This window comes from Arthrobacter sp. Sr24 (genome assembly GCF_054511175.1).
In genome coordinates, this window is record NZ_JBTNDB010000007.1 from 57,672 (window position 1) to 115,342 (window position 57,671).

Consider the following 57,671-nt stretch of genomic DNA (forward strand, 5'->3'; position numbering starts at 1 on the left):
CACAGCTTCTGAAACTTTGCCGGTCTACTGGTTGGGCCGCAGTAACGACGACGTGTTCCTCTACCGGGAATTCCGATCCTCAAATAGTGCCGATGAGCCGATCGTTTCCGCTCTGCGGACCATGATGAGCGGCAAACCCTTGGACCCAGACTATTTCTCGCTCTGGAACGAACCTTCACGATTGGGCGCGTCCATCTCTGCCAAAAACGTCATCACGATTGACGTCTCGTCTGACGCCTTCGGAGCAAAGGTCGACGCCGGCCTCGCGGAGCGTTCGATCTCGCAACTCATCTACACCGCCACGGCCGCTGCCGCGATGTCAGGTCTCGTTGACACCAGCACACCCATCCAGGTGTCCGTGCTGGTTGACGGGCACACCGGTTATAAAGCGTTCGGTCACGTCCCGCTGGACAAGCCAATGACCCGCAACCCCACCTTCGTGGCCCCCGTGTGGATCATAGACCCGAGCCATGGCACCACGTACAAAGACCTCCCTTTGAAGGTCACTGGTCAGGGCGTGTCCCCAACTGGCACCTTGGCATGGTCCTTGTCGCTCATGAAGGACGGTTCAGTGTCCGGGGAGTACCTCAGCGGGACCGTGAAGATTCCGCAGGGTCCCAACGAACTAGGCGAGTTCACCTTCAATTTGGTTCCTCCGCCTGGAACCTACCAGCTCTCGATTTTCATCGATGACCCTTTGCAGCCAGGACGTAAGATCGGGCTCGACACCAAACTCGTCACTATCGCTAACCCTTAAGGTACTAAGAGCTTTGGTGCTGCCGCGCTAATGGGCCCACGCGTCCGAGGGACCCGCGACGAGCCAGCAACTTGTGGAGGCCGTGCTGGGCCCACGCGTCCGAGGGACCCGCGACGAGCCAGCAACTTGTGGAGGCCGTGCTGGGCCCACGCGTCCGAGGAACCCGCGACGAGCCAGCAACTTGTGGAGGCCGTGCTGGGCCCACGCGTCCGAGGAACCCGCGACGAGCTAGCGAGTCGTGGGAGGACGTGGGGACCAGCGTCCCAGCTCTTGACTCAGAAGTACGACGGCGGCGGGTCCGGCAGTCGATGAGCGCAGGACATGGTGGCCCAAGAGTGCAGTTCGTGCCCCAGCTTTTGTGAACGCCTCAACTTCGGTAGCACTCATGCCACCTTCAGGGCCCACGATCATGACTACCTTTTGGGGCACCGCGGTTGTTGTACCGCTACCGTCGCCACTGACATCTCCTACTGGAAGCTCAGCCATCGAATCCTGCCATTGACGGGCAACTGCTGCCACCGAATCTGTGGCGTCTTCGTGCAAGATTAAGGCAAGATTGGCAGCTGCGATCTGTTCGCATACTCCTGCCGTTCCAAGCAGCGCGCCGACCTCCGGGATACTGGAACGCCGCGCTTGCTTGGCCGCCGCGGCAACGACCTGCCGCCACTTCTGTGGCCCTTTGACGGCTTTGTCCATCTTCCAGCGCACAATGGAACGCTCTGCCTGCCACGGCACCACCTCATCAATGCCAAGTTCTGTGGCCATTTCAATGGCCAGCTCATCCCGGTCTCCCTTGGCAAGTGCCTGGATCAAGGTGAAGGTAATGGGCTGAGCATCTTCATGGAGAACTTCCACGACCTGCACCGTCAGCAGCCCCTTCTCAGCGGTGCTGACGATGCAGGTCAAACGCAACCCTGCGCCGTCGCACAGGTCAACTGGCTCGCCCTGAGAGAGCCGCTTGACGGTGGTGGCGTGCCGGCCTTCGTCACCGCCGAGGGTGTAGCTCGAGCCGGGGAGAAGCCCGGCAAGCTCTGCGGGGTCGGCGAAGAAGACTGGATTACTCATGGCGCTTAGAGGTTGCCGAGCTTGTCACGCAGCTTGGCGAACATGCCTCCACTGGCGACAAGCTTTCCTTCGCTGAAGGTTTCCCCGCGCAGGGCGGCGAGCTGCTTCAAGAGAGCTTCCTGCTCGGCGTCGGGCTTGGTCGGTGTTTCCACGTGGACGTGCACCTTCAAGTCTCCGCGGCCGAATCCGCGCAGGTGGGTGACACCCAGGTTGCGCAGGTTGATGACTTCTCCAGCCTGGGTTCCAGGCTTGATGCTGATGGGCTGTTCGCCGTCGAAGGTTTCAAAGTTCAACTCGGTGCCCAACGCGGCAGCGGTCATGGGGACGCTGAGAGTAGCGTGCAGATCGTCGCCTTCACGCATGAAGTTCGGGTCGTTGTTGACCTTCATTTCCACATACAGATCGCCCGAGGGGCCGCCGGCGGGACCAGCTTCACCTTGATTGGCTAGCTGGATACGAGTGCCCGTGCCCACACCGGCAGGAACCTTAATGGTCAGGGTTCGGCGGTCGCGGACGCGGCCTTCGCCCATGCATTCGTTGCAGGGGTCAATGATCATGGTGCCGAAGCCCTGGCAGGAGTTGCAGGTGGCCAGCGTCATGACGTTGCCAAGAATGGAGCGCATGGGTCGCTGGACTTGGCCAGCACCGTGGCAAATATCGCAGGTGGTTGGTGAGGTACCCTGGCGGCAGCAGCTGCCTTCACAGGTGGGGCAGGTGATGGCTGTGTCGATTTCGAGCTTTTTGTTGACGCCGAACACCGCTTCGCGAAGTTCCACGCGCACAGTGATGAGGGCGTCTTGGCCACGGCGCATGCGTGATGCGGGACCGCGTCCGCCGCCACCGCCTCCGGAACCGCCGAAGAAGGTCTCAAAGATGTCTTGGAAGGCGAATCCTTCACCACCAAAGCCTCCACCGCCCCCGCCGCCAGCGTCGTTGCCGTTTTCATTGCCTGTGGTGTCGTAAACACGGCGCTTCTGCGGGTCCGACAGTACCTCGTAGGCGTGTGTGACGGCCTTGAAACGGTCCTGGGCATCCGGGGCGTCGTTGACGTCCGGATGTAACTTGCGGGCAAGTTTGCGGTAGGACTTCTTAATTTCCTCGGCCGTTGCGTCGCGGGCGACGCCCAATGCATCGTAATGGTTGCTCAAAGTGTTGCTTTCCTTTGTTGAATCGGTGGCCGTTTAGCCAGCCAAAATTCTCGATAAGTACTGGGCCACGGCGCGAACGCTGGCCATAGTGTTGGGGTAGTCCATCCGGGTAGGACCGACCACTCCGAGTTTGGCGTTTTCGCCACGCACGTAACTGGTGGCCACCACGGAAGCTTCTGCCAGGGAATCGTGCGGGTTTTCACGGCCAATGACCACAGCCATGCCCAACGAGTCCTGAGCCATTGCTTCCAGCAGCCGCAGCAGCACCACTTGTTCCTCCAGTGCGTCCAAGACGGGGCCAATGCTCAGGGGGAAGTCATTGTTGGAGCGGGCCAGATTAGCTGTCCCTGCCATGACGATGCGGTCTTCTCGAGCGTTGTGTGCCAGCAGTGCCAGTCCTTGGGCCAACCGGGCCGCCGCTGCCTGCTCTGTTGCCGGTACGTCCAGTGGAATCCTCACCACCGCTGCCGGAAGCTGGGCCACGGTCAATCCATTGAGGCTGGCCATGAAGACTCTTCGCAGATTAGCGAGGACCTCCTCATCCACGGCCGCGCCAAGGTCAATCACGTTTTGTTCCACTTTGCCCGAGGCTAGGATCAGCACCACCAGCACTCGGTGGGCTGCCAACGAAACGAACTCGATGTGCCGCACCGTGGATGCAGTAGTGCGCGGGTACTGAACTACTGCAACTTGGTTGGTCAGCTGTGCCAGCGTTCGAACTGTGCGTTCCAAGACGTCGTCAAGATCAGTTGGACCGTCCAGTAACACGGAGATAGCGCGCCGCTCGGCGGCTGAAAGTGGCTTCACCGATGCCAGCTGGTCCACGAAAAGACGGTAGCCCTTGTCAGTGGGGATACGCCCGGAACTGGTGTGCGGAGCGGTAATCAGCCCCTCCTCTTCCAAAGCGGCCATGTCATTGCGGATGGTGGCACTGGAGACGCCCAGATGATGCCGTTCCACTAACGCTTTGGAGCCAACAGGCTCACGTGAATGCACATAGTCTTCGACAATAGCCCGCAGAACTTCCAATCTCCGAGGTTCACTCATTCTCAGCACCTCCTTTCCGCCATCGCATCTTCACTGCATGTTCTTTACTGCATGTTCTTTGGATCGTCACCGCATCCGGCCGTTAAAAGGCACGCCCGGTGGCTCCTGATAGCTTTTCTATTAGCACTCTACCCAACCAAGTGCTAAGTCTAATACTTTTTCCAAGCACTTACCCCTGGCTTATTCACACCCTGCCCACACACGCCATGCCCCCATACGGCACGTGCCACAAGGCTAGGCACAGCACGCGATAGCATGGCTTTTCACCCTGCAGCGTTCGCCATGAGCGTTGCCTTGAGCACCAAAAGTCAGGTTCTTGCATGCATTTCAATGACGTACCTCACCATCAGTGGGGTCCCCAAGATCTCAGTGCCCCACCCGAACGAGTGCTGCCCAAGGTGGAGGCCCGTTCCGGGCTTGTTGTTGAAGACGTGCAAACGGGCTGGGTGGGAGCTGTGGTGCGTCTTGAGAAATCCGGGGGCATGCACATTGTGGAACTTGCCGATCGGCGCGAGAAGATCCGGGCCTTCCCTCTCGGATTCGGCTTCCTGCTCGAAGGCGAGCCAGTGGAACTCATCGCGCCAACGGTGGCGGCAACCAAAAAGACCCTGCGCACCGCCTCAGGATCGGTCAAGGTCACGGGCGACCGCGCCAAGGTCGCTAAGGCCAGCCGCATCTGGGTGGAGGGCAAGCACGACGCCGAACTCGTCGAGAAAGTCTGGGGAGACGATCTGCGGGTGGAAGGAATCGTTGTAGAACCGCTTCGAGGCATTGATGACCTAGCGGCCGCCGTGGCCGACTTCGGCCCCGGCCCGAACCGTCGTTTGGGCATCCTTGTGGACCATTTGGTGTCTGGCTCGAAGGAAACACGGATTGTGGCCAATCTCATGCAGGACCCTCGGGTCAGGGCAAACGTCCTGGTCGTGGGCCACCCCTACGTCGATGTCTGGCAGGCCATCAAACCTGCCACTCTGGGAATCCCTGCGTGGCCGGTTATCCCGCGAACTATGGAGTGGAAGGCGGGAATCCTCCAAGCTTTTGGCTGGCCCCATACCACCGCCGAGGACGTTGGGTTAGGCTGGCGGCGATTGCTTTCCCGGGTGAGTTCATACTCTGATTTGGAACCCTCTCTCCTAGGCCGCGTCGAGGAAGTCATTGATTTCCTGACCGCACCAGTATCCTAGAGTGAGGGCCATGATCTATCACGCCCGTAGCTTCGCACGCTGAAAGGCCTGAAACTGTGAGCCAACCGGCCAACCAGAAGAACCAAAATAACCAAAATAACCAAAATAGCGGCAATGGTGACATACCCCTGCCGCCGCTCACACCGTCAGAAGACAAGCAGTGGGCTTTTATGTCCCATTGTGGCGGAATTCTTGGCTGTGTCCCGTCACTGTTGATTTACAAGTTCATGGCGCCCCGTGGCCGTTTCACGGCACAGGAATCCCAAGAGGCCCTGAACTTCACCTTGATCCCCACTCTTGTGGCAGTCCTGTTGAATATTACGGCTTTTGTGATTCACCTGATCAGCCCTGGATCCGGCACCATCTTCTCACTGCTAGCACTGCTAATCTGGGCTTTCTTGACAGTCTTCTCCATCATTGGCGCCGTGCGGGTCAACAACGGCCAGCCGTACCGCTACCCGTGGAATCCGCGCCTGATCAATTAATGCTTTTTCATGAGTTGCTGCATTAAGCACCGAAGGGGTCTAGCTCGCTGAGAGCTAGACCCCTTTTTTACCAGCTAATCCAGTAGCGCGCGAGTGACGGCGTCACCCAATAGCCGGCCCTTGAGAGTCAGCACCAGAGTACCGGCGAAGGCTTTCACCGGGTCAATGAGTTCTCCCGCAATGAGTCCAGCAACTGCCTTGCGGGCAGCCGGAGACAGCGTCGAAATCTCCAGGCCCTCATTCAACCTAGAGACCAGCATGATCCGTTCCAGCTCACGGGTATCAGCGTCGAGGGTTTCACGACCTGCTGCCGGGGAATCGCCGTTGTCGAGACGGTTTGCATAAGCCGTGGGGTGCTTGACGTTCCACCAGCGCACGCCACCCATGTGCGAGTGGGAGCCTGGCCCAATCCCCCACCAGTCATCCCCGCGCCAGTAGGCCAGGTTGTGCTGACATGCGTCTTGCGGTGTCCTGGACCAGTTACTGACCTCATACCAAGACAAACCTGCCTCTTGAAAGAGCCTGTCAGCTAGTTCATATTTGGCGGCGTGGTCGTCATCGTCAATATTGGGGACCTGACCGCGGCGAATCTGGGCAGCGAGCTTGGTGCCTTCCTCTACGATCAGGGAATAGGCAGAAATGTGGTCCGGCTCGTAACTCAACGCGGTGCGCACCGAGGTTTCCCAGTCCACGAAGCTCTCCCCCGGCGTCCCATAGATCAAATCAACGCTCACGCGCAGACCAACCTCACGCGCCCAAGCAACCGCCTGCGGGACCTTGTCCGGGTTATGGGTTCGGTCCAGCACTTTGAGCACGTGCGGTACAGCCGATTGCATGCCGAAGGATACGCGAGTGAATCCGCCGTCGAACAATTCTTGCAGAGACTCACGGGTAACCGAATCCGGGTTAGCCTCGGTGGTCACCTCGGCGCCATCCTCAATGCCCCACTGCTCAATGGCAGCGCCCAAGATGCTGGTGAGATCACTGGCCGGCAACAGAGTGGGTGTGCCGCCGCCAAAGAAGACTGTGCTCAGCTTCCTCGATGGAAGGCCCGAGGCCACCATGGCACGGGCAGCAAATTCCACCTCTCGCACAGCGGTTCCGGCGTAGGCATCCTGGGATGCGCCACCGCCGAGCTCAGTAGCCGTGTAGGTGTTGAAATCGCAGTAGCCGCAGCGCACAGCGCAAAAGGGAATGTGCGCGTACAGGCTAAATTTGCGGCTCGTCGCACCGACAGCGGCCTGCGCGGGCAGGACGCCGTCGGCCGGAGCCGGATCCCCGAGGGGTAGCGCAGAGGGTCTCACTTCTTTGCTTTGTCCTTGGGGGATTCACTGGTGGTCAAGGCGGCGATGAAGGCTTCCTGCGGGACTTCTACACGTCCCACCATCTTCATGCGCTTCTTACCTTCCTTCTGCTTTTCGAGGAGCTTGCGCTTACGCGAAATATCGCCACCGTAGCATTTGGCCAGAACGTCCTTGCGGATGGCGCGAATGCTTTCGCGGGCGATGATGCGTGCACCAATAGCTGCCTGAATGGGCACCTCGAATTGCTGGCGCGGGATGAGCTCACGCAGCTTGCCGGTCATCATGACACCGTAGGCGTAGGCCTTTTCGCGGTGCGTGATGGCGGAGAATGCGTCAACTTGTTCGCCCTGAAGAAGGATGTCGACCTTGACCAGATCGGCGACCTGATCGCCGTCGGCCTTCCAATCCAGTGAGCCGTAGCCCCGTGTCTTGGACTTCAAGATGTCAAAGAAGTCGAAGACAATTTCAGCCAGCGGCAGGCGGTAGCGGATCTCGACGCGGTCCTCGGAAAGGTAGTCCATGCCACCTAGAATGCCTCGGCGCGTCTGGCACAGCTCCATGATGGCGCCAACAAACTCGGTGGGAGCCAGAATGGTTGCGGCGACCATGGGCTCGCGGACTTCGGCAATCTTGCCCGAGGGGTATTCGCTGGGGTTGGTAACGTGCACAACCTTTTTGTCTTCCAACGTGACCTCGTACTCCACGTTGGGGGCAGTGGAGATCAAGTCCAGATTGTGTTCGCGTTCCAGGCGCTCACGGGTGATTTCCAAGTGCAACAAGCCCAGGAAGCCAACACGGAAACCGAAACCCAGCGCAGCCGATGTCTCGGGTTCGTAAATGAGCGCAGCATCATTGAGCATGAGCTTTTCCAGCGCGTCGCGGAGCACGGGGTAATCCGTACCGTCCATGGGGTACAGGCCGGAAAAGACCATGGGCTTGGCGTCGTGGTAACCGGCCAACGCTTCGGTGGCGGGCTTATGGAAGGTGGTGACAGTGTCACCAACCTTTGACAGGCGAACATCCTTCACACCCGTGATCAGGTAGCCCACCTCGCCCACACCCAAACCAGTGGAAGGCTTGGGTTCAGGCGAGCTGACACCGATTTCCAACAGCTCGTGCGTGGCGCGGGTGGACATCATCTGAATTTTTTCGCGCGGGCTCAGACTGCCGTCAATGACGCGGACGTAGGTGACCACGCCGCGGTAGGTGTCGTACACGGAGTCGAAGATCATGGCGCGTGCCGGAGCGTTTGGGTCACCCTTGGGTGCCGGCAGATCACGAACAATCTGATCCAACAGCTCTTCCACACCGGCCCCGGTCTTGCCGGACACCATCAACACATCCTCGGGCTTGCCACCGATGAGGTTGGCCAGCTCGGCAGCATACTTCTCAGGCTGCGCGGCCGGGAGATCAATCTTGTTCAAGACCGGAATGATGGTGAGGTTGTTCTCCATGGCCAAGTACAGGTTGGCCAGAGTCTGAGCCTCAATACCCTGCGCGGCATCCACCAGCAGGATGGCACCTTCGCAAGCGGCTAGAGAACGGGAAACTTCATAGGTGAAGTCAACGTGGCCCGGGGTGTCGATCATGTTGAGGCAGTATGCCGTGCCATCAACTTCCCACGGGATACGAACAGCCTGTGACTTGATGGTGATGCCGCGTTCGCGCTCAATGTCCATGCGGTCAAGGTATTGTGCCTTCATGTCACGCTGCTGAACCACTCCGGTGAGCTGGAGCATCCTATCGGCCAGGGTGGACTTGCCGTGGTCGATGTGGGCGATGATGCAAAAATTCCTGATGATCGCCGGATCGGTCTGGGCGGGCACCGGGGCAGTGCGGGCCATGGGTGACACTAGGGTTCCTTACTGTTGCATGAACGCAGGGATAACGGCTGATGCGCCGAACCGTGCAGGGGTTATGGCCGCGTGTTAGACAGGCGGACACTCATTGCCATCAAGTCTCCCACGTTTACCCCGCCACGGCAGAACGCACCACCCTCAAGAGCTCTGGTATTCGTTACCCTAGAAACCATGGCATCGACTTCCGAGCACATTTTCAAGTTCCTCCGGTCTCTGGCAGGGGCGCTTCTAAGCCCCAGGAAAACCTCCCCCAAAAGCAGGACCGGCCATAAGACATCGACTCCCAAGCCGTCTGGCTCCTCAAGCGCAAGACCAGCAGGCCGCCCCGCCGCCCGCCCGACGTCGGGCTCCCCCACCACCGGACTCAGCGCCCCTTACCCAGGAGACTTCCGCGGGACAGCCTCCGTGGCCTATTCCCCCAAGCCCGACGGCGCGGCGGACCCTGGTGAGATTGTGTGGACGTGGGTTCCCTATGAAGAAGACCACAGCCAAGGCAAGGATCGGCCCGTTCTCATTGTGGGCAAGTCCGGGAAATATCTGCTGGCTCTGATGATGACGAGTAAGGACCACGACAACAACCGTCGCGGCGACAACGACTACATCGATATTGGCTCCGGGTCCTGGGATAAGCAAGGACGGGACAGCGAAGTGAAGCTGAACCGAATTCTGCAGGTCTCCGCCCGTGATTTGCGCCGCGAAGGAGCCGTCCTCGAGAAGAAGCGGTTCAGCGCCGTAGCTACCGGTCTACGCCAGCGACACGGCTGGAAGTAAGCTGCGCGCGCTGACGGGCCAGTTGTGGGGCAAAATCTGATAAAGTTGTTCCTTGTGTGTATCCGTGCAGGTCGGCGGATGCAACAGCTTGGCCAGACGTTCACCATAATTCGAGCATCCCCACGCCGCTGTCGACGGCCAAGCTACGCCCTCTACGACCGAATTTACGTATCAAAAGAGAGTTATACATCGTGGCTAATATCAAGTCTCAGAAGAAGCGCATCCTGACCAACGAGAAGTCGCGTCAGCGCAACCTCGCCGTTCGTTCAGGCGTCAAGACTGCTGTCCGTGCAGTAAACGTGGCAGTAATCGCAGGCGACAAGGATGCAGCAGCAGCCGCACTGGTGAATGCCGGCCGCAAGCTGGACAAGGCTGTCAGCAAGGGCGTTTTGCACGCCAACAACGCTGCCAACCGCAAGTCAGGTCTCGCTGCGAAGGTTAACGCCCTCTAAGCTAAGCCGACCCGCTTCGCAACTCAAATGTTGGACCCTCGCCATTTTGGTGAGGGTCCTTCATTGTTTAAGCCACCATTGAGAGAGTCCGCTAGAGCAGATGCGGGTTAGTGGCCAACACAGGTTGGCGGATGCTGCTCTAACGGGGTTCAAGTCTGGCGGGTTCTGAGCTATAAGCCGGCCTCAACTCTAGCGCCGGGAGCCCTAGCGCCTGGCCGCCGTAGCAATCACAGTCACGGCGCGTTCCACTGCGTAGACCGGATCTTTGGCCGCACCTTTGACCTGGGCGTCGGCCTCGGCCAATACCTTGATGGCTGTCACCAGCGCCGGACCGCTCCAATGGCCAGCATCGCGACGTGCTGCATCCACCTGCCACGGGCTCATGCCGAGATCGCGGGCAAGCTGGGCGGAACTTCCGCGTAGCAAATATACCTTGGCCACCTGCCGCACCTTCATAGCCAACGCCGCTACTAGTGGCACTGGATCCACTCCAGTGGCAAGGGCATGCCTGAGCGCGGACAAGGCCACGGGGGCATTACCGGCAAGAGCAGCGTCCGCGACCCGAAAAGCGGTGGCCTCGACTCGGCCACCATAATATTTATCGACGTCGTCGCTGCTAACCATGCCGGTGGTGTCAGCGATCAGCTGGGAACAGGCAGCCGCTAACTCCGACAAGCTTGCGCCCACGGCTGCCACCAAGGCGCGGACGGCCTGCGCATCGATTCTGCGCTTATTCAACGAGAACTCCGCACTGACAAACTGCGACTTCTCGGCATCTTTTTTCAGCGGCTGGCACTCAATGCGAGGAACTCCCAGGGCCTTCAAAGCATCCAGCAGTTTCTTCCCCCGGGTGCCTCCACTGTGGGTCAACAGTAGGGTGACATCCGGGGCGGGATCCTTGATGTAGGCCAAAGCGTCCTGCGAGAAATCATCGCTCATACTGGCCAGACCGGCCACCTCAATGAGCTTGGGTTCACTGAACAGCGAAGGGCTGGCAACCATGCTCAATTTGCCCGCCGTGTAAGCAGCAGCATCGAGCGAGGTCAGTTCAATGGCCGGATCCTGAGCCCGCAATTTTCGGCGGACGTCATCGGTGGCCCGGCTGGCAATGAAGTCTTCAGGGCCAAACAGGAGCATCACCGGTGCCATCGGAACATCTCGCCAATCGGCGCCACCGGAAGGCCGCTGGGTAGTTCTCGGAGCCGGGCTCACTGGCCACTTCCTATCCACTCAATATTCACAGCATCTACTGTGCCACTGACGGGCACTGTTTCCCAACCTGTCCTGGGGCCTTCGGCCAATCAGAGTGTCACTGCTGGCCATCTCTCAAAGTTGCAGCACCGCCGCACTCCACCACGCGGCAGCTCCGGTAGCGAAGACCAGTGCAGCAGCAAACCCGTGGTCGCGCCACCGTACGGGCAGCAGCTCTCGCATCCGCACGGCAACAGCACGGGCACGATCCTTCTCCACCACAGCAAAGAGAACGCCCAGTACCGCGGCATTCAGCAGCGACATGAGCACCACTCCCTGGATACCCGTCGGCCATGGCAGGCTGGCTGCGGGCCAGGCCGACAGCGTGCGTGCCACGACGGCCACCCACCAGGCCCCGACTCCGCTAACAGCTGCGCAAAGCCCCGCTAGTGGTGGCGCCACGGCAGCCACCACCATACCCAAGGTGCCTACCGTGGTTACCAGTGCCACCACTGGGGCTGCCAGCATGTTCGCCGGAATGGTGTAGGGCGTTAGTCGGGCCTGCAGCAGCACAATGACGGGTGCACAGAACAGTTGAGCCGCTAGGGGAATGGCTACAGCCTGCGCCAACCACAGGGGAAGCATGACGGCCAACCAACGCACGCACCGCTGACCTAGAAGATGCAGCCCTAAAGTGGCCAGAACCGAGAGGATGAAAGCATAGTCGGCGGCCAGCCAGGGATCAGCTAGCAACAGCACCACAATGGAGACCGACAACAGGGTTCCCACTCTTTTAGGCCGTCCGCCCAGAATAGCCATGGCACCGATAGTCCCCATGACAGCGGCCCGCAACACGCTGGGATCCGGACCCACCACCAGAACAAATCCCAGCAGCCCCACACCCGAGGCAACAAAGGCCAGACTCCGCGGTGCTCGGAGCGATCGAAGACCCAGCATGAGGGAGGCCAATACAAGGGTGCAATTGGCTCCGCTGACGGCTGTCAGATGTGTCAGGCCAACCATTTTCATGGCGTCGTCGAGGCTACTGTCCATGCCGGCGCGGTCACCCATGACCATTCCCGGCAAAAGTCCGGCAGTATCGCCAGAGTTCTCTTCCCATACTGTTTGCACCGCCTGAACCCAGGAGCTGCGGATAGCGGTGACGGCCACTTGCGGCCCGCCTGACGCGGAGGTCACTGACTGTGGAATCGTGGATGGACGAAGGAACCCGGCGACCGATTCATGTTCTGCTGCCGGCGCAATGGAACCGGCAGTAACAGCAGTATCGCCAGGCTGGAGCCTGGCCCACTCCAATCCTGCAACAACTCGAATAGGCAGCCCTCCCACCAGTGTTTTGCCCTTGGCTTGAGCCTGGACCACCACGGCGTCAAATGCCACCCGAGGTGAACCGTTGCCTGCGCCCAATCGTCTAGGTGAAGTCTCCACTTTCAGGGTTATTACCAACACCTCGCCACGCTCTACAGCCTGAGCTATTGGGGAGGCAGCCGCACTCCAAGAGCGCAGCCCCGCCGAGGCCAAGACGCCCAGAATGCAGACCGCGGACAGGATAGCCGTGGGTGCCGCTGCTCGTAGTAGAACCAAAGCACCATCGCTCCGCGGAACAGGACGTCCGGCACCAGCTGTCCCCGGACTAGTATTCCTCGCACTCCCCGCTGGTCTCGCTGGTCTCGCTGGTCTCGCTGGTCTCGCTGGCCCACCCAACCGTCGGCGCCATTGAGCAGCGACGAAGACCCCCAGCAAGCCCAGTGCGAGCAGCAGTGCGCAGCCGGCGATGCGCTCCCAGGGCATCATCATGGCAGCAGCAGCGCCAGCCCACGTCCCCACCACTGCCGGCAGCAACCGGGCATCTGCTCTTTTATGACGCTCGGTCTCTGCCTGCCCGGCATGAGCGTCGGCAACCCGACGCCGCAGATCCTGCAGGTGCAACAACAATCGCGTACGTAACGCTTTGGCCGGTACCGGCTCCATGTCCCCGACGGCTGCACGGGTGAACTTGGCCCAGCGCGGTTCACGGACCCTCATGAGACCGTGACCGAATCACGTAGGCCGGCCAGCAGCTTCGCTCCGATCCCGGCCACCGCGTCGAGTGCGTCCACCGTGGCAAACTGGCCATGCTCAGTGCGCCACGACACGATCCGTTCGGCGAGAACGGGGCCAACACCTGGCAGGGTTTCCAACTCGGCCGCAGAAGCAGTGTTCAGGTTGAGCTTCCCCTGCGTCCCGGAAGGACTGCTTCTCGACGCTCCCGGCGACTGCTCCGGAGCCCGCACAGCCCCCGGAAAAGGCTGCAAGGCGGCCGCTTGTTCCTGAGTGGGGATGAACACCTGCACTCCATCGAGAAGCGGGGCCGCCAAATTCAGGGCCGCCAGTTCCGCAGTGGGAAGGGCTCCCCCAGCTGCCTCGACCGCTGCCGAGACTCGGCTGCCCGGATCCAGCGCGAACACGCCAGGATTCTTCACAGCTCCAACAACATGCACCACCAACAACGGCTGCTCGGTAGCTCCTGCGGAACGCTCAACTCCACCAGCAGCTCCACCAGCATCCCCGACACCTGGGGTACTTCCTGAGCCGCCCATTGCGGGATCAACAGCCTCTGCAGAAGCAACGGCGCCGGAAGATGGAGCCACAGCTGCAGATGCGTCCAGGGGCGGGACCGCAACTTTTCCGGCGGTTTCCGAGGCCAGCTGCGCTGATGCATTCTGCACCCCAGCCGATTCGATCCATAGGACACCCAAGGCGGCGGCCACCATCGCCAGCACCACCACTAGGGAGCGCACGGGAACAACCCAACGAGGTCCGTTCCACTGGCGCAAACCTCGACGGCGGCCCGCTCCACTGTCAACATCAGAGTTGCCTGTGTTGAAATCGGCGAAGCTCGCTCCCCCGGCAGCGTCAGCATCGCGGCCGGCACGATTGCTCGCCTGCCGCATCCACTGGGCTCGTGGGCTGCGCTCTTTCATGAACCAACCGTAGACTTCTGCACGGTGGCGAGCATGCCCGTTTTGCGCTTCTGTGACGAGCTAAGAAGTCAGCTACCGCTGTGGAGGAACGAGGGCCCTTGAAACGACCACAACCAGTACGCCCAGACCTGCGTGAGCGGCCAGAACGGCCGGCAAACGGGTCATAGTGACACCCGTCAACCCTGGTGAGCCAGCCTTCAAGGAATCTCCCAGTAAGCGGGCCTGGGACTCGTTGCCAAAATGGTGCAGGCTGATTCGAGTCTCTGCGGTGCCTCGGGCAGCAATCTCGGCTGCGGCCAGCGCCTCAAGACGGGCGATGGCCTTGGCAGCAGAGCGCACCTTCTCCAAAGGAATAATGGCGCCGTCCTTAATGGCGAGAATGGGTTTGATGTCCAGCACGGTCCCAAACCAGGATGAGGCAAGGCTGATACGTCCGCCACGTCGTAATTGCTCAAGACTCGGTACGTAGAAGAAGATCGCGGTGGTGGCAAAAGCGCTCTGCGCTGCAGCAATCACGGCTAGGGCGTCCTCGCCGCGCAGCGTTGATTCCACCGCGGCTTGGACTCCCCTGCCCTGACCCATACCAACGGTTGCCGAATCCACAACATGAACAGGTATCGGTGAACGGTCCGCTGCAAGCTGGGCAGCGTCCAGTGTTCCCGAGAGTTTCTTTGACAGGTGCAGGGAAACGATCTGCGTGAATCCGGCATCAGCGGCAGCCTTGTAGGCACGTTCAAACTGGCCAGGAGAAGGCCGCGACGTTTTGACTGGTTGCCCCGAAGCCAACGCCAAAGACATGTGGACTTCCAATTCCGCGTCATCATCTGAATACACATTCGAACCGATGATAAGAGGAATGGGCACCACGGTGAGCACACCGGAACCAGCAATCTCAGCAACCCATTCCGGCGGTAGTGCTGCGGCAGAATCTGTGACGATGGCTATGCTGGGCCGGGGCGGAGCTGCTGGCCCAGCCGAAAGATCTACGTCTAAGACGTCACGAGGTTTGGTGGGTTTGGGGCGTATCCGGCCTACCTGCTGCCGCAGCCACGTGCTTGCGGTGGATGCTTCATTCATTGCAGTCTTCCCCTTCCCAACAAGTTCCATACTGCAAGTTCAATACTGCAAGTTCCATGCAACAAGTCCCGCGTAGTGAATGCCGCGGAACCAGCGAAAAACAAAGTGCCCAAGCCCGGAAGGGGCGAGGGCACTTTGCGTGGTGCTGCTTTTACACGCTGTTTCTTCGCTGACTAGGCCGGAACGATATTGACCAGCTTAGGCGCACGGACGATCACTGTGCGGATTTCCAGACCAACAAGTGCCTTTTGGATCGTTTCCGAGCCCAGAGCCAGCTCACGGAGTTCATCCTCAGTGATATCTGGGGATACTTCCAACCGGTCCTTGACCTTGCCCTTGATCTGAACGATCGCGGTTATGGTCTGCTGCACCAGCAACGCCTCGTCAACGGCCGGGAAGCCAGCGTTGGCAACGGAAGCCGGGTGACCTAGGGTTTCCCACATGTCTTCGGCCGTGTACGGGGCGAACAGGCTCAGGATAATGGCCACGGCTTCAGCCGCTTCACGCACTGCAGGATCAGCAGCACCGGCACCGGTATCGATGGCTTTACGGGTGGCGTTGACCAATTCCATGAGCTTAGCTACCACAACGTTGAACTTGTGGCCTTCCAGCAGGGCCTTGGCGTCGTGGACCGTGCGGTGCGTCAAGGAACGCAGTTCAGTGTCCCCACCAGCGGCCGGGGTGCCCGGTTCGGTGGCTACGTCACGGGCCAGGCGCCAGGCGCGGGCCAGGAACTTAGCCGAACCCGACGGCGAAACATCCGCCCAGTCGACGTCGTCCTCGGGAGGGCCGGCAAAGATCATGGTGAGGCGGACGGCGTCGACCCCGAACTTATCCAGCTGCTGACCCAAGTCAACACCGTTACCCAAGGACTTGCTCATGGCCTTACCACCATTGAGCACCTGGCCCTGGTTCAGCAGCGCGCTGAAGGGCTCGGTGGCTTCGAGCAGGCCAAGATCGTGGATGACCTTGGTGAAGAAACGCGCGTACAGCAGGTGCAAAATGGCGTGCTCAACGCCACCCACGTACTGACCAACGGGCATCCAGTCGTTAACCTTGGCCGGATCGAACGGGCCTTCGGTGTACTCCGGCGAGGTGAAGCGCAGGAAGTACCAAGAGGAGTCCACGAATGTGTCCATGGTGTCGGTGTCGCGCTTGGCGGGCTTGCCACAGGACGGGCAATCCACGTTGACCCAATCCTGCGCTGCAGCCAGAGGGCTGGTGCCCTTAGGGGCGAGGGCCTCGCCGCGCAGATTCTCCGGCAGACCTACAGGCAGCTGCTCGTCCGGAACCGCAACTTCGCCGCAATCGCCACAGTGAATGATCGGGATGGGTGTGCCCCAGAAACGCTGGCGGGACAGCAACCAGTCACGCAGACGGAAGTTGACGAACTTCTCGCCTGTGCCCAACTTCTCGAGCACTTCGATGGCGGCCGGGATGCCCTCAGCCTTGGATAGACCGTTGAGCGCGCCGGAGTTGATGAGCGTGCCTTCGCCGGTGGAGGCGATGCCGGTCTCGGCGGGATCTTCCATGCCGGTGTCCAGCACTGCGCGGATAGGCAGGTCGAAGGCCTTGGCGAAATCCAGATCACGCTGATCGTGAGCAGGCACGGCCATGATGGCTCCGGTGCCGTAATCGGCCAGCACGTAATCGGCGGCCCAGACGGGCAGTTTTTCACCGGTCAGCGGGTTGATCGCATACCGGCCGGTAAAAATACCGGACTTGGGTCGGTCCGTGGCCTGGCGCTCAATATCGCTCAGCGCTTTGACTTGTTCGCGGTATTCGGAGAGCGCTTCAGCGTGCTCAGCGGTCACTAGATCCAGAGCCAACGGTGCATCTGCGGCCACAACGAAGAACGTTGCCCCGTACAGGGTGTCCGGACGAGTGGTGAAGACCGTGAGCTCCTGCTGCACCTTCTCTTCGCCGGCCGCTTCAATCACGAAGGTGACGTGGGCGCCTTCTGAGCGACCAATCCAGTTCTTCTGCATGGCCAGCACGCGGTCCGGCCACTGGCCCTTGAGCGCGTCCATGTCATCGAGCAGGCGGTCGGCGTAGTCGGTGATCTTGAAGTACCACTGGTTCAGGGACTTCTTGGTCACGATGGCGCCGCAGCGTTCGCAGGCGCCGTTGACAACCTGTTCATTAGCGAGCACGGTCTGGTCCGTGGGGCACCAGTTCACGGGTGAGTTCTTGCGGTATGCCAGACCTTTTTCGTGGAAACGCTTAAACAGCCACTGCGTCCACCGGTAATACTCAGGGTCGGAGGTCTGTAGGCGGCGGGACCAGTCCACGGAGATGGCGTAACGCTTGAACGACTCCGCCTGCGTATCAATGTTGGTGTACGTCCACTCGCTGGGGTGCGCGTTGCGCTTGATGGCCGCGTTCTCTGCGGGCAGGCCAAAGGAGTCCCAGCCGATCGGGTGCAGCACGTCATAACCTAGCTGGCGCCAGTAACGCGAGACCACATCTCCCATGGCGAACGCTTCGGCGTGACCCATGTGCAGATCACCCGAAGGGTACGGGAACATATCCAGAACGTAGCGGCGTTCCTTGGAACCGTCGTCAAGGGGTGTGAAGACCTTAAGCTCGTCCCAGATGGCCGGCCATTTGGCTTCCATCTGGGCGAAACTGTAGATGCCCTCTTCGCTGTTCTCTTCAGTCTGCGACTGCACGCTCACGTACCCTGCCTCTTTATTCATCATTGGCTTTTGTTCCTTCTAACTGGCTGCTCACACACAAAAGCCCCTCGACATGGCAAGGGGCGCACCGCACAATAAGTGCGGCTAAATAAGAAGGAGAATTGTATGCACCCCATTACTTTACCGCACTTACAAAACTAAAGACCAAGGCTGAAACGTGGTGTTCGACGCCGGGTTGCTCCCCTATACGCCGAACCCGCCGTGGGTTTAGTGCATGTGTCCACTGGCGCCGATCTCATGGTCAGTTGGGCGCAGGGCGGCAGTTTAAAGCACGACGGAAGTATTAAAGCACGACGGCGGGACACCAAAGTTACATGGCGCCCCACCGTCTAGCATTTGTTGCTGTTGCCCTTATTAGAGGACGTCCTCATCCACCCAATCCATGGACTTCGTGACTGCCTTCTTCCAGAGGCGCATCTGGCGATCACGCTCGGCGGGCTCCATCTGAGGCTCCCACCGCTTGTCCTCGGACCAGTTGTTGGACAGCTCGCCCAGGTCTTTCCAGAAGCCCACAGCCAAACCAGCCGCATATGCTGCGCCCAGAGCAGTGGTTTCGGTGACCTTGGGACGGATCACCGGAACGCCGAGGATGTCAGCCTGGAACTGCATGAGCGCGTCATTGGCGACCATGCCGCCGTCGACCTTGAGCTCGGTCAGATCAACACCAGAATCAGCGTTGACCGCATCAAGCACCTCGCGGGTCTGGAAAGCGGTGGCTTCCAGAGCGGCCCGGGCAATGTGATTCTTGTTCACAAAACGGGTCAGGCCCACAATTGCGCCGCGGGCATCTGCACGCCAGTACGGCGCAAACAGGCCGGAGAAAGCGGGGACAATGTACACGCCACCGTTGTTCTCAACCGCTGCTGCCAACTCCTCAACCTCAGGAGCGGACTTGATCATGCCAATGTTGTCACGCAGCCACTGGATCAGTGATCCAGTCACGGCGATGGAGCCTTCCAACGCGTAATGCGGGGCGGCGTCGCCAAGCTTGTAGCCGAGGGTGGTCAGCAGCCCGTTCTTGGAGTGGACAATTTCCTCACCCGTGTTGAAGATCAAGAAGCAGCCGGTGCCGTAGGTGTTCTTGGCTTCACCCTGGTTGAAAGCGGCCTGGCCGAACGTTGCTGCCTGCTGGTCACCCAAGATGCCGGCAACGGGGACTTCACGCAGCAACTGGCTGCCGTGCACATGTCCATAGACCTCGGAGGAGGACTTGATTTCGGGCATCATCGACTTCGGCACACCGAAGACGGCCAAGATCTCTTCATCCCACGAGAGGGTTTCCAGATCCATGAACATGGTGCGCGAGGCGTTGGTGACATCGGTGATGTGCACGCCACCGTCGGTGCCCCCTGTCAGGTTCCAGGTAACCCAAGAATCGGTGTTGCCGAAGAGCAGATCGCCGGCCTCTGCCTTTTCGCGGGCGCCGTCAACATTGTCCAGGATCCACTTGATCTTGGTGCCGGAGAAGTAAGTAGCCAAGGGCAGGCCAACCTTGGCCTTGAAACGCTCCACGCCACCGTCGACGGCCAACTCATCCACAATGCTCTGTGTGCGGGTATCTTGCCACACGATCGCGTTGTAGACCGGAACGCCGGTGTTCTTGTCCCAGACAACAGCGGTTTCGCGCTGGTTGGTGATGCCGACACCCACAATGTCGTGACGAGTCAGGTTAGCCTGGGCCAGTGCGGTGCCAATGACCTCGCGGGTGTTGTTCCAGATTTCGGCGGCATTGTGCTCTACCCACCCGGCCTTGGGGAAAATCTGCTCGTGTTCCAGCTGGCCGGTGGATACAATGTTGCCGTCATGGTCAAACACGATAGCGCGGCTACTGGTGGTTCCTTGGTCAATGGCAATTACATACTGAGACATCTTTGTTTCCTTTGCTAATGATTCAAATGACGAACAGTGGTTCAGGGTCGCTAATTCAGGGTGCGACTAGTTCTCTGCTGCGAGGGGCTTGAGGTTGCTCTGCCTTAGCCCACAAGGAGCGGCAACCAGCTTGCTGCCGCACCGCCCAATGCGCCGCCGAGCAGCGGACCAACCACGGGAACCCATGAGTAGGACCAGTCACTTGAACCCTTGCCCTTGATGGGCAGCAGGGCGTGTGCAATACGCGGGCCCAGGTCACGGGCAGGGTTGATGGCGTAGCCTGTGGGTCCACCGAGGGAAGCACCGATACCAACAACGAGGAGCGCAACGGGCAGCGGGCCGAGCTCGGCCGGACCGTTTGCGAAGTGCAGGATCACAAAGACCAGCACAAAGGTGCCGATGACTTCAGTGACAACATTCCAGCCGTAGCTGCGGATGGCCGGGCCCGTGGAGAACACGCCCAACTTGGTGGCCGCGTCCGGTTCGCCGTCAAAGTGCTGCTTGTAGGCAAGCCAGCACGCCACGGCTCCGATGAAAGCGCCGAGCAATTCAGCACCGAAGTACATCATGGTTGAGGCGAAAGTAATGGCAACGCCGGGAGCATACTCATCAGCACCGCTGGAGAGAATACCGACGGTTACTGCCGGGTTGAGGTGAGCACCGGATTTAGCGGCGACGAAAACACCGGCGAAGACAGCCAAGCCCCAGCCCCAGTTGACGAGAAGGAACCCGCCAGAATTACCTTTAGTTCCTTTGAGCGCGACGTTTGCAACGACACCACAACCCAAAAGGGTGAGCATCATTGTTCCCATCACTTCGGATGCGAACACTATTCCAAGAGACATCTTTGACTCCGATTGTTTAGTTCTTACTTGAAGGGCCGGTCCGTTGTGACCGGCCCTCTTGAGCCCCCTTCGCCCCCCGGGGCTTAGGCAATCAAGCTTTGTACCTGGACGCCGTGGAAGCGTGCCAGAATATCGATGCTGTGGCTAATTTCCTGAGCCACTTTCTGCTCATTCCATCCCAGCGGGCCTGCCAGTGCGGCAGCGGTCTCGGCGAGCAGTTCACTGGTGACTAGACCGCGGAAGGCCAGGGAGGTGCGGCGGATCATGACGTCGATGAGGTGTCCGATTTGTTCGTTTTCAACCATGAACTCCACCTCGCGGTCGCTGAGTTCATTGGTGGAATCGAAGACCGTATCCACACCAGCATTCAGGTAGGCCAGCACCTGATCGGCGCGGGTACCGTAGCGGGTCAACAAGACTCCCGCCCGAGCGGCGTCGACCGTCTTGCTGGTGTGTGAGGAAATCCAGGATTCCACACCGGCGGTGGTTGCTGGGAAATTCACGCCGCCGCCGATGGGCAACTTGGCTGTGGAAACCTTTCGCGGCATGCCCAAGACGGCGAGGACGTCGTTGGTCATGTGCTCGGACAAGGCGCGGAAGGTGGTCCATTTGCCACCGACCAGACTCAGCACCGGAACGGACGTGCCGCCGATGCTGCGATCGGCGCGCTCAATGCGGTAGTCGCGAGAGACAAAGCCCGGCGCCGTTTCATCGTGGCGCGGCAACGGGCGAACGCCGGCGAAGCTGTAAACGATCTCTTCACGCGTCACCAAGACGTTGGGGAAGACGTGGCCAATGAGGTCGAAGAAGTAGTCGATCTCATCCTCGGTGCAGACCGCATCCTGGGTCATGTCAGCGTCCACGTCCGTGGTGCCGACAAGGACCCTATCCCCCATGGGGTAGATCAGCACGATGCGGCCATCGGTGTGCTCGAAGAAGATTTCCCGACCACCGCAGGCCGCTAGGAGTCCGGGGTGATCCAGCACGATGTGTGAGCCCTTGGTGCCGCCCATGAAGCGGGTGGCTGCACCTATGGCGGTGTTGGTCATATCAACCCAGGCACCGGTGGTGTTGACGATGACATCAGCGTTGAAGAAGAACTTTTCACCCGTGAGCTGGTCGGTGAGTTCCACGCCGTCGTTGGTGACTGCTGTGGCGGCCACGTAGTTGGTGGCACGAGCCTTGGTATCGGACTGCGTGGCGGCGGATCCAGTCCCTGCCGATGTAGCCCTGGCAAGGCCGGCCTTTTCGCCGTCCTGAAGTACATCCAAAGTCAGGCGCTCCGGGTTATGCACGGAAGCGTCGTAGTAGGTGGCCGCGTACTTGAGGTTGGCGGGCAGCTGAGGCAGTTCAGCAAGAGCCTTCTTGCGACCCTTGAAATCGTGACGGGGAACCGTGCCTCCGTCGCGAGAGAAGGCATCGTAAAGGGTCAGGCCGATCTTGATCAAGAAGGCACCGCGCTCCTGGGGCTTACCCTGCTTGTGCGTGAGGAATCGCATGGGCGCGCTCAGGATGCCGGAGAAGGTACTGAAAATGGGGATAGTGGTCTGCAATGGCTTGACGTAGTGCGGAGCGATCTTCAAGAGGCCATTACGCTCAACCACTGATTCCTTGACCAAACGGAATTCGCCATTTTCGAGGTAGCGGATGCCGCCGTGGATCATATGTGAGGAAGCTCCGGAAGCACCCTGGCAGTAATCCCCGCGCTCAACCAGGACCACATCTACACCCTGCAGAGCCAGATCGCGGAAGGTACCAACACCGTTGATCCCGCCGCCAATGATCAAAACACTCGCACGCGGTCGCTCCTTCAGGGCCTCAACTTGAGCTCGCACAACCGTTGGGGTTTCTTCCGCTGAATTGTTCATGCTTGTGTTGCCTAGGAGTCCCACGACGACCTCTTTCGAGTCCAGATAAATAGCGCCTTGCGCGCCTCTTCCCTTTATTGTTGGAACAATTGGAAAATATAGTCAACATGTTTGCACGAACGTGCAGAAAGGGGGAATGAACTGTGAGTTCCAAACGAACAAAACAGCAAGATGCCCTGCGCGCTGCACAAATGTACTACTTGCAAGATCAGACCATGGACGCCATTGCACGGGAGCTAAGAACGTCCCGCTCTACTGTTTCCCGGCTGCTCTCCACAGCCCGCGACAGCGGTCTGGTACAAATCCAAATCAAGACCCCCTCTGACAGGGCCCCTGAATTGGAACGCGTCATTCGCAAACGCCACCAGGTTGAGGTCCATGTCGTGCCGGTCTCGGACATGCTCAGTGAAGTTGAAGTCTTGGACCGGGTCAGCATGCAAGCCGCTCGCACCATCGGCCCACTCGTCGATTCCAACGCCGTCATCGGCGTCGCTTGGGGTTCCACAGTCAGTACCGTCAGCCGCCATTTGACGCGTAAGACCACCCACGGCAGCACCATTGTCCAACTCAACGGCGCCGGCAACACCCAGACCTCCGGCATCACCTACGCTTCAGAAATTATCCGCCGTTTCGGGACGGCGTACGGGGCCAAAGTTGAACAATTCCCCGTCCCCGCCTTCTTTGACCACGCCGAGACCAAAAATCTGATGTGGCAAGAACGCAGCGTCCGGCGCATCTTAGATCTGCAAGAACGCATGACCATTGCCATTTTCGGCGTCGGCTCCATGGATGCCGAAATCCCCAGCCACGTCTACAGCGGCGGCTACCTTGATTCCACCGATCTGGACGCTCTGGACGCCAGCGGCGTGGCGGGAGATGTGGCCACCGTTTTCTTCCGCTCGGACGGGAGCGATGACGGCATTGTGCTCAACTCACGCTCCAGCGGTCCTGATTTGGAAACTCTACGCAAGGTCCGGCGTCGTATCTGTGTGGTTTCCGGGCCAAAGAAAATCAAGGGGCTGCGCGGGGCACTCGCCGCGGGCTTGGTCACCGACTTGATTCTGGATGAATCCACTGCACGGGAACTGGTGGAGTTGTCCAGCCCCTCCAGCGATCCCATCTTCGGCTTTCTCAGCGGATTGGACGGCCTGTAGCCAGATCTAGGGGGTTCAAGGATTGCAAAGCGCGTGCCAATGCTGGCTCGAGGCTCAGTCTGGGTAAAGTTGAGGGTATGCAACCCTCCCCCAAACACACTCTCAATAATGGCGTAGAGATCGATGTCCTCGGCTACGGGGTCTACAAAGTTCCTTCCGAGGACTGCGCGGATCTGGTCTCAACCGCCCTGTCCACCGGTTACCGGACCGTGGACACGGCCGCCCTGTACGGCAATGAAGAGGGCGTGGGTGCTGCGATCCGCACCGCGGTTGCTGCTGGCACGCCGCGCGAAGATTTATTCGTCACCTCTAAGGTGTGGAACACCGAGCAGGGTTATGACTCCACCGTGGCCGCCTTCGACGCCAGCATGGAGCGCTTGGGCCTGGACTTTGTGGACATGTTCCTTATTCATTGGCCGTGCCCCGAACGGGGGCTGTTCATCCCCACCTACAAGGCGTTGGAAACCCTGTATCACGAGGGCCGGGTGCGTGCGATCGGCGTGAGCAACTTCGAGCCGGAGCATCTATCTCAACTGTTGGACGCCACCGATGTGGTGCCGGCTGTGAACCAAATTGAGCTTCATCCATGGCTTCCCCAGCACCGTCTGCGCGCCCTGCACGCCGAGCTTGGCATCGCCACGCAGGCGTGGAGTCCTTTAGCACGCGGTGCCATGTTGACCGATCCTGCGCTCCTGGCCATGGCTGCTGAGACCGGCAAATCCGTGGCTCAACTGGTGCTGCGCTGGCATGTCGAGTCCGGTCACCTGGTGATCCCCAAGGCCAGCTCGGCAGCCCGCATCGCTGAAAACCTGAACGTTTTCGATTTTTCCCTCACTGAAGCTCAGCTGTCGGCCATTAATAGCTTGGATCAGGACCGCCGTTCTGGCTCAAATCCGAATGTTGTGAACTGATTTGTCTGCCAGGAACAGTACGACGGCGCACCCCTCACCCATCGCTGTAGAACTTGCGGGCCGGGAGAGTGCGCACATCCGGACTGTGGACGGAACCCCTGTTCACTACTGGGAGTACGCGGCGGTTTCCCCCTCGCCAACCACCCGGACCATTGTGATGGTGCATGGGTTCCGCGGAGACCATCATGGGCTGGAGCGCGTGGTGGAGTTACTGCCGGGCCACCGGATCATCATGGCGGACCTGCCAGGCTTTGGAGCCTCACCCGCCTTTGCATCCGGTAAGCACGACATTCCGGGGTATGTAGCCTTCCTCGCCGCCTTCTTGGACACACTGGAACTCAGTCCGGACACGGTCCTTTTGGGTCATTCCTTTGGCTCGATTGTGGTCAGCCACTTTGTGGCTGCCCATCCGGGCCGGGTGTATCCACTGATCTTGGTGAACCCGATCGCTTCCCCCGCGTTGGAGGGGCCTAAGGGCATCATGACCAAGCTGGCCGTCTTCTACTACTGGGCATCTGCCAAACTGCCGGCATCACTGGGCAATGCTCTTTTGCGCAGCAAGCTCATTGTGTATGTCATGAGTGTGACCATGTCCAAGACACGGGACAAGCAATTGCTAGCGTTCATCCATGGGCAGCACCACGCGTATTTCAGCGGCTTCGCCAACCGGGACATGCTGCTGGAGTCATTTCAGGCCTCAGTCAGTGGCACCGTGCGGGAAGTTGCCACCTCGCTGGCTCTCCCGACCTTGCTGATTGCTGGCGCACAGGATGAGATCGCAACGCTCCCTCATCAGCACAAACTTGTGGAGATCCTGCCCGACGGCGAACTGGTTGTCATCGACGGAGTGGGCCATCTCATCCATTACGAAACACCCCAGCCGGCAGCAGCTGCCATCACTGATTTCCTTGAAAGGCACCCCGCCCCTTGAGCACCCCCTCTGCGGCCACCCCTGGCGAATCAGCCGGCAACCTTTCGCCGTCCCCTAAACCCAAGATCGTCATGGACGCCCGATTCACCCGCATGGATCACCACGATGGGATCAGCCGCTACGGCGCAAGTCTCATGGCCGCCGTCGCACCTCATGCCGAGGTGACCATGCTCATCCATGACGAACGTCAGCTGGCTCTGCTGCCAGATTTGCCTTGGGTGAAGATCAATTCTCCCCTGAGTCCACTGGAGCTGTTCGTCGCCCGGCATGTGAACAAGCTGGACGCCGATCTGGTGTTTTGCCCCATGCAAACTATGGGCAGCTGGGGGCGGAAGTACCCGCTAGTACTGACGCTGCACGATCTCATTTACTACGAGCACCCGGCACCTCCCGGCTTCCTGCCGGCGCCGGTGCGCGTGCTGTGGCGGCTTTATCACAAGGCATATTGGCCGCAACGGATGCTGTTGAACCGTGCCAATGTGGTGGCCACCATCAGTGACACCACGCTGTCTTTGATGCGCCAGCACAGACTCACCAAGCGTCCTGTTCGGATCATCGGTAACGCGCCGCAGGGTGATCGGACACCGCGGGATCCTGGGGCGACACCGGAGAGAACGCTCACGTATATGGGCTCTTTCATGCCGTACAAGAACGTGGAAACGCTAATCCGTGGCATGGCTGAACTGCCTGATTTCACGCTGAACTTACTGAGCAGAATTACCCCTGAGCGTCGCGCTGAGTTGGCGGCCCTAGTCCCTGCCGGGGCATCGGTGGTGTTCCATAATGGGGTAACTGACGCCCAATACGATGAGCTACTGCTACGCACCACGGCTCTGGTCACACTGTCCAAAGCCGAAGGTTACGGGCTTCCGCTGGTAGAGGCCATGGCGCTAGGGACACCCGTAGTGGTGGCCGATACCGAGATATTCCGCGAAGTAGGCGGCACTGCTGCCCACTATGTACCAGCAGATTCGCCGTTAGACTTCGCTGCTGCCGTGCGTTCTTTGGCTGACCCTGCTGACTGGGCTGCCTGTTCGAGCGCGTCCGTTGCCCAGGCGGCTACGTTCAGCTGGGATTCTTCCGCCCAGGAGCTGCTAGCCATAGCGCAGGAGCTTCGAGAGCAGCGATGACCCCACCACTCATCCGGGTTCACAAGAAGCCCCGCTTCGGCCTCCCCTGGGTGGCTCTTGTGCTGGGATTCGGGACAGTTTTCTTTGGTTTTCAGGGCTACCAGGCAGTAACGGCCACCCCCGAGGCTCAACTCGAGATAGTTGTCGAAGGCCAGCACGGCCTCAACATTTCCCAGCAGACGGTGGACGCGGTTGTCGGTGAGCCCATCAAAACCTGGCAGCCAATGCGCATGTTGGTCACGTCCCGGTTTCTGAGTTACGACGAGAAGAAGGGTCGCGAGGATCCTGGTGCTGATGTCATCTTGTCCACCACCATTGACGATGACCCGAGTAACAGGACCGAGCCTCGCCGATTCTCAGGTGCCGGGTTCTATCCCGCCACCGGGGACGAAGACGAGGATCTGCACTACACCTTCGAGATTCATAATGCCTACATGGACAATGTGGGTCTTGGACATGGCCCCAAGGCGGTAGCGGCAGCAGCTCAGCGCGCAACAGAAGTTCTGGACAAGGGACCTATACAATCCCCGTTCTTCTGGCTCATGGGATTGGTCATTGGTTTAGGTCTGACGATCAGCGCCTTGGCATTCTCTCTCCATCGACGCAAACGGCGCGAATCGATTTACCGTAGGTTGACCGTGGCCCAGCGGCTGCTGGCAGGTGTAGTTCTTGAACTCGAGGCCTTGGAAGTGAGCTACCTCGCCACGCCCGAGGATAAGCGAACAGCTGGATTCACCACTTCTTGGCGGGTGGTGCGTGAAGAATCCTTGAAGTTGGCTCGGACAGAGAATGCCGTTATCGAGGCGGTGTACGGCACTAAGACTGCGTTACAGCCTGCCACGACCACGCTTGTCGAAACGTTTGAGAGAGAAGCCCAACGTTTGGTGAGCCAAGCAGATGCGCTTATGGCTGCTGGCGTTGTCTTGGGAAGTCTCTCAGGGCTTCAAGGTGTTTTGGATCGGTTGGCAGCCCCAATGACCTTCGCGGCCAAAGAACTGTTGGCCCGGCTGGCTACCCGCCCTGAAGGAGCCGTCGCGAAAAAGCGCGTTCGGCGGCTCGAAGACGCACTGGCGGCAATGCTGGGGCTGCTCTCCTCTGGTCGGGACGGAACTGAGATGATCCGGGCGTGGCGGGTGGCTGAACATGAGCTGGAAAATAGCGCGCTGGCAGTGAATCGGTCGCTGCGCCGCCACCGGCGGGCACGAGCCTATGCTCCGGAGCCTGACAAAAAGCCACAGAAATACGAGGACTTGCGATCCGGCCTTGGACTCTCCCCTACCGGTTCAGAACGTACCCTGAAGGCTCTTCGAGAAGCCAATGCAGCGGCACACGCACTGTGTGGGCCTTTGCCCGGCACTACTGAAATGCCAGTCAAGGAACCGGAAGAGTTCAGTTGGTGGATGTTTGTTTCACGGCCGGCCTCCCTTCCGAGAAACTTCCTGAAGTCTGCATGGCTCTTTCGCAGTCTTGCAATCGTGGTGATCGCGATTATCGCAAGTACCGCGATTCTGAGTGCTTTACCCTTGGGGCAGAGCAAGGTGCTGAGCGGGCGGATACCGCTACATTCTCTTGTTTTTGATGGAGATGCCGCCGGCTTGGATGAGAGTCTGATTCGCCGATACTTCGATGATAAATTCACGCAGCAAATCGATATCATCGTCGCAGTGCGCAGCGCTAGTGAGTATTTGGGCGTCCGTCCAGAATCGCTGGGCAGTGATTCCTCCACAATTCAGGATCAGGATCCTCAAGTTTTGGTGGATGCACTTTGGCGTGTGAAATCAGAGTTTCCGGAACTTCTGGACCCGTTTACGGGCGAACTCAGGGAGGACAAAGTCATCATCCCCGTCTGGAAGTTGCGTGAGGACGCCTTTCATATCGTGACGCCGATAACTGGCGCCGTCTCAATGGGCGAATTCAACAGCTTGGGTAACTTCATTTGGGACTACGGACACTACTATTTCTCCAGTTTGAGTGACATGACCATCGCTCGAACAATTGAAGATCTGGCTTTGGGAATCCAAAACAACGGCTATCTCGAACCCGAAGTAAACCGTTTCTGGGTCTTTGTGCTGTTGGTACTCAGCATAAGTTTGGGCACGTTCACACTGGTTCTCGCGATCAATTACGGCGGAGCCATGTCTACGAAGATCGGCCGATTCGGACGCAACGCTGCTACGTTGAAACGCTTACAGGCCCAGCTCAACGATCTTGCCCTAGGGTTGGATGATTCTCGCCTGAATGCGGTCGCCATGCTCGGGGCTGATTCGGCAGCCACATCTGCCGAGTCTGACCAGCGAATCTTCGAAGGCGCGCTGGCCATGGCTTGGCGAACGGCCGATGACCTCGCCTCCCGCTCGTTGTCGCAGCGTCTGGATGCCAAGTATGTAGCTGAAATCGAGAAACTCGAACTCTTAGTGAAGATGCTGTCCATTCGAGAGACAGACGTTAACCAGCGCACCAGGGCCCTGCTAGGTGCAGCCTTTGGTCGAGATTCAGCGAAATAGGCAACCACACGACAGATTTATTTTGTTGGCTTTTTGGTAGTTTTTGATGAGTCATTGAGCGATTTTGGATACTCGGGCCGCAACCGCTAGACGGACGATACTGTCACCCCAGTAGTGCTGGCGTACCTTCAGCTCGTTGGGCCTGAAAAGGAGATGCATCCGCTTGTAGGGTTTTGGCGGGCGTCGTAGAGGTCTGCTTTTGGCAGCTGTGCAACGAGATACCACACTGATCTAATAGGGTCGACTGCGCTTGAGGCACAGACTGGGACGCCCATTAAACGAAGAAAAAGACCGAGAGATTATGCCCACTCTGGCCTTCCACTAGGCAGGCCGGAGATCAGACCCGGGTTCTCTAAGTCATAGCGGACGAATACTCCCTCAAATTTCGCGGAAACAATGGGTCCCTGTCGTATTCCAACCGGCGACCCCGCTTGCCGATCAGGCGTCGTGGCAGAGCCGGCATTAGGTTGCTTTCACCTATTCCTGCGTAGCGCTATTGCAACCATGCAGGATACTAAATGTCAGCACCTGTAACTTCAGAAGTCTGAGTTATACATGGCGAGGAGGGGACTCCTGCGGCACCGCAGGGCCTCAGCGAGGCTAATCGCCAGCTGGCCCACCGTACGCCAATCCCGCGACGTGTTGCGGCCCTTGATCGGATAAGTAAGGCTACATGCCTACGACGACGCCAATAAGACGGCGGCATGATTTGCAGGACGGTCGGGACTCACCAGCGGTACTTGCCCGAAGGGGAAACATTCTGCGGGCAATTGAGGCCTTAGAGTGGACACCATGAGATTTCGTTCCCCACCTCGACGCTCCGCCCGCGGCCCCGTACCCACTGCGCCTGTGAGCAATGTTGCCCCACAGGCAAATGACAACCTCCCCGCTTCGCAAGACACCTTGGCGGCACCTGCCAGCCGTGTGGCGTTGCTGTGGACCAACCCTCTGGGGCGCGCTGCGACCCGAGCTGTTCAACTGCTGCTGGTTTTGGCATTAGTCAGTGTTGCGGTCTTCGGACTTTCCCAAGTCAGTCTCGCTGTGCTGCCTCTTTTGATCGCATTGATTCTCTCCAGCGCTCTGTGGCCGCTGGTGCGGTTAGCCCGTAAGGTTATGTCCCCCATGCTCGCTGCTTGGACCGTGTTTTTAGGCTCCCTGGTGGTCATCGGTGGCGTAGGGACAGGAATAGTCTTCGCCGTCCGGGCCGAGTGGTCCGGCTTAGTGGACCAAGCCGTCGAGGGTTTCAAACAGTTACAGGGCATGGTGAAAGACCTGCCGCTGCAGATTAGCCAGCAACAGATTGACGACGGTGTGACTGCGGTGACGGACTTTCTCACCAGCAGCCAATTTGGTGCCGGTGCCCTGACCGGGCTGTCCGCTGCCGGAAGCTTCTTTACCGGTTTGGTTCTGCTGTTAGTCATCCTGTTCTTCTTCCTCAAAGACGGCGACCGGATCTGGGCATTCTTTCTATCTTGGATACCCCGCCACCACGAGGCCAAGTGGCGTGCAAGCGGCACGCGCACCGTTGAGACCTTGGGCGGTTACATCCGCGGCACGGCCATCATCGCTCTTGTTGACGCCGCTGGCATCGGCATCGCCCTTTGGATCCTGCAGGTACCGCTAGCACTACCGCTGGCGGTCATCGTCTTCATTACCTCATTCATCCCGATGGTCGGCGCATCGTTTGCCGGCATCCTTGCCACGCTAGTGGCGTTGGTGGCCAACGGGCCGGTTGTCGCGCTGATCGTGCTAGGCGTGGTGATCCTGGTAAATCAGCTTGAGGGTAACTTCCTGCAGCCCGTCGTGATGGCACATGCCCTGAACTTGCACGCACTGGTTATTCTGCTGGCACTGACGATAGGTACCGTTTTGGCCGGCTTGGTGGGCGCAGTGCTCTCCGTACCCATGACCGCCGTTGCGTGGTCCATCGTCAAGATATGGACCGGCCGTGACAACGAGGCGATCAAAGAGATCAAGGCGCGAACCAAACATTAGCTCGCCACGACTCACCGGTGGTTTGCCTTCCAGTTCCTTGCTGCAAGTGCCTTGAAGGTGCAACCAATCCTCTCCGCAGGAAGGTCTAGATGGTAGGCAGCCTTTGGCTGCTAACTTCTGGATGCCGACCTTATGAGAGGACTGGTCTAGCGCTCACCCACGACCAAAATTCAAATCTCAGTTCAGAGCAATCGACGGTTGGGGCAGGAGCCTTGTCTTGGCTGGCGTGCGAGGCGTGTTTCCGTGTCCTAGCTCCGCCAACTTGCTCCCGTGGATTCACGGAGCGAGATGGTCTTACGGCCGCTCTTTCTAAGGGAAAGCAGGAGAGAGGCAAAATAGGACTTGGATTGATCTCGCCGGAGCCGTTTCAGGAGTTTGAACAGATACCTACAATGTCGGCCACCACGGGCACAATGAGCGAGCTATGGTCGTCTTTCTTTGTCTACTGCGGAGAGTCTCCCAAACGCATCCAGGAGCTCGACGACGCCGGTCTCGCACAGGCCATGCTCCACGAGCTGAATGCCCGACGCCTGCGTCGGCGCGCAGTCCTCGGGGCACGACAATACACAAGTGGTTGACTCGCTGTTCGATGAGGCTCGTCGGGGCCCTGTTGGATAGGCCGGGGATTCGTGGCGGCAAAGCGGCTCTCCGAGGTTCGTGGTGAATTCCATAGTTGTCATGGATGATTCAACGCTGTTCGCGCGGCGCTTCTGCGCATAATCCTTGTTGTGTAGTTGGTGCTATTGACGAAGCCGCGGCCGATCCTGTGCCCGTCCCTAGTGGTGGTCGAAGTTTTGATTGCTTTTGGCGACACCGAAAGGGCAAGCGGACATGCTATGGCTGCCTACCATCGTGCATGGGCAGACTGGCCTCCATGACACGCGAAACGCTAAGTCGATAAGGCTCGAGAATTGCTGGCCCGTCTTGGCATCGAGGAGCCTGGTCTTCCGATCGTTGACCCGTCTGCAATGGTGATATATCCGCTCCAGCAGGAGTTGACCTCAAATATGCAAACAGTGAAGGATGGTCGAGTCGCCCACGCTTGAGAGGTGGTGCACGATTGCCAAATTACGGATGTTGAGCCTGCCGCGAGACCATCGTGCATTGGGACAACAGACGGAGATCACTCGGGTATAACGCGGCATGTGCGACTCTACTTGCACGCTGCCGACTCGTGAAAGCGAACGTGCGGTGCTTTAGAGGACGTCCAAACCGTCGCAACGCACCTGGACGGGGGCGCCCACCCTGCGCGCTGCATTGGCAGCCTTCAAGGCACGCATACTAGCCGTGACAGTGGCTGCGATGGAGTAGGGAAAGAGCAGTATGGTCCGGTAATCGGGGGCGGACTCACCATCGACACTCTTTGCATTTGAAATATTCACATGCGCTGCTGCAACTGGCGCCGGCCCGATGCTTCGGACGGAATCTGGCAACTTCAGTGCAGCTTTGAACGCCTCCACGTCGCTCTCTTGACCCGTGAGCGAGGCCAATCGCATAGCCGGCGGCAATCCGAGCTGATGGCGCAGTGCAAATTCACGTTCTGCGTGCCCGGCAGGATCCCAGCGCACTAATGCGGCAACTTCGGGTGACTCATCTGCTGTGACAACCACGATTCCACCATCCTTGGCGGAACGCACTAGCGCAGCCGCATTCATCCAGCGGCGCAGTGTTTCCTCGCCAGCGCGCAATGACTCCCTCCGAAGCATGGAATCGCCATCCAGCAACAAAGCGGCCGCGTAACCATGAGGAGCTACCGGTTCTGCCCCTATGGTGGCCACCACAATGGCGGGTTTATCCGCCACCATGGTCTTGATGTTGTCTCCCGAGGAGGAAATAACAGGCACCGAGGGGAACGCACGGCCCAGTTCCTCGGCTGTGCGCAAGGCCCCAACGGTAATAGCCCGCAACTGGTTGAACCCGCAGGTGTTGCAGCTGAAAGCGTTCTCAGGCTGCCCACACCACTTGCACGTGACCGTGACGGCGGCCGAACCTGCTGCACGACTTTGCATGAGCGGGCCGCTGCAGTGATGGCAGCGGGCAACTTCACGGCATCGCTGACAAGCAAGTGCTGGCGCATATCCCGTACGGGCAACCTGAACCAACACCGGTCCAAACTTCAAAGCTGCCTTGGCGGTCTCCCATGCCCTATGAGGAAGACGAGCCATAGCCGCGGCAGGGTCGCGCTCTTGTTCAAAGGAGTCGGAAGTGCTGATAACCCTGGCTGTTGCCTTACGGACCTCTGGGCGAGCAGCGACCAGATCCTGAGCCCATCCCGTGGCAACGAGGCGCTGAGATTCGCTGCTTCGGCTATGCCCCGCCATGAGGACAGCCGTGTTCTCAATGGCTGAGCGAAGCAGCAGCACATCACGGCTGTGTTGGTAAGGGGCGCGGCGTTCGACGTGCAGTTCATCGCCGTCGTCCCAACAACAGACCAAACCCAGATCGGCCACGGGTGCGTAAGCGGCAGAACGAGTACCAATCACGATCTTTACGTCACCGGACAGAACGCGAAGGAAATTGGCATAGCGAAGGCTGGGACCATCGTCGGCCGTAAGTTTAACGAAACTCTCGTCAGGGAGCACTTGACTAAAAGCCGCTTCAAGCAACTCAAGGTCCCGCAGATCAGGCACCACCACGATGGCTCCCCGGCCCGACAGCTGGCAATAGGCCACAACCTGAGCCAACTGTCTATGCCACGACATGGGACCAAAACCATGCAGAGTCCCCAAGACAGCTTTTGGGCTATCCCCCATGGCCAGACGAGTCAGAAAGTCCTCGGCATGCGCGTAGTCACCGAAGAGGGAATGCCCTGGCTTGGCAGCTACAGGTGGCTCTAAGAGCGGTTCTAAGTGCGGCTCTGAGACGGCACCGTGAGGTACTACTCCCCCACTGCTGGAACCGCCAGCGGTGCCAGTCATGCCCGTCATGCCAGTCATGCCAGCGGTGGGGCCAACGAGCCTGCCACCCGCAACCCGTTCGGCATCCTTTTTCAGGTAGACCTTTTCCAAGCTAGCCACCCTCGGCGGCACGGCAACGCGCAACACATCAGAAACCGTCCCTGCGTAGCGAGCCGCCACCTGATGTGCCAGCTCGTGTACCTGCGGCGACAGCACGGGAACAGCGGAATACACGCGACTCAATGGAACCAAGCGCTCGCTCGCGGATTCAGCCACACGAGCCACCAGAAAGCCATTGAGGTCTTGACCGGAGAACTTCACGCGTACGCGCACACCCGGCTGCGCCTCGGCGTCGAGCTCTAAGGGAACGGAGTAATCAAAGATTCGGTCAAGGTGCGGCAGTGGAGAGTCGATAACCACTTGTGCCACCGGCAGAACCGGCGCCAACACCACGCCGCTATGGGGATCGGCCACGCGTGCCTTTGCCACAAAACCACTTAGCAGGCTCAGCTGCACGCCTTCGCCCGGGCCATCATGGTGTGTTGAATCAGCCATGGCATCCTCCTGCGATTAGTGCGGCAGAGCCGGAAGGGATCAACCGGCTGAGACTAACCTTCTGGGCCTGCCTGGCGGACCCAGCCCATGAACCCAACCCAGGAACATAAGCCCATGGGCCCCGGCTGCGGGCTTGAAAGTTTGGGCGATTAGCTCGCCCTAAAATAAGCTAAGCACAGGCCACTGACAAAGTAGTCGGCGGGCTGTGCTTAGCTGTGGACAACGGAAGTAGTTAGGCGTTGAAGTAAGCCTTCAAAGCATCGACGCGGTCAAGGTTTTCCCAGGTGAAATCGGGATCGTCGCGGCCAAAGTGACCGTGCGCGGCCGTCTTGGCGTAGATGGGGCGCTTGAGGTCAAGGCTGTCGATGATGGCCATGGGGCGCAGATCGAAAATGGCGGCAATAGCGTCTTCAATGCGACGCGGATCCACAGTTTCGGTACCGAACGTTTCAACATAGACGCCCACTGGACGGGCCACACCAATGGCGTAACCGACCTGGATTTCAGCGCGTGAAGCGAGTCCTGCAGCCACCACGTTCTTGGCCACCCAGCGCATTGCGTAAGCGGCCGAGCGGTCAACCTTTGACGGGTCCTTGCCGGAGAAGGCGCCGCCACCATGGCGTGCCATGCCGCCGTAGGTGTCAACGATGATCTTGCGGCCAGTCAAACCAGCGTCGCCCACAGGACCGCCCACAACGAACGGACCAGCCGGGTTCAGATACGTCTTCAGTCCTGAGACATCCAACCCGGAGGCCTCCATGACCGGAGCAATAACGAACTCAGCCAAATCGGCGCGCAGCTTATCCAGCATGGTGCCCTCGGCGTGCTGACTGGAGATAACAACAGTGTCCACCGAGACGGGCTTTTCGCCGTCGTATCCGATGGTTACCTGAGTCTTGCCATCCGGGCGTAAGTACTCGAGCAGCCCGGACTTACGCACATCTGTGAGGCGCTCGGAGAGCCTATGCGCCAAGTAAATGGGGGTGGGCATATACGAGGCGGTCTCGTTGCTGGCGTAGCCGAACATGAGGCCCTGGTCTCCCGCGCCCTGGGAATCATACTTATCCACAGCGGTGCCTTCACGCACCTCGAGCGCGTTGAATACGCCGTCGGAAATGTCCTGCGACTGCTGGCCGATCGAGACGGACACGCCGCAGCGGGCTCCGTCGAAACCGTTGGCCGAGGAATCGTAGCCAATGTCCAAGATGGTGTTGCGGACAATCGCCGGGATTTCCACGTACGCGTTGGTGGTCACCTCGCCAGCCACATGGACCAAGCCAGTGGTGGCCATGGTCTCGACGGCGACGCGGGAGTCTGGGTCTTCGGCCAGTAGCGCGTCAAGGATGGCGTCGCTGATCTGGTCGCAAATTTTATCGGGGTGGCCTGCCGTCACGGATTCGGAGGTAAATAGGCGCAGGGGGTTTACTGAAGTCACGTCTCTACTTTACTTTTGGATAGCGCCCCACCCATTGCTGTGAGACACGGTTTGTCATACATATTGTGTTGCTAGCGCGTGGCTATATTGTGCCTTTGGTGTTGCCAAGCCCAATGCTGAGTCTCTGTGCAATCAGACGTACGACGGCGTCAGCCACCTCACGCTTGCTGCCCCCCGCTTGCACGGGTGCAGCACCATCAAGAGCTAGAATCTCGACGTGGTTGGTGTCTTGGCCAAAGACCCGTTCGGTACCGGTTTCCCCCGGCCCGACTTCATTGACCACGAGCAAGTCACAGCCCTTACGGCGCAGTTTCGCCTCAGCATAGGTCCGGGCGTCTGCTTCGTCATCGCCTGTTTCTGCTGCAAAACCAACAATGAGCTGCGCTTGGTTCTGTGCCGCTCGGTGAGCCACGATTTCTGCCAAAATGTCCGGGTTGCGGACCAAGGTGATGACGGGATCCTCGACGTTGTCTCGCTTCTTGATCTTGCCGGAGGAAATATTAGCCGGCCGGAAATCAGCCACGGCTGCGGCCATGATGACCACGTCGGCTGAAGCCGCCGCAGCCAGCGTTGCCTTCCGCAAGTCAAGGGCTGTCTCAATCGCTTGGAGTTTAGCTCCTGCAGGAGGCGCTACTTCCAAGTGCGCATGGATCAAGGTAACGGTGGCACCAGCGGCCAAAGCAGCCTCGGCCAGGGCCACACCTTGCTTGCCCGAGGACTTATTGCCCAAGAACCGCACCGGATCCAGTGGTTCGCGGGTTCCGCCAGCCGTAATCAGAACGTGAACCCCGCTCAGCGAGCCGCCTTCAACATCAAGGTGGTCCAAATCAGAGTAGGCATGGGAATCAGTTTGGGCATCTGAATCGGCGTGGGCATCGGGGTCAAGTACTAGATCCGCAACGCCCACCTGGTCCAACCCGGTAGGTGCGGATTCAGTGGGAGTCGAGGTCCCGGCGTCGTGCTCTGACTGAGGACTGGGCAGTGCCGCGGAGAGGCCCGCGGTGTCACTGTCACTGTCGCTGTCACCGTCAAGCAAGGCCATAGCGGCAGCAAAAATTGCTTCTGGCTCGGGTAGCCGGCCAGGACCGGAATCCACGCCCGTCAGTCGACCCACCGCAGGGTCCAGAACGTGCACGCCGCGAGAGCGCAGCGTGGCCACGTTGGCTTGCGTTGAGGCATGAGTCCACATTTCGGTGTGCATGGCCGGGGCAAAAAGCACCGGACCACGCGCCATCAGAAGCGTGGTGGTCAATAGATCGTTGGCGTGCCCGCCAGCGGCCTTTGCCAGCAGATCAGCAGTGGCCGGGGCCACCACGATCAAATCGGCCTCATGGCCGATTCGTACGTGGTTAACCTGATCCACAGCGTCAAAAACATTGTTGGTGACGGGCTTGCCACTCAGTGCCTCCCACGTGGCCACTCCCACAAAGTTGGTGGACGCGTCGGTGGGGATGACCGTGACCTGGTGGCCAGCCTCAGTGAAGAGACGTAACAACAAGGCCGCCTTGTAGGCGGCGATGCCGCCGCCTACTCCCAAAACAATGTTCAATGTAGACACAGTGGGTTTGATCGAACTTTCGTTACGCGGTCTCGACGGGGGTGGAAACCAGCAGGCCCTCGTCGATTTCACGGAAAGCGATAGAGAGAGACTTCTCGTTCAGCTTGGTGTCAACCAAGGGACCAACGTACTCGAACAGGCCCTCGTGGAGCTGTGCGTAGTAAGCATTGATCTGGCGTGCGCGCTTGGCACCAAAGATGACCAGTCCGTACTTCGAATCGGCAGCTTCAAGCAGCGAATCGATCGAGGGATTGATGATGCCTTCGGGTTGTGTAGTCAATTACTTCTCCAAAAAATCGAAAGGTTATCCTGCAGATCCAAAAAATGTGCACGGCTCGCAAACGGTCTGTTAGCGGTTACCGGGCAACTAATCTTGGCTCAAGCAGTGTGGTGAGGGGTGAGCCCCATCAGTTCAACAAGCGCGGCTGCAGCCCGGCTGACATCGTCATTAACAATGACGTAATCAAATTCCGGGGCAGCAGCAAGTTCCAGTTTAGCGGTTTCTAGGCGACGGTGCTGTTCCTCGGCTGTTTCTGTGCCGCGTCCCACCAATCGGCGGACCAATTCGTCCCAATTGGGTGGGCCCAGGAACACGAAGTCAGCCTCGGGCATGGCGTCTTTAACTTGGCGTGCGCCTTGCAAATCAATTTCCAGCAGCACTGACTTGCCAGCGGCCACAGCGGCCTCAACAGTGCTGCGCAAGGTGCCGTAGCGGTTCACGCCGTGGACAACAGCCCATTCCAGCAGATCGCCTTCGGCGACAAGTCCGTCAAAGTCCTCCGCTGACTTGAAGAAGTAGTGAATCCCTTCTTCTTCGTTCGGGCGTGCCGGGCGGGTGGTCGCCGAAACAGACAGCCACACATCAGGATAGTTATCCCTAATGAAGGTTGAGACGGTGCCCTTGCCAACCGCGGTAGGCCCAGCCAATACGGTGACACCGCTGCGGGGCTTGATGCGCTGCGTGTTTTCCTTCGGTACGGAAACCTCGCTCATGACTTCTTCCCTAGGTATTCAATCAAGGCTCGGCGTTGGTGTACGCCTAAGCCTCGCACCCTGCGGGTTGGGGCAATCCCCAGCTCGCTCATGATCACAGTTGCACGTACCTTTCCAATGCCCGGGAGGGCTTCCAATAAATCACTGACTCTGAGTCGCTCCAGGGCCGGCTCTGAGGCAGCCGCGCCAAGCACGCCTGCCACAGTGGCCTGTCCCGATTTTAGATCCTGTTTTGTCTGGGACCTCACCGCACGGGCCGCTACGGCCTTGATCCGCGCGTCTGCGCGTTGTTCATGCGAGAGGTGCGGCAAGTTCACGAAAAAGGCTCCCTGATGACGACTGTCCCCGGCGCGGATGGCGGACACAGTTAGTGTTCCGAACCTATCCGCACCGGGGAAGCAAATCAATCTGTGCGTAGCCAGCCGCGACTGCGGCCAGCGCTATTTCAGTGCGGCCAACGTTTCTGTGGTAGCTGTCCGTAGTGCCGCCAGATCGGGTCCGGCTGCGAGGATGCCGCGGCTAGAAGTACCCAGTACGGCCGGATATGCTGCCCCGAAAGTGACCTGCATATCTGCGCCCGTGGCGCCCTGCGCACCCAGGCCTGGCGCCAGAATGGGGCCATGTAAGGCCGCCAAATCAATGCCCAGGTCCTGCAATGCACTGCCCACGGTGGCACCAACAACCAGCCCGACCGAACCCAAAGCTTGTTCGGCGTACCGCTGATTTTCGGCAGCGGCCGCCTGCATGATGCGCTTGGCGACCGATTCGTTTCCGCCCACGTGCTGCACCGAAGCGCCCTCCGGGTTGGAGGTCAATGCGAGAACAAACACACCCCGGCCGTTGGCTGCGGCGAGGTCCAAAGCTGGCCGCAATGACTCAAAACCCAGGTACGGGCTCAAGGTCACCGAATCGGCGGCAAGCGCTGACCCGTCGCGCAGCCACGCGTCGGCATAGCCAGCCATGGTGGAGCCAATGTCTCCACGCTTGGCATCGGCGATGGTTAAAACATCGGCATCTACGGATGCAGTCAGCAGATCCTCAAGGACGGCCAGTCCGGCAGAACCGTGACGCTCATAGAGCGCCACCTGCGGTTTGATGGCAGCCGCTAACGGCGCAACAGCTTCCAGCACCGTGAACGAAAACGTGCGCAGACCCTGGATGGAATCCTCCAGCCCCCAGGCTGCCAGTAGCCCCGGGTGCGGGTCGATACCCACACACAGCGGACCACGGGCAGCCATTGCCGCAGCGAGCCGGACACCGAAGGGGGCCCGGCCGCCGTCGTGCTTTATAGCACTGCTGGTGACCTTGTTAGGCATTCGCAGCTGCCTGACCTGCTGCCAGAACCTTCGCGTGTTCCTGCAGGCTAGTGACATCCCATTCGTAAGTGCGCAGTGCCTCCATGGCCTGGACTGCCACGTTGAACTCCGCCACCGTGGTGATGCAGGGCTTGCCAATGGAAACGGCTGCCGCACGGATTTCGTAACCGTCGCCGCGCGCCTCACCACCTGAAGGGGTGTTGAAGATCATGGCGATCTCGCCGTTGTTGATCAGGTCAACAATGGTTCCTTCACCGGTTTCGGAGACACCCTCACCGATTTTTCGAACGATCGTGGACTCGATGCCGTTGCGGCGCAGCACGTCCGCGGTGCCTCCGGTGGAAACGATTTCGTAGCCCAGATCTGCCAGGCGTTTGACGGCCATGATGATGGAGCGCTTGTCGCGGTTGGCCACCGAGACGAAGACCTTGCCTTCGAGCGGCAAGGCGCCGTTGGCGGCCGCCTGGCTCTTGGCAAAGGCAGTGTCAAAGTGCTTGTCAATACCCATGACCTCGCCGGTAGAGCGCATTTCCGGGCCCAGCAGGGAGTCAACAACGTGACCCTCTACGGTGCGGAAGCGCGCAAACGGCATCACGGCTTCCTTGACAGCAACGGGGGCGCTGTCCGGGAGGGTGCCGCCGTCGCCAATTTCAGGCAGGATGTGGTGCACGCTGCGCAGGTGGGCGATGGACACGCCAACACCAATCAGTGCGGCTGCCTTGGCCATTTGCACGCCCGTTGCCTTGGAGACGAATGGGACGGTGCGTGATGCACGCGGGTTGGCCTCAAGCACGTAGAGGATGTCTGCGGCCAGCGCGAACTGAATGTTGATCAGGCCGCGGACGCCGACACCTTCAGCGATGGCACGGGTTGCCGTCCGGACGCGCTCCTGCACGTCCTTGCCCAAGGTGATGGGAGGCAACACACAGGCCGAGTCACCGGAGTGAATACCGGCTTCTTCAATGTGCTCCATGATGCCGCCAAGGTACATGTCCTTGCCGTCAAAGAGAGCGTCAACGTCAATTTCGATGGCATCTTCTAAGAACCGGTCAATCAAGACCGGGTGGGCCTCGGTGATTTCGGTGGCGTTCTTGATGTAGCGGGAGAGGTTGGCCTCGTCGTAGACGATCTCCATGCCGCGGCCACCCAAGACGTAGGACGGGCGGACCAGCACGGGGTAGCCAATTTCATCGGCGATCTTCTTGGCGTCATTGAAGGACACGGCAGTGCCGTTCTTGGGCGCAATCAAACCAGCGTTATCCAGCACGCGGGAGAACATGCCGCGGTGCTCGGCCAAATCGATGGCTTCCGGGGACGTACCCAAGATGGGCACACCGGCGTCGGCCAGTTCTTGAGCCAGCTTCAGCGGAGTCTGGCCGCCGAGCTGAACAAACACACCCATGACCCCGCCAGTGCGCTCTTCAGCAGCAATGACCTCGAGGACGTCCTCAAGCGTCAGCGGCTCGAAGTACAGGCGGGTGGAAATGTCGTAGTCGGTGGAGACAGTTTCCGGGTTGCAGTTGACCATGACGGTCTCGTAGCCGGCCTTGCGCAATGCCATGGAGGCGTGCACGCAAGAGTAGTCGAACTCAATACCCTGACCAATACGGTTCGGCCCCGAGCCGAGAATGATGACAGAGGGCTTTTCATGCAGCACAATCTCATCCTCTTCGTCGTAGGAAGAGTAGTGGTACGGGGTGTAGGCGTTGAACTCGGCCGCGCAGGTATCAACCGTCTTGTACACCGGGCGAATGCTCAGTGCCTGGCGCACGCCGCGGACAACTGCCTCGGAGTTGTTAGTCAAGGCACCGATCTGGGCATCGGAGAAGCCATGGCGCTTGGCCAGCTTCAGCATTTCCGGCGTCAGGGCGGTTGACTGGCGGATGGTTGCCGAGACCTCGTTGAGCAGGACCAGCTGATCCAGGTACCAGGGATCAATGCCGGTGGCTGCGTACAGCTCCTCGATGGTGCCGCCGCCGAGCAGGGCACGCTGGACCTGGGCGAGGCGATCGGTGGTGGGGCGCTTGGCTGCCTCGATCAAATCTGGGACATCCAGGGCGTTGACCGAGGAGAAATCCAGGCTGGCGCCCTTCTGCTCCAAGGAGCGCAAGGCCTTCTGCAGGGCCTCGGTGAAGTTACGGCCAATGGCCATGGCCTCGCCAACACTCTTCATGGTGGTGGTCAGGGTGGGATCCGCTGCCGGGAACTTCTCGAACGCGAAGCGGGGAACCTTGACAACAACGTAGTCCAGTGCCGGTTCGAAGGAGGCCGGCGTCTTCTGCGTGATGTCGTTCGGGATCTCATCCAAGGTGTAGCCCAAGGAGAGCTTCGTGGCGATCTTGGCGATGGCGAAGCCTGTTGCCTTCGAAGCCAGCGCCGAGGAACGTGACACGCGCGGGTTCATCTCAATGACGACTACGCGGCCGGTGTCGGGCTCAATCGCGAACTGGATGTTGCAACCACCGGTGTCCACGCCAACCTCGCGGATGATCGCGATGGAGATGTCACGCAGGTTCTGGTATTCGCGGTCCGTCAGGGTCATTGCCGGGGCCACGGTGATGGAGTCGCCGGTGTGGACGCCTACCGGGTCAAAGTTTTCGATGGAGCAAACAACCACGACGTTGTCGTTCTTGTCGCGCATCATCTCCAGCTCGTATTCCTTCCAGCCCAGGATGCTCTCTTCGAGCAATACCTCGGTGGTGGGGCTGTACTGCAGACCCTGGCCCACAATCCGTTCCAAGTCCGACGGCGTGTAAGCCAGCCCGGAGCCCAGCCCACCCATCGTGAAGGACGGGCGCACAACCATGGGGTAACCCAGGTCTTCAGCGGCCGTATGGGCCTCTTCCAGAGTGTGGATGATATGGCTGCGGGCTGATTCAGCACCACAACGCTCCACGACGCCCTTGAACTTTTCGCGGTCCTCACCGAGTTCAATGGCGGCGATATTCGCGCCAATCAGCTCAACGTTGTACTTCACCAGCACACCGTTCTTATCCAGTGCGATGGCCGCGTTCAGTGCAGTCTGGCCACCCAGGGTGGGCAAGATGGCGTCGGGACGCTCCTTGGCAATGATCTTCTCGATGACCTCGGGGGTGATCGGCTCAACGTACGTGGCGTCAGCAAACTCGGGATCGGTCATGATGGTGGCCGGGTTGGAGTTGACCAGGATGACCCGCAGGCCTTCCTCCTTCAGGACACGCAATGCCTGGGTGCCGGAGTAATCAAACTCGGCAGCCTGGCCAATCACGATCGGGCCGGAGCCAATGACCAAAACTGATTTGAGATCTTCCCTCTTTGGCATTACTTGTTTTCCTGGCTCTGTGTGGTGTGGCTCTGTGCGGTCTTGCTAGCGGTCATAAGAGTGATGAACCTGTCAAACAGGTAGGCGGCGTCGTGCGGTCCGGCCGCGGCTTCGGGGTGGTACTGAACCGAGAAGGCGGGGATGTCCAGGCAGGAGAGGCCTTCAACAACCTGATCGTTGAGGCTGATGTGACTGACCTCAACACGGCCGAAGCGCTCTTCGGGGGCCTGGGTGGGTCCATCCAGCGGGGCATCAACGGCGAAGCCGTGGTTCTGGCTGGTGATTTCCACCTTGCCGGTGCTGCGGTCCATGACGGGCTGGTTGATGCCGCGGTGGCCGTAACGCAGCTTGTAGGTGCCATAACCCAGGGCGCGGCCCAAGATCTGGTTGCCGAAGCAGATGCCAAAGTACGGCACGCCGGCGTCCAGGAAGCTGCGGACGAATGTCACCTGACGGTCGGCGGTGGCGGGGTCGCCGGGGCCGTTGGAGATGAAGACACCATCGGGGTTCAGCGCGGAGGCTTCTTCGAAGGTGGTGGCCGCCGGCAAAACGTGTACGCGCACGCCGCGCTCGGCGAAACGGGTAGGCGTCATGGCTTTGATGCCGAGGTCCAGGGCTGCGATGGTGAACAGCGGCTCACCCTCCCAGCCGTGAGCGGAAGGCTCCACGACGTAGGCCTCGTCAACGCTGACCTCTTCAGCCAGGCGCAGACCTGCCATGGACGGCTGCGCCAAAACCTGGGCCAGCAGATCGGCTTCGGGAGCGGAAGCATCGGCACCGGAGAAGATCCCGGCCTTCATGGTGCCGCGTTCACGCAAGTGCCGGGTGATGGCTCGGGTGTCTACACCCTGGATGCCGACAACACCTTGGCTGATGAGTTCCGCATCAAGTGTTCCCTCACTGCGCCAGTTGGACGGGCGCCGGGCGGCGTCACGGACAACATAGCCGGCAGCCCAGATCTTGGTCGACTCGTTATCTGCCTTGTTCACACCGGTGTTTCCGATATGGGGGGCCGTTTGGACGATCAGCTGACGGGCGTAGGAGGGGTCAGTGAGGGTTTCCTGGTAACCGGTCATACCCGTGGTAAAGACTGCCTCGCCCAGAGCTGTCCCCTGTGCCCCGTAGCTGCTGCCACGGAAAGTGCGGCCATCTTCCAAAATTAAAAGTGCCTGTGCAGGCATGATTGCATCACTCATTCTGATTTGTTCTTTCCGTTGCGTTCGACTGCGGGTGTATCGATGTTCTGTACGTCTGAATCTAGGTCTGGTGGTGACTCTGGTCTTTGTGCGGGCTTTGCCTCTGGTTTTGCATCCGCTAACAAGCCAGCTGCTGGCACTTGGTTCTCTGCCATTTTCGCACCTTCGGGCAGTAACGTCTGCAATGTTTCCATCAGGGGGCGCTTAGCCCCGGCCTCGGTGGTGCGGAATCCGGTGTCAACCGCGGTGCCGGCGAGGATCCAGCTGATGACGATGATCCCGTCTTTTTCCACGAACTTTCCGGCCATCCCAGCTTGTGTGGCTAACTCGGTGAAGTTCTCTTTGGCGATGAAAATATCCTGCGCTCCGGAGCGCTCCACGAGGATCCCATCCGGGTAGGCGCGGACCACGCCCGTGGTCCGGATACCTAAACCATGAACGGCTAGCCGATCCAACCAGTCTCCACCGGAGGTGGTCACCACATATTGTCCTGGGACGCTGATGAGTGCTTCGCCTAGCTCTGCGGGCACCTCGGGGAGTTCTCCGACGTCGGCCTGACGCTTGAGCTTGTTCCGCCAGCCCCACCACATCAGGGAAAAGGCCACGGCAACGATCAGCAGCGTCAGGATGCCCGGAAGGATCCGTTCGTCCACTAGTTGGCTCCGTGAACGAAGGGGGTGTTGAGCTTGCCATCCAACACGGTGGGGTGACCGTTGAAGAAGGTGGCCACCACCTTGCCCGGCAGGACCAGGCCAGCAAACGGTGAGTTCCGGCCCTTGGTAGCCATGGCGTACGGGTCCACGTTCCAGCGGGCCGCGGGGTCAACCAACACAATGTTGGCCGGCTCCCCCACTTCCAAGGGACGTCCCTGATCGGCCAACTGGCCAATCTGGGCCGGGGTGGTGGAGGTGACGCGGGCAAAGTCCGCCCAACTCATCAGGCCGGTTTCAATCATGGTTTCCTGCACCACGGACAGGGCTGTTTCCAGGCCTGTCATCCCCATCGCTGCTGCAGCCCATTCGCATTCCTTGGCTTCGCTGGGGTGCGGGGCATGATCGGTTCCAACAATGTCAATGGTGCCGTCAGCGAGGGCTGCGCGCAGAGCGTGCACATCGGCGTCGGCGCGCAGGGGCGGGTTGACCTTGTAGACCGGGTTGTAGCTGCGGACCAGTTCTTCGGTCAGTAGCAAGTGGTGCGGGGTGACCTCAGCCGTGACGGAGATGCCGCGTTCTTTGGCCCAACGGATGATTTCGACCGAACCGGCCGTGGATACGTGGCACACGTGCAGGCGTGAGCCCACGTGCTGAGCCAGCAGGACATCGCGGGCAATGATGGACTCTTCGGCAACAGCTGGCCAACCGGCCAAGCCCAGATCTGCCGAGACCACGCCCTCATTCATCTGAGCGCCTTCGGTGAGGCGGGGTTCCTGGGCATGCTGAGCGATCACGCCGTCGAACGCTTTGACGTATTCCAAGGCACGGCGCATCAGGACGGGGTCACTGACGCAGATTCCATCGTCGGAGAAGACCCGGACACGGGCGCGGGAGTCGGCCATAGCGCCGAGCTCGGCCAGCTGCTTGCCGGCCAGACCCACGGTGACGGCGCCGACGGGGCGCACATCTACCCAACCCGACTCGCGGCCCAGAGTGTAAACCTGCTCCACCACACCGGCGGTGTCTGCCACGGGTGAGCTGTTGGCCATGGCGTGGACGGCGGTGAAGCCGCCCAAGGCGGCGGCGCGGGTGCCGGTTTCAACGGTTTCAGCGTCTTCGCGGCCGGGTTCACGCAGGTGGGTGTGCAGGTCAACCATGCCGGGCAGCGCTACCAACGCGCTGGCGTCGATGACGGTGGCGTCCCCCACCACATCAGCGGCGAGGTCCTCCCCTACGGCGGCAATAACGCCGTCGCGCACCAAGATGTCTGCTCGTTCCTCACCCAACAAGGAGGCTGAACGAATCAAATAACTTACAGAAGTCATGACGGGTCCTTTACAAGAGGCAGAGTGTGTGAAGTCAGTGACCGCGCTGGGGCGGGCGATGCGGGGTTTTCACGCATCTCACCGGAGAGCAGCAAGTACAAGGTGGCCATGCGCACCGAGACGCCGTTGCGGACCTGGGCCAGCACGGTGGAACGGGGCGAATCGGCGGCGGCAGAGGAAATCTCCAGACCGCGATTCATGGGCCCGGGGTGCATGATGATGGTGTCCTTGAGGTTCAGGGCATCCAGTTTGGCGAGGCGGGCGTCGTCGAACCCCCAGCGGCGGGCGTATTCGCGTGTTGAGGGGAAGAAAGAGGCGTTCATGCGCTCGGCCTGCACCCGTAACATCATGACGGCGTCAACCCCGGTTTCCAGTGCTGCGTCCAGATCGTAACTGACTGTGCAAGGCCAATGTTCGACGCCGACCGGCAGCAAGGTGGGCGGCGCCACCAAGGTCACGTGGGCGCCCAGGGTACGTAGGAGCCAGACGTTGGATCGGGCTACGCGGGAGTGCAGCACATCTCCGACGATCAGCACGCGCATCCCGGTCAGATCGGCTCCCACCGAAGCGGTGCCCTGAATCTTGGACCAGTGGGCGCGCATGGTGAACGCATCCAGCAATGCTTGCGTGGGGTGGGCGTGGGTGCCATCGCCGGCGTTGATGACGGCAGCGTCGATCCAGCCCGAGTTGGCCAGTTGGGTGGGAGCCCCGGAGGCCCAGTGCCTGATGACTACGGCGTCGGCGCTCATGGCTTCAAGAGTCTGGGCGGTGTCCTTGAGGGATTCGCCCTTGGATACCGAGGAGCCCTTGGCACTGAAGTTGATGACATCGGCGGAAAGTCGCTTGGCGGCAGCCTCGAAGGAGATACGGGTGCGGGTGGAGTCCTCGAAGAAGAGGTTCACCACTGTCCGGCCACGCAGGGCCGGGAGCTTCTTGATTTCCCGTTCGCCCACGGCGCTCATTTCCTGAGCGGTGTCCAGGATTTGAATAGTGTTTTCCAAGCTCAGCTGCTCGGTGGAGAGCAAGTGCCTCATACGCTGGCCTCAATCACGACTTCGTCATTGGCAGCAATGCCGCCATCGATTTCAACGAGGTGCACGCGGACTTTCTCACTCGATGACGTGGGTAGGTTCTTGCCTACATGGTCGGCGCGAATGGGAAGTTCGCGGTGACCCCGATCCACGAGCACCGCCAAGCGGACGGCGCGGGGACGGCCCACATCAACCAGGGCATCCAGAGCGGCCCGGATGGTGCGCCCAGAGTAGAGGACGTCATCGACGAGCACAATGGTTTTGCCATCAATACCGGAGACAGGCAGCTGTGTGCGTTGGGGTGCTCGGGTGGGTTGGTGGGCTAGATCGTCACGGAACATGGTGACATCGAGCTGACCGACAATGGCGGTGGGATCGATCGCTGGATCGCTGGCGGCCAATTTGACGGCTAACCGTTGAGCCAGCGGGAAGCCGCGGCGCGGGATGCCCAAGAGGAGCAGATCCTGCGAGCCTTTGTTGGCTTCTAAGATTTCATAGGCGATACGAGTCAGTGCCCGTTCAATGTCCGCGGCATTGAGAACCACGCGGGACACAGTAACAGGCGCTGAGGCTGATGGAACATCCCCAAAGACTGCAGAGGAATCATTCATTTTCTCGCGTCCCCTTTCCCCGCCTCACTGGACGGAATTAAAAGGTTGATTGCGTACATCTCAAAGTACCACAGCAGCCAGTAGCACCCGTGTCCACGGCGACCGCGGTGGAGCTGCATTCGGGGCTGCGCAGGTTCACCGCGGGCTGCCGATGGTAGTGCGGGCTGCGATTCTTCACACCAGGCATGGCTGCAGGGAGCGCGCCACCTTTGAGTGAGGCACTGGTGGCTCTACGCTTGGAAGCATGACTGATCCCGGACAGTGGCAAAACTCCGCTGCAGGCGCCCCGCAACAGCAACCGCACTATGCCCAGGACCCGCTTGCGCAGGTGCAAGCACCGGGACAGGGGCAGGGTGCCGCCTTGAGCTACGCGCCGGAGTATTGGGCGCACCCGGCTCCGATCCAGTCGAAGCCGAAGAGTCGCGGCTTGACAGCGAAGGTGAGCAACATCATCTTGCTGTGTGTCCTCGCTCTGGTAACAATGCTGACTTTGGCCTTCTTTGCCATCTCGATCGGCGCCAACGTGTTTCTGATCTGCGGCGCTTTGGCTCTCATTCCCTTGATTATTTGCATCGCCACCCTGATGTGGATTGATCGATGGGAGCCAGAACCCCGCCTTGCGTTGCTTTTGGGATTCTGCTGGGGTGCAGGGATGGCTGTTATCACCACCTTGTTGGTGGGCAGCTGGGTGCAGCCGCTGCTCATGGTCACCAGCCCTTCGGCGAATGCTGACATGGTCGGGGCAGTGATTCAGGCCCCCTTGGTGGAGGAACTGTGCAAGGGCGCCGGCGTGCTGTTGCTGTTCTTCCTACGGAGACGCACCTTTGATGGCCCCATCGACGGGGTGGTTTACGCAGGCATGATCGCAGCAGGCTTTGCGTTCACCGAAAACATCCTGTACTTCGGTCAAGCACTGTCCGAGGCCGACGGAGCCGTGGGTGGTCTGGTGGGTATTTTCATCATGCGCGGACTCATGTCACCGTTTGCTCACGTCATGTTCACTGCCACCCTTGGCGTCTGCGTAGGTTACGCGGCCCGCAATGGCGGGACCTTGATGGTTCTGGGTGCCTGGGTAGTGGGCCTAGTCCCTGCCATGCTCCTTCACGGATTGTGGAACGGATCCTCGTTCCTGGGCGGCAACTTCTTTCTGGTCTACGTGGTGTTGCAAGTCCCCTTGTTCATCCTCAGCATTGTGGGCATCATCCTCTTGCGCCGCTCCGAGGCAAAACTGACTCGCAACCGTCTGGCCGACTACGTCCCGTCCGGTTGGTTCACGCAGCAAGAGGTGCCGATGTTGGCGACAGGTTCGGGCCGGCGTCGTGCATTGACATGGTCTAGAAGTTTTGCGGCAGGGCCCATCATGAAGGAGTTCATCCGGTTGTCCACACGGTTGGCCTTCACCCGGCAGCGGCTACTAATCGACGCTCGAGGCGGCGGCAGCAACGCCGCGAGCCGGTTCAGCGCCGGACAGGAGCTGGAGATGACGCTACTGAAGAAGATCACAGGCGTCCGCACAGAGTTGCTGGGACGGCATTCGAACGCCGTATGGCAGGCTCAAAATATGCAGGCCCAGCAGGTCCAAACCCAGAACTCCTGGCAGCAGCAGTGACGGTCCCGCTGGTGACTCCTGCGCCCAGTGAAGTTGCTCTGGAGAGCATCCTGGCCGAGGACTCAGCTGGAGCGTAGGGATGCCCCAGCGCCCACACCAGGAGCCGGCGCTAACCCGCTCAAACGCCACGAAAAAAGTCCGCCGAAAACGCTGGGATACCCTGCGAAATTGCAGTGTATCCCAGCGTTTGCGGCGGGCTATTGGAGAGCAGCTGTTCTTGAAACAGTTACGCCAAAAGTGTCGGCTTGATCTGTTGCAAACGGCCTAGGAGGCCATTGATGAACTGGGGTGATTCATCCGTTGAGAGAATCTTCGCCAGCTCCACGGCTTCGCTCACAGCAACACCGTCGGGGACGTCGTCGTTGTAGAGCAGTTCCCACGTGCCAATGCGCAGGATGATCCTATCCACGGCGGGCATGCGCTCAAGCGTCCAGCCCTGTGAGTAGGTCTGCAGGAATTCGTCAATGCTTTCGTTCATTGCCGTCACGCCTTCAACCACCTCAACCGTGTACAGGTTGATGATCTGGTCGGCGATTTCACGCCGCGCTGTCAACGCCGACATGGCACTGACGTCGCGCTGCTCGGCCTCGAACAAGATGTCCAGGGCGCGGCGGCGGGCCTTGCTGCGTGCCGAGTTCGGCTTGCCCGAGGGGTTGTCTTTAGTGCTTGCCACTACTCGCTGACACGTCCCAAGTAGCTACCGTCGCGGGTGTCAACCTTGACCAAGGTGTTGTTCTCAACGAACAAGGGAACCTGGATTTCGAGACCGGTTTCAACCGTTGCGGGCTTGGTGCCTGCGGAGGAGCGGTCGCCCTGCAGGCCCGGCTCGGTGTACGTGATGCGCAGCTGAACCGACGGCGGCAGCTCAATGTAGAGCGGGTTACCTTCGTGCAGGGCGATGGTCACGTTCAGGTTTTCGAGCATGTAGTTCGTGGCCTCACCAACAGTCTTAGCCGAGACAGTCAGCTGATCGTAGTTGGAATTGTCCATGAACACATAGTCTTCGCCATCCTGGTACAGGTACGAAAAATCAGAGCGATCAACAGTGGCAGTTTCGATCTTCAAACCAGCGTTGAAGGTCTTATCGACTACCTTGCCGGAGAGGATGTTGCGCATCTTGGTGCGAACGAAAGCGCCGCCCTTGCCTGGCTTGACGTGCTGGAACTCAATGATGTTCCACAATTGGCCCTCAAGCTTGAGAACGGTTCCGTTCTTAATGTCGTTAGTCGTTGCCACAGTTGCCTCTTAGCGTATAAGTATTATCAAAAATCCATTGACCATACTACCGCATCCAGTCATGGTGCGCCGTATGATTCCCCCCACCCTGAGAAGTACTACGCCGGGAGGTGAGGCGGGCAGCCACCTCGCCTCCCGGCGTCGCACTTTCGCCACGGAACCCTTCATCACCTTCCGGGCCTTAAACCGCAACGCTCCCCCACACTTGTGAGAGAGCGTTGGTAGCGCCAGAAGGCTATTCGCGCTCGGCCAAATCCAGCGCTCGCTTGAGCGAGACCGTGGCGGAATAGATAGCCGAGGCGTCGGAGCCGGAAGCGACCCTCAGGTCCAAAGCAGTAGCAAAGAGTTTCGCAGCCGCTTCAAATGCCCCGCTGCTGAAATGTACTTTGCCCAATTGTTGAAAGACCCAGGGCTCCATGGGCGTTCCGTTAACGTCCGGCAGCAGCGCGCGAAGGATTCGCTCAGCGCGATCGTAGTGTTTGCTGGCGCGCAAAATCTCCGCATCAAGCACCTGCAGGCGGACGGATCCGGGATCCTTCAGGCGGGCGTCGGCCGCTGCCTCAGCCGCCTCAGCGATCTGCCCGCGGGCCAGGAACACAAACACCTGATCCGCTGCGTCACCGGATTCCTTCAGAGCCTGCGTGCAGGCCTCTTCATCCACCACCTCGGGCATGAGTGTTTTAGGGTTGACGGCGATTCCGGGAAAGCCTGCTGAGGGCCAATCGTTCAATGCCATATTAGGAAGCAATCTCTTGGTAGGCGGCAAAGAGCAGTGACTGGTCAGGGACATCGAGAATGCCCGGCCGGCCAATGCCATCAAGGACCACAAAGCGCAGCAAGTCCCCGCGGGACTTCTTATCGCGCTTCATACCGTCCAGCAACGCCTGCCAGCGGTCCCGCCGGTAGCTCAGGGGCAAGCCCAACAGATCCAAGATGGTGCGGTGACGGTCCGCATCCTCATCGCTGAGGCGGCCAACGCTGCGGGCCAACTCTGCGGCGAACATCATGCCGACTGATACGGCGGCGCCGTGACGCCAGGAGTAGCGTTCGGCCAGTTCAATGGCGTGGCCCAGGGTGTGGCCGTAGTTCAGAATTTCGCGCAGTCCTGATTCTTTCAAATCTTCGGACACCACCTTCGCCTTGACAGCAATGGCACGTTCAATCAATTCACGCAGGATCGGTGATGCCGGGTCCTTGACAGCTTCCGGGTTGGCTTCGATCAAGTCCAAGATGACGGGGTCGGCGATGAATCCGCACTTGATGACCTCGGCCATGCCGGAGATGAGTTCATTCGGAGGCAGGGTCGCCAGAGTATCCAGATCAACCAGGACACCTGCCGGCGGGTGGAAGGAACCTACCAGGTTCTTGCCCTCGGCCGTATTGATGCCGGTCTTTCCGCCGACGGAGGCGTCCACCATGCCCAGAAGGGAGGTAGGGATGTTCACGAGCTTGACCCCGCGTAGCCAGGTAGCGGCAACAAAGCCGCCCAGGTCAGTCACGGCCCCGCCACCCACAGCCACAATGGCGTCGGAGCGGGTGAAATCGTTCTTGCCCAGCACTTCCCAGCAGAAGGAAGCAACCTGGATGTGCTTGCCCTCTTCGGCATCGGGGATCTCGGCGGTGAGAGCGGTGAATCCTGCCGCTTCCAAGTCATCCCGGACGGTGTCCCCTGTCATGCGAAGCGCTCGGGGGTGGATGACCAAAACCTTTTTGACCCGCTCGCCCAAGAGTTCAGGAAGGTGGGACAACAGTCCACGGCCCACTACGACGTCGTAGTTTTCCTGTGGAAGGGCACCGGTGACCTTGATGACGGTGTCAGGTGTTGTTGCTGCTGCGCTCGAGGAAGTCTCGGGGTTCACGGTGTTCACGGTTTAGAGATTCTCTTTTCTGGATTCTGCTGCCAGCAGGTGGATCAGCCGCTCTACGAGCTGCGGCACATTTGATTGGCCCACATCAAGGGTGATGTCGGCCAGCCGGGCGTACACAGGGCCGCGGATGGCGGCCAAGCGTTCCCAAGTGGCTACCGGATCCGCCGCCAACAGGGGGCGGCCGGTGTTGCGAGTGATGCGCTCCCGGACGGTGTCCAGTTCTGCACGCAGGAAAATTACGGTGGCGCGGGCCAGCAATTGCTGGGTGCCGGAGTCCAAGACGGCGCCGCCCCCCAAGGACAGCACCACCGGTACCACCTCCGGAGTATCGAGGACATCGGCGATGGCCTTGGCTTCGAGTTGCCGAAAGTGGTGCTCACCCCGGGCCGCGAAGATCCGGGGAACAGGCCCATGCTTGGCCACGATCTTGTGGTCGGAATCCACAAAAGGCACACCTATCACGCGGGCCAATTCGGCCCCAATGACCGACTTGCCCACGGCCATGGGGCCAATCATGACGATGGGCCGTTGGGGGGTGAAGTCCGGGGCCCCCACCGGCTCCTTGCCCGCAGCCATCAGTGGTCCTGGGTATCCAGATTGGCAGGGATTGCTGCCAGGTAGCTGTCCATGTTGCGCTTGGTCTCCTGGATGGAGTCGCCACCAAACTTCTCGACGAGTGCCTCAGCCAGCACCAGAGCGGTCATGGCTTCGGCGACAACACCGGCGGCCGGAACCGCACACACATCTGAGCGCTGGTGGTGGGCCTTGGCGGGCTCACCCGTGGCAACGTCAATGGTCTTCAGTGCTCGGGGCACGGTAGCGATGGGCTTCATGGCTGCGCGAACGCGGATCACGTCACCAATGCTCATCCCACCTTCAATGCCGCCTGCGCGGTTGGAGGTGCGGGTGATGCGCCCGGACTCATCACGGACAATTTCATCATGAGCTTCTGAGCCGCGGCGGGCTGCCGTGGCAAAGCCGTCGCCTACTTCAACACCCTTGATGGCTTGGATACCCATGAGGGCACCTGCCAGGCGAGAATCCAGGCGGCGGTCCCAGTGCACGTAGCTACCCAGTCCGGGAGGCAAGTTGTAGGCGAGCACCTCAACCACGCCGCCGAGCGTTTCGCCCTGCTTCTGGGCAGCGTCCACTTCTTCCACCATGGCGGCGGAGGTGGCTGCATCAAAGCAGCGCAACGGATCGGCGTCCAAGGCGGCCACGTCGGCGAGCACAGGCAGTGTGGCTGTTTCCGGTGAGGCTACACTGGCGATTTGTACGGTGTGGCTGACCAGTTCGACGCCGACAGCAGCCAGCATCTGCGCTGCTACGACGCCCAAGGCCACGCGGGTGGCGGTTTCGCGGGCGCTGGCTCGTTCCAGCACGGGACGGGCTTCGGAGAAGGCGTACTTCTGCATACCGGTGAAGTCAGCATGGCCGGGACGGGGACGCGTCAACGGCGCATTCCGGGCCTGGCCCTCCAACTCGGCGGCGTCCACGGGGTCAGCAGACATGATCGCTTCCCACTTGGGCCATTCGGAGTTGGCGATCTGGATAGCGACCGGGCCACCCTGGGTCACCCCGTGGCGGACACCGCCCAAAATGGTCACGACGTCCTGCTCAAACTTCATGCGGGCGCCGCGGCCGTAGCCCAGACGCCGGCGAGCTAGAGCATCCTGGATGTGGGCGCTCGTGAGCTCCACACCGGCGGGGACGCCTTCAATAATTCCAACAAGGGCCGGTCCATGTGATTCTCCGGCGGTCAACCAACGCAACATACTCTCTATCCTGCCATGTTCTGTTCGTAGGGATTTCGCCGAGCCACGCCAATTGCGTCGCACATCACATTGATGACGTCCCCCAGCTGCTCTGTGTCCAAATCGCCAAACCCACCGGCTGCGGTAAACAACCTCACTTGTTCCACGCCCTGATAAAGCAGCATTTCAATGCCGGCGACGACCGTTCCACCAGCCGCCTCCCACGCAAGACCTATCTCACTGGGCCACGGATCGTAGGCAACATCAAGTAACAATGCCCCATCTACGGATGGCTGAGTGTCCCCGAAGTCTTGGGCCAACGCGTCGGCTCCGCGCGGAGGCAGAGTGGAAATAACCACGTCGTAACCAGCCAGTGCTTGCGCTGCGCCGTCAAAGGATTTAAGGTCGACGCCGGCACCCAGCTTTTCTGCCACGTCCAGCGTCCCTGCGGACTTAGCAATGTTCCGTACAAAAATATCAATGCATGACGCGTCTAAGGCGGCTAGGGCGGCGATGGCGGAGACGGCAGTACCTCCGCCGCCGAGAATGGCAGCACGGGGGCGCTCCCCCACACCAGCATGGAGCAGGGAATTCACGATCCCGGGCACGTCTGTGTTGTCCCCCACAAGGTGAGGTTCTCCGGCGTCGTCCGTAGTGCACACAATGGTATTCACGGCACCCAACGCTGCTGCCACAGGGGTCAACTCGTCCATCAGGGACACCGCGGCATTCTTCAACGGCATGGTCACCGACAGCCCATACCAATTGCGTTCGGCACGAACCCGAGCCACGACGGCGGCGAGTTCGGGGACTTGAACGTCAATGGCTTGGTAGGAGAATTCAGCTCCCAGCACCGCGTAGGCAGCATCATGCATGGCTGGAGATTTGGAATGCCCAATAGGGTGTCCCAAAACCGCGCCTTGGAGAGGGGCGTTCACTTATTCGCACTTCCCCGGGTTTGCCCCACACCATGCCACATATTTGCCAACGTTTGCCTGGTGCTCGGCAAAGGTGGCTGCGTACAGGGTCTCGCCCGTATCCAGATTGATCGTGACCCAGAAGTAATACGGGTTAGATTCCGGTTGCGCGGCGGCCTCAATGGCCTTGACGCTCGGAGAGCCAATGGGTCCAACAGGTAGTCCGGGGTTGGCGAAGGTGTTGTACAAGTTGGACTTGTCAGCCTTCTCCGCAGCCGTCAGCTCATAGGATTTAATGCCCAGACCGTAGGCCACAGTGGCGTCCGATTCAAGGCGGCCACCAGTCTCTTCGTTGGGCTTGTTGAGACGGTTTTCAATGGCACCAGAGATTTTGGAATAGTTCGCCTCATTACCTTCGAACTCGATGATGCTAGCAACTGTGAGGATGCGGTACTGCTCGCTCGGATCCGTCACGCCAGAGTCGGTGAGCTCGCTGGTGGTTTTGGTGACCAATTCCTGCACAACGGACTTGGCGTCGGTTTCAATGGGAAACCTGTACTCGCCAGGTGAGAGGTAGCCTTCAAGGTTCTTGGCCTGAGGCGGCAAACCAAACTCGGCTGGCTGGTTAGCGAGTTTCTCAAACTCGGCCAGCGGCAAGTCGGTGCTCTCAGCAAGGATCTTCAAGGTCTCGCCAAGGCGAAGGTTTTGCGCGACTGCGGCGTAATGCACGCGGTTAGCGTCCGTCGCCAAGAGCACGGCAACCGCGTCCGAGGCCTTCATTTGGGACTTCATGGGGAATTCGCCAGGCTGCAAGGACGCTGAGCCTTCGGCTGCCTTGAGCGCGTCAAGGAAGGCCTGCTCGCTGGCCACCACATCCTGGGCCTTAAGTTCGGTGGCTACTGTGCGTCCTGTGGCACCTTCTGGCACCACGATCTGCACGTTTCCGGTTCCGGGACCTGGATAGTCGGGCACGGTGAAGCCGCCCAGCATGGGCTTGACGGTCTGGACCGCGAAGTAGACCACGGCGCCGAATAAGACCAGGATCACCAAAAACACCAAGCTGCGGCGGCGCTTGCGCACCCTTTTGGAGACACGGCTGGTCCGGCGCGACGGCAATCCCGCCTCTGCTACCGGATCGTAAGCGTCGGACTCGCCGGCTTCGTTGTGGCCGGGCTCGTCGTGCGCTTCGTGCGCGTCGTAGTGTTCGTAGTCAGAGTGGCCGGTGTACAGCGTGTCCTCGCTGCCGTCTTGCCAGTATGTTTCGGCGACAGGCTGCTCGTCATTGTAAGGCTGGTTGGCGTAAGGCTGGTTGGCGATGTTCGGCTCGGTGCCCTGGTTCTCGGAAGACGTCCGATCCCCGTTCTGGAACTTATCACTCATGGCGCCTCCTGCGAGTTGACGGGCGCATTGCTAGAACTGCTAATGGTGAGACCCTTTTCGTGTTCAGGTGAATCGGCTGTCCCCACAACGTCCGACTTGACTGCGCGCACGAGCTCCCCGACATCGGAATTGCGCGCTTTTTGCATATCCAAGGCGTGCTGCAGTATTTCAACGGCCGCCACTTGATCTACTACTTTACGGTGTTCGCGGCTGCTCAGGCCAGCTTGATGCAGGGCCTGGTGGGCGCTGACTGTGGTCAATCGTTCATCCACCAGCAACACCGGGACCTCTAGACCTGCCGCCGCCAGCATATTTGCAAGGTGCTGAGCGTAGCTGCGGGCCATATGTGCCGACGTCTTTTCTTCACCTCTCATGGTCCGGGGCAGGCCCACAAAGATTTGCTGCGCACCACGGTTGGAAGCCTCTTTGACTACCACCTTGATGTCGCTGTTCTTCTTTGTGTCCCGACTCAGGGTCTTTACGGGTGTGGCTAAAATTCCGTCGGGGTCACATGTTGCCAACCCCACCCGAACCATGCCTACATCCACACCAAGTTTGACCCCTTGCGGGTAATTCTTCTCCGCCACAAAAACCCTAAGATCGCGTCTTCACGGCATCACTGACGGCAGCCAATGCGGCGCCGATAGCGTTGACGTCTTGCCCGCCACCTTGGGCCATGTCCGGCTTGCCACCGCCGCCACCGCCCAAGATCCCGGATGCCAATTTGACCAGGTTGCCGGCCTTGATGCCTGCCTCGCGGGCGGCCTCGTTGGTGACTACCAAGATGATCGGGCGGCCGTTACTGGCGC

Annotated in this window: 48 protein-coding genes (2 of these 48 cut by a window edge); 12 read left to right on the forward strand and 36 right to left on the reverse strand. The window is 59.9% G+C overall.

The window, feature by feature from the left end; all coding sequences use genetic code 11:
* Positions 1 to 757 carry the 3' portion of a GerMN domain-containing protein gene (locus ACX80D_RS06875; protein ID WP_459321906.1) on the forward strand. Its footprint begins 242 nt before the window's first position, so only the last 757 of its 999 coding nucleotides appear in the window; its start codon lies beyond the left edge, outside the window; the stop codon is at positions 755 to 757.
* 228 nt (positions 758 to 985) lie between these two features.
* Here ACX80D_RS06875 and ACX80D_RS06880 read toward each other — a convergent pair whose 3' ends face one another.
* From ACX80D_RS06880 to hrcA, 3 genes are read right to left on the reverse strand one after another with little or no spacing between them, the layout of a single operon-like run.
* Positions 986 to 1,822, reverse strand: a complete 837-nt coding sequence (locus ACX80D_RS06880; protein ID WP_459321907.1) for a 16S rRNA (uracil(1498)-N(3))-methyltransferase — start codon at positions 1,820 to 1,822, stop codon at positions 986 to 988.
* A 5-nt stretch (positions 1,823 to 1,827) separates the two neighbouring features.
* A complete protein-coding gene (dnaJ, locus tag ACX80D_RS06885) occupies positions 1,828 to 2,970 on the reverse strand; it encodes a molecular chaperone DnaJ (RefSeq protein WP_459321908.1) in 1,143 nt (380 codons plus the stop codon).
* Positions 2,971 to 3,003: 33 nt separating this feature from the next.
* Positions 3,004 to 4,017 carry a heat-inducible transcriptional repressor HrcA gene (hrcA, locus tag ACX80D_RS06890; RefSeq protein ID WP_459321909.1) on the reverse strand — a complete coding sequence of 338 codons (1,014 nt, stop codon included), beginning with the start codon at positions 4,015 to 4,017 and terminating at the stop codon, positions 3,004 to 3,006.
* Between the two features lie 320 nt (positions 4,018 to 4,337).
* Here hrcA and ACX80D_RS06895 point away from each other — a divergent pair, with 320 nt between their 5' ends.
* Together ACX80D_RS06895 and ACX80D_RS06900 are read left to right on the forward strand one after the other, a co-directional pair.
* Positions 4,338 to 5,201 (forward strand): DUF3097 domain-containing protein, encoded by an 864-nt coding sequence (locus ACX80D_RS06895; protein WP_459321910.1) that lies wholly within the window; start codon positions 4,338 to 4,340, stop codon positions 5,199 to 5,201.
* Between the two features lie 56 nt (positions 5,202 to 5,257).
* Complete coding sequence (locus ACX80D_RS06900) at positions 5,258 to 5,686, forward strand: DUF4870 domain-containing protein (protein ID WP_459321911.1); 429 nt, start codon at positions 5,258 to 5,260, stop codon at positions 5,684 to 5,686.
* A gap of 74 nt (positions 5,687 to 5,760) precedes the next feature.
* On the opposite strand, the gene hemW is transcribed toward ACX80D_RS06900, so the two are convergent.
* Positions 5,761 to 6,990 (reverse strand): radical SAM family heme chaperone HemW, encoded by a 1,230-nt coding sequence (hemW, locus tag ACX80D_RS06905; RefSeq protein WP_459321912.1) that lies wholly within the window; start codon positions 6,988 to 6,990, stop codon positions 5,761 to 5,763.
* Entirely contained in the window at positions 6,987 to 8,843 is a 1,857-nt protein-coding gene (gene lepA / locus ACX80D_RS06910; RefSeq protein ID WP_181036138.1) for a translation elongation factor 4, read from the reverse strand. Before lepA ends, hemW begins: the two co-directional genes overlap by 4 nt.
* Before the next feature lie 177 nt (positions 8,844 to 9,020).
* Here lepA and ACX80D_RS06915 point away from each other — a divergent pair, with 177 nt between their 5' ends.
* Both ACX80D_RS06915 and rpsT read left to right on the forward strand, forming a co-directional pair.
* Positions 9,021 to 9,620 (forward strand): type II toxin-antitoxin system PemK/MazF family toxin, encoded by a 600-nt coding sequence (locus ACX80D_RS06915; RefSeq protein ID WP_459321913.1) that lies wholly within the window; start codon positions 9,021 to 9,023, stop codon positions 9,618 to 9,620.
* Positions 9,621 to 9,811: 191 nt separating this feature from the next.
* The gene (rpsT, locus tag ACX80D_RS06920) at positions 9,812 to 10,072 is read left to right on the forward strand and encodes a 30S ribosomal protein S20 (protein WP_104110626.1); all 261 of its coding nucleotides are present in this window, start codon (positions 9,812 to 9,814) and stop codon (positions 10,070 to 10,072) included.
* A gap of 204 nt (positions 10,073 to 10,276) precedes the next feature.
* Here rpsT and holA read toward each other — a convergent pair whose 3' ends face one another.
* The 8 genes from holA to ACX80D_RS06960 all read right to left on the reverse strand — a co-directional run bounded on the left by holA (position 10,277) and on the right by ACX80D_RS06960 (position 22,602).
* Positions 10,277 to 11,284 carry a DNA polymerase III subunit delta gene (holA, locus tag ACX80D_RS06925; RefSeq protein ID WP_459321914.1) on the reverse strand — a complete coding sequence of 336 codons (1,008 nt, stop codon included), beginning with the start codon at positions 11,282 to 11,284 and terminating at the stop codon, positions 10,277 to 10,279.
* 114 nt (positions 11,285 to 11,398) lie between these two features.
* Positions 11,399 to 13,306, reverse strand: a complete 1,908-nt coding sequence (locus tag ACX80D_RS06930; protein ID WP_459321915.1) for a ComEC/Rec2 family competence protein — start codon at positions 13,304 to 13,306, stop codon at positions 11,399 to 11,401.
* Positions 13,303 to 14,244: a helix-hairpin-helix domain-containing protein gene (locus tag ACX80D_RS06935; RefSeq protein ID WP_459321916.1), complete on the reverse strand. Its 942-nt coding sequence runs from the start codon at positions 14,242 to 14,244 to the stop codon at positions 13,303 to 13,305. The genes ACX80D_RS06930 and ACX80D_RS06935 overlap by 4 nt, the downstream gene beginning before the upstream one ends.
* 72 nt (positions 14,245 to 14,316) lie before the next feature.
* The gene (locus tag ACX80D_RS06940; protein ID WP_459321917.1) at positions 14,317 to 15,321 is read right to left on the reverse strand and encodes a DegV family protein; all 1,005 of its coding nucleotides are present in this window, start codon (positions 15,319 to 15,321) and stop codon (positions 14,317 to 14,319) included.
* 173 nt (positions 15,322 to 15,494) lie between these two features.
* Complete coding sequence (leuS, locus tag ACX80D_RS06945) at positions 15,495 to 17,999, reverse strand: leucine--tRNA ligase (protein ID WP_459321986.1); 2,505 nt, start codon at positions 17,997 to 17,999, stop codon at positions 15,495 to 15,497.
* 375 nt (positions 18,000 to 18,374) lie between these two features.
* Positions 18,375 to 19,889 (reverse strand): glycerol kinase GlpK, encoded by a 1,515-nt coding sequence (gene glpK, locus ACX80D_RS06950; protein WP_459321918.1) that lies wholly within the window; start codon positions 19,887 to 19,889, stop codon positions 18,375 to 18,377.
* Positions 19,890 to 19,993: 104 nt separating this feature from the next.
* On the reverse strand, positions 19,994 to 20,734 hold the full coding sequence (locus tag ACX80D_RS06955) for an MIP/aquaporin family protein (protein ID WP_459321919.1): 741 nt from the start codon (positions 20,732 to 20,734) through the stop codon (positions 19,994 to 19,996).
* A gap of 83 nt (positions 20,735 to 20,817) precedes the next feature.
* Entirely contained in the window at positions 20,818 to 22,602 is a 1,785-nt protein-coding gene (locus tag ACX80D_RS06960; protein ID WP_459321920.1) for a glycerol-3-phosphate dehydrogenase/oxidase, read from the reverse strand.
* A 191-nt stretch (positions 22,603 to 22,793) separates the two neighbouring features.
* Between ACX80D_RS06960 and ACX80D_RS06965 the strand changes: the two genes are divergently transcribed.
* The 6 genes from ACX80D_RS06965 (at position 22,794) to ACX80D_RS06990 (ending at position 31,227) form a co-directional block, all read left to right on the forward strand.
* Entirely contained in the window at positions 22,794 to 23,756 is a 963-nt protein-coding gene (locus tag ACX80D_RS06965) for a sugar-binding transcriptional regulator (RefSeq protein WP_459321987.1), read from the forward strand.
* A 77-nt stretch (positions 23,757 to 23,833) separates the two neighbouring features.
* Positions 23,834 to 24,667 carry an aldo/keto reductase gene (locus ACX80D_RS06970; RefSeq protein ID WP_459321921.1) on the forward strand — a complete coding sequence of 278 codons (834 nt, stop codon included), beginning with the start codon at positions 23,834 to 23,836 and terminating at the stop codon, positions 24,665 to 24,667.
* 1 nt (position 24,668) lies between these two features.
* Positions 24,669 to 25,598, forward strand: a complete 930-nt coding sequence (locus ACX80D_RS06975) for an alpha/beta fold hydrolase (RefSeq protein ID WP_459321922.1) — start codon at positions 24,669 to 24,671, stop codon at positions 25,596 to 25,598.
* A gap of 71 nt (positions 25,599 to 25,669) precedes the next feature.
* The gene (locus tag ACX80D_RS06980; protein ID WP_459321988.1) at positions 25,670 to 26,728 is read left to right on the forward strand and encodes a glycosyltransferase family 4 protein; all 1,059 of its coding nucleotides are present in this window, start codon (positions 25,670 to 25,672) and stop codon (positions 26,726 to 26,728) included.
* Complete coding sequence (locus tag ACX80D_RS06985; RefSeq protein ID WP_459321923.1) at positions 26,725 to 29,232, forward strand: DUF5129 domain-containing protein; 2,508 nt, start codon at positions 26,725 to 26,727, stop codon at positions 29,230 to 29,232. The genes ACX80D_RS06980 and ACX80D_RS06985 overlap by 4 nt, the downstream gene beginning before the upstream one ends.
* A gap of 792 nt (positions 29,233 to 30,024) precedes the next feature.
* Positions 30,025 to 31,227 (forward strand): AI-2E family transporter, encoded by a 1,203-nt coding sequence (locus tag ACX80D_RS06990; RefSeq protein ID WP_459321924.1) that lies wholly within the window; start codon positions 30,025 to 30,027, stop codon positions 31,225 to 31,227.
* A 1,196-nt stretch (positions 31,228 to 32,423) separates the two neighbouring features.
* Here the strand turns inward: ACX80D_RS06990 and ACX80D_RS06995 are convergent.
* The 13 genes from ACX80D_RS06995 to pyrR all read right to left on the reverse strand — a co-directional run bounded on the left by ACX80D_RS06995 (position 32,424) and on the right by pyrR (position 48,098).
* Positions 32,424 to 34,679, reverse strand: coding sequence for a primosomal protein N' (locus ACX80D_RS06995; protein WP_459321925.1), 2,256 nt, complete (start codon positions 34,677 to 34,679; stop codon positions 32,424 to 32,426).
* 232 nt (positions 34,680 to 34,911) lie between these two features.
* Complete coding sequence (gene metK / locus ACX80D_RS07000; protein ID WP_459321926.1) at positions 34,912 to 36,114, reverse strand: methionine adenosyltransferase; 1,203 nt, start codon at positions 36,112 to 36,114, stop codon at positions 34,912 to 34,914.
* A gap of 82 nt (positions 36,115 to 36,196) precedes the next feature.
* On the reverse strand, positions 36,197 to 37,663 hold the full coding sequence (locus ACX80D_RS07005; RefSeq protein WP_459321989.1) for a bifunctional phosphopantothenoylcysteine decarboxylase/phosphopantothenate synthase: 1,467 nt from the start codon (positions 37,661 to 37,663) through the stop codon (positions 36,197 to 36,199).
* Positions 37,664 to 37,694: 31 nt separating this feature from the next.
* Positions 37,695 to 37,952: a DNA-directed RNA polymerase subunit omega gene (gene rpoZ, locus ACX80D_RS07010; protein ID WP_044575390.1), complete on the reverse strand. Its 258-nt coding sequence runs from the start codon at positions 37,950 to 37,952 to the stop codon at positions 37,695 to 37,697.
* 98 nt (positions 37,953 to 38,050) lie between these two features.
* Positions 38,051 to 38,665: a guanylate kinase gene (gene gmk / locus ACX80D_RS07015; protein ID WP_459321927.1), complete on the reverse strand. Its 615-nt coding sequence runs from the start codon at positions 38,663 to 38,665 to the stop codon at positions 38,051 to 38,053.
* A complete protein-coding gene (gene mihF / locus ACX80D_RS07020; RefSeq protein WP_459321928.1) occupies positions 38,662 to 38,982 on the reverse strand; it encodes an integration host factor, actinobacterial type in 321 nt (106 codons plus the stop codon). The genes gmk and mihF overlap by 4 nt, the downstream gene beginning before the upstream one ends.
* Before the next feature lie 123 nt (positions 38,983 to 39,105).
* Entirely contained in the window at positions 39,106 to 39,981 is an 876-nt protein-coding gene (gene pyrF, locus ACX80D_RS07025; RefSeq protein ID WP_459321929.1) for an orotidine-5'-phosphate decarboxylase, read from the reverse strand.
* On the reverse strand, positions 39,974 to 43,282 hold the full coding sequence (carB, locus tag ACX80D_RS07030) for a carbamoyl-phosphate synthase large subunit (RefSeq protein WP_459321930.1): 3,309 nt from the start codon (positions 43,280 to 43,282) through the stop codon (positions 39,974 to 39,976). Before carB ends, pyrF begins: the two co-directional genes overlap by 8 nt.
* Positions 43,282 to 44,478: a glutamine-hydrolyzing carbamoyl-phosphate synthase small subunit gene (gene carA, locus ACX80D_RS07035; protein WP_459321931.1), complete on the reverse strand. Its 1,197-nt coding sequence runs from the start codon at positions 44,476 to 44,478 to the stop codon at positions 43,282 to 43,284. Before carA ends, carB begins: the two co-directional genes overlap by 1 nt.
* The gene (locus tag ACX80D_RS07040) at positions 44,475 to 45,131 is read right to left on the reverse strand and encodes a PH-like domain-containing protein (protein ID WP_459321932.1); all 657 of its coding nucleotides are present in this window, start codon (positions 45,129 to 45,131) and stop codon (positions 44,475 to 44,477) included. Before ACX80D_RS07040 ends, carA begins: the two co-directional genes overlap by 4 nt.
* A complete protein-coding gene (locus ACX80D_RS07045) occupies positions 45,131 to 46,456 on the reverse strand; it encodes a dihydroorotase (protein WP_459321933.1) in 1,326 nt (441 codons plus the stop codon). The genes ACX80D_RS07040 and ACX80D_RS07045 overlap by 1 nt, the downstream gene beginning before the upstream one ends.
* Positions 46,453 to 47,490: an aspartate carbamoyltransferase catalytic subunit gene (locus ACX80D_RS07050; protein WP_459321934.1), complete on the reverse strand. Its 1,038-nt coding sequence runs from the start codon at positions 47,488 to 47,490 to the stop codon at positions 46,453 to 46,455. Before ACX80D_RS07050 ends, ACX80D_RS07045 begins: the two co-directional genes overlap by 4 nt.
* On the reverse strand, positions 47,487 to 48,098 hold the full coding sequence (pyrR, locus tag ACX80D_RS07055; protein WP_459321935.1) for a bifunctional pyr operon transcriptional regulator/uracil phosphoribosyltransferase PyrR: 612 nt from the start codon (positions 48,096 to 48,098) through the stop codon (positions 47,487 to 47,489). The genes ACX80D_RS07050 and pyrR overlap by 4 nt, the downstream gene beginning before the upstream one ends.
* 244 nt (positions 48,099 to 48,342) lie before the next feature.
* Between pyrR and ACX80D_RS07060 the strand changes: the two genes are divergently transcribed.
* Positions 48,343 to 49,707, forward strand: coding sequence for a PrsW family intramembrane metalloprotease (locus tag ACX80D_RS07060; RefSeq protein WP_459321936.1), 1,365 nt, complete (start codon positions 48,343 to 48,345; stop codon positions 49,705 to 49,707).
* A gap of 226 nt (positions 49,708 to 49,933) precedes the next feature.
* Here ACX80D_RS07060 and nusB read toward each other — a convergent pair whose 3' ends face one another.
* The 10 genes from nusB to alaS all read right to left on the reverse strand — a co-directional run.
* The gene (nusB, locus tag ACX80D_RS07065; protein ID WP_459321937.1) at positions 49,934 to 50,380 is read right to left on the reverse strand and encodes a transcription antitermination factor NusB; all 447 of its coding nucleotides are present in this window, start codon (positions 50,378 to 50,380) and stop codon (positions 49,934 to 49,936) included.
* Positions 50,380 to 50,943, reverse strand: a complete 564-nt coding sequence (gene efp / locus ACX80D_RS07070) for an elongation factor P (protein WP_459321938.1) — start codon at positions 50,941 to 50,943, stop codon at positions 50,380 to 50,382. Before efp ends, nusB begins: the two co-directional genes overlap by 1 nt.
* 235 nt (positions 50,944 to 51,178) lie before the next feature.
* Positions 51,179 to 51,679, reverse strand: coding sequence for a tetratricopeptide repeat protein (locus tag ACX80D_RS07075; RefSeq protein ID WP_459321939.1), 501 nt, complete (start codon positions 51,677 to 51,679; stop codon positions 51,179 to 51,181).
* Between the two features lies 1 nt (position 51,680).
* The gene (aroB, locus tag ACX80D_RS07080) at positions 51,681 to 52,802 is read right to left on the reverse strand and encodes a 3-dehydroquinate synthase (RefSeq protein WP_459321990.1); all 1,122 of its coding nucleotides are present in this window, start codon (positions 52,800 to 52,802) and stop codon (positions 51,681 to 51,683) included.
* A gap of 12 nt (positions 52,803 to 52,814) precedes the next feature.
* The gene (locus tag ACX80D_RS07085) at positions 52,815 to 53,387 is read right to left on the reverse strand and encodes a shikimate kinase (RefSeq protein WP_459321940.1); all 573 of its coding nucleotides are present in this window, start codon (positions 53,385 to 53,387) and stop codon (positions 52,815 to 52,817) included.
* A complete protein-coding gene (gene aroC / locus ACX80D_RS07090) occupies positions 53,387 to 54,586 on the reverse strand; it encodes a chorismate synthase (RefSeq protein WP_459321941.1) in 1,200 nt (399 codons plus the stop codon). The genes ACX80D_RS07085 and aroC overlap by 1 nt, the downstream gene beginning before the upstream one ends.
* 5 nt (positions 54,587 to 54,591) lie before the next feature.
* Positions 54,592 to 55,503, reverse strand: coding sequence for a shikimate dehydrogenase (locus tag ACX80D_RS07095; RefSeq protein ID WP_459321942.1), 912 nt, complete (start codon positions 55,501 to 55,503; stop codon positions 54,592 to 54,594).
* Positions 55,504 to 56,862, reverse strand: a complete 1,359-nt coding sequence (gene mltG, locus ACX80D_RS07100; protein ID WP_459321943.1) for an endolytic transglycosylase MltG — start codon at positions 56,860 to 56,862, stop codon at positions 55,504 to 55,506.
* Positions 56,859 to 57,398: a Holliday junction resolvase RuvX gene (gene ruvX, locus ACX80D_RS07105; RefSeq protein WP_459321991.1), complete on the reverse strand. Its 540-nt coding sequence runs from the start codon at positions 57,396 to 57,398 to the stop codon at positions 56,859 to 56,861. Before ruvX ends, mltG begins: the two co-directional genes overlap by 4 nt.
* Positions 57,399 to 57,456: 58 nt before the next feature.
* Positions 57,457 to 57,671 carry the end of an alanine--tRNA ligase gene (gene alaS, locus ACX80D_RS07110; RefSeq protein WP_459321944.1) on the reverse strand. 2,467 nt of this gene lie beyond the right edge of the window, so 215 of the gene's 2,682 nt are visible here — the last part of the coding sequence; the start codon falls outside the window, past its right edge; its stop codon occupies positions 57,457 to 57,459.

Coding starts and splice junctions, on each gene's coding strand:
- ACX80D_RS06880 (WP_459321907.1), bottom strand. CDS start 1,822: ATGAGTAATCCAGTCTTCTTCGCCGACCCCGCAGAGCTTGCCGGGCTT.
- ACX80D_RS06990 (WP_459321924.1), top strand. CDS start 30,025: ATGAGATTTCGTTCCCCACCTCGACGCTCCGCCCGCGGCCCCGTACCC.
- ACX80D_RS07085 (WP_459321940.1), bottom strand. CDS start 53,387: ATGGCTGCGGGCAAGGAGCCGGTGGGGGCCCCGGACTTCACCCCCCAA.
- ACX80D_RS07050 (WP_459321934.1), bottom strand. CDS start 47,490: ATGAGGCACTTGCTCTCCACCGAGCAGCTGAGCTTGGAAAACACTATT.
- aroC (WP_459321941.1), bottom strand. CDS start 54,586: ATGTTGCGTTGGTTGACCGCCGGAGAATCACATGGACCGGCCCTTGTT.
- ACX80D_RS06940 (WP_459321917.1), bottom strand. CDS start 15,321: ATGAATGAAGCATCCACCGCAAGCACGTGGCTGCGGCAGCAGGTAGGC.
- ACX80D_RS06915 (WP_459321913.1), top strand. CDS start 9,021: ATGGCATCGACTTCCGAGCACATTTTCAAGTTCCTCCGGTCTCTGGCA.
- ACX80D_RS06895 (WP_459321910.1), top strand. CDS start 4,338: ATGCATTTCAATGACGTACCTCACCATCAGTGGGGTCCCCAAGATCTC.
- ACX80D_RS06930 (WP_459321915.1), bottom strand. CDS start 13,306: ATGAGGGTCCGTGAACCGCGCTGGGCCAAGTTCACCCGTGCAGCCGTC.
- ACX80D_RS07075 (WP_459321939.1), bottom strand. CDS start 51,679: ATGGCATTGAACGATTGGCCCTCAGCAGGCTTTCCCGGAATCGCCGTC.
- carB (WP_459321930.1), bottom strand. CDS start 43,282: ATGCCAAAGAGGGAAGATCTCAAATCAGTTTTGGTCATTGGCTCCGGC.
- ACX80D_RS07045 (WP_459321933.1), bottom strand. CDS start 46,456: ATGACTTCTGTAAGTTATTTGATTCGTTCAGCCTCCTTGTTGGGTGAG.
- ACX80D_RS07060 (WP_459321936.1), top strand. CDS start 48,343: ATGACTGATCCCGGACAGTGGCAAAACTCCGCTGCAGGCGCCCCGCAA.
- glpK (WP_459321918.1), bottom strand. CDS start 19,889: ATGTCTCAGTATGTAATTGCCATTGACCAAGGAACCACCAGTAGCCGC.
- carA (WP_459321931.1), bottom strand. CDS start 44,478: ATGAGTGATGCAATCATGCCTGCACAGGCACTTTTAATTTTGGAAGAT.
- ACX80D_RS06965 (WP_459321987.1), top strand. CDS start 22,794: ATGTACTACTTGCAAGATCAGACCATGGACGCCATTGCACGGGAGCTA.
- ACX80D_RS06935 (WP_459321916.1), bottom strand. CDS start 14,244: ATGAAAGAGCGCAGCCCACGAGCCCAGTGGATGCGGCAGGCGAGCAAT.
- ACX80D_RS06960 (WP_459321920.1), bottom strand. CDS start 22,602: ATGAACAATTCAGCGGAAGAAACCCCAACGGTTGTGCGAGCTCAAGTT.
- gmk (WP_459321927.1), bottom strand. CDS start 38,665: ATGAGCGAGGTTTCCGTACCGAAGGAAAACACGCAGCGCATCAAGCCC.
- pyrR (WP_459321935.1), bottom strand. CDS start 48,098: ATGAATGATTCCTCTGCAGTCTTTGGGGATGTTCCATCAGCCTCAGCG.
- ruvX (WP_459321991.1), bottom strand. CDS start 57,398: ATGGTTCGGGTGGGGTTGGCAACATGTGACCCCGACGGAATTTTAGCC.
- ACX80D_RS06980 (WP_459321988.1), top strand. CDS start 25,670: ATGGACGCCCGATTCACCCGCATGGATCACCACGATGGGATCAGCCGC.
- ACX80D_RS06970 (WP_459321921.1), top strand. CDS start 23,834: ATGCAACCCTCCCCCAAACACACTCTCAATAATGGCGTAGAGATCGAT.
- mltG (WP_459321943.1), bottom strand. CDS start 56,862: ATGAGTGATAAGTTCCAGAACGGGGATCGGACGTCTTCCGAGAACCAG.
- ACX80D_RS06955 (WP_459321919.1), bottom strand. CDS start 20,734: ATGTCTCTTGGAATAGTGTTCGCATCCGAAGTGATGGGAACAATGATG.
- ACX80D_RS06985 (WP_459321923.1), top strand. CDS start 26,725: ATGACCCCACCACTCATCCGGGTTCACAAGAAGCCCCGCTTCGGCCTC.
- ACX80D_RS06995 (WP_459321925.1), bottom strand. CDS start 34,679: ATGGCTGATTCAACACACCATGATGGCCCGGGCGAAGGCGTGCAGCTG.
- hrcA (WP_459321909.1), bottom strand. CDS start 4,017: ATGAGTGAACCTCGGAGATTGGAAGTTCTGCGGGCTATTGTCGAAGAC.
- pyrF (WP_459321929.1), bottom strand. CDS start 39,981: ATGCCTAACAAGGTCACCAGCAGTGCTATAAAGCACGACGGCGGCCGG.